This is a genomic window from Tenacibaculum sp. XPcli2-G, from assembly GCF_024124505.1.
GTDB classification, from domain to species: domain Bacteria; phylum Bacteroidota; class Bacteroidia; order Flavobacteriales; family Flavobacteriaceae; genus Polaribacter; species Polaribacter mesophilus.
On the sequence record NZ_JAMXSH010000005.1, the window covers coordinates 57672 to 115342 of the forward strand.

A 57671-nucleotide genomic window follows, 5' to 3' on the forward strand; every position below is an offset into this window, starting at 1 on the left:
TTTAATTTGAGGTTTATAATTTGTCGCGAAAGTAGTAAAGTTACTTGTTATAAAAAAGAAATTAATTGTTAGTTTTTTTTTCATCATCCATCAATTCTTGCTCGTATTTATCCCAAGATTTTTTAGCTCTTACCTTTTTATAATAACGAATACCAATCATCAATAATACTCCAAATAAGATAATTCCTACAACGCCCCAAATCCAGTTGATAGCACTTTTTAAAACGACTAAAAATACAACAGCGAATAAAATTACAGTTGGAATTTCATTAAATAAGCGGAGTTTATTAGGTGTGTATTTAATCTGATCATGTTGTAGTTCTTTGTATATTTTATGGCAAAATCCGTGGTAAAAATATAGCGCTAATACAAAAGCTAATTTTACATGCATCCAAGGCATTTTTAAGTAATAAGGATTTTTATATAGCATCCAAAAAGCAAAAAAACTTGCTAAAAATAAAGAAGGCCAAGTAATAATATACCATAAACGTTTAGACATTAACTTGTATTGTGTTTGTAATATAGACTTGGCTAGTTCGTCTTTTTTTTCAGCTTCTACATGGTAAATAAACAGACGACCTATGTAAAATAATCCTGCAAACCAAGTTACTACAAATATAATGTGTAATGCTTTTACGTATAGAAAATCCATGAGTTTTAATGTTTGAAAGTTGTAAAGTTACAAGTTTTTAATTTTGTTAACTTATGACTTGAAAGAGATTATCACGTCGTTATCGCTTCTCATAATGACAGTTTTTGTGTCATTGCGAGTCTTTCGACTGTGGCTCAAGAGAAGCGAAAGCGTGGCAATCTGTTAATTGTTTGTTGTTAACTGAAATTCATTAATCCATCCTGCTAAAACATTTACCCATTCATCATTGTCGTTAATACAAGGAACTGTGTGAAATTCTTCACCACCAGCTTCTAAGAACTCGTGTTTTCCTTCCATAGCTATTTCCTCTAGTGTTTCTAAACAATCAGAAACAAAGGCAGGAGTTACAATTGCTAATTTTTTAATGCCGTCTTTTTCGGCTTTATTCACAATAGTTCTGTCGGTATAGGGTTGTAACCAAGGATCCACTCCTAAACGTGATTGGAATGAGGTAGAAACTTTATTTTCGTCTAATCCTAATTCAGAAATTACATTTTTAGTGGTTTGATAACATTGATGACGGTAGCAATATTTATGAGCTTCTGAAGGAGTATTACAACAACTTAAATTTCCTGCTTCAGGATTACAGTGCGATTTTGTAATGTCAGATTTTCTGATGTGACGCTCTGGAACTCCATGATAAGAGAATAAAATATGGTCATAATCTTTATCAGATAAATAATCTTTTATGCTATTAGATAGTGCTTTTATATATTCTGGTTTGTTATAAAAAGCAGGTACATCGGTAATTTTCATGTTAGGAAAGAATTCTTTTCTTAACTCTTCAGCTAATACCAAGATAGTCTCTGTAGTTGCCATGGCAAACTGAGGGTATAACGGAACTAATAGTACTTCTGTGACGCCTTTATCATGTAGTTCTTGTAATCCACTTTTAATTGAAGGGTTTCCATAACGCATTGCTAAGGAAATAGGAAGTTCTGTTTTTGCTTGTACTTTGTTTTGTAAACGTTCTGATAATACAATTAAAGGAGAGCCTTCTTTCCACCAAATTTTTTGATAGGCTTCAGCTGATTTTTTTGGGCGCGTATTTAAAATAATACCTTTAACAATAAATGTTCTTAGCCAGTAAGGAACGTCAATAACACGTTCGTCCATTAAAAATTCTCCTAAGTATTTTTTTACGTCTTTAGGGTTTGTGCTTTCTGGTGAGCCAAGGTTTACTAATAAAACTCCTTTCATACTATTTCAAGTTCTTTTCTTTTAACTGATTTGTCGTTTCGTATAATGCGATAGCTAAACTGTGAATTACATTCATGCTAGAATTTCTTCCGTACATTGGTATCGCAACTGTTGCGTCTACTAAATTTATGTTTTCTATACCGTTTCTTTCGCTACCCAAAAGTAATACAATTTTAGAATGTGTACAGAAATCGTAATCGCTAATATCTATGCTTTCATCGGTAATTTCAATTCCAATAATAGTGTTTCCTTCTTCTTTTAATTGATGGATAAGTTGTTCGAAATTGTTATACGTATTATGTGATATTTGTTGAATTGTATTTCGAGCAGTTTTTTTTACAATTCTATTATCTACAGAAGGAGAGCTTTCGTGTAAATATATTTTAGATACGCCAAAACTTTCTGAAATTCGAAAACACATTCCTATATTTTCAGGAGTACGGATAGTATCACAAACAATGGTTATAGGAAATTCTTTTTGGTTATTTTCTATATCGTAATGAGTAAGTTGTTTCATTTTGTAAGATTATGAGTTTTTAATTTTTTTCTACTGTTGTAAACTCATTACATATTGTTTAGGGGTAGTGCCAAACTTTTTTTTAAAAGCAGCAATAAAATGACTAGAAGTACTATAACCAACCTGTAAACCAACTTCGTTAACATTATATTGGTTACTTTCTAATAGTTTTCTAGCATGATCCATTTTATAGTCAAACAAAAAGCTGTATACAGTATCTCCATAAATTTGTTTGAATCCTTCTTTTAATTTTTTTAAGTTTAAACCTACTTCGTTAGATAAATCTTGTAAACTAGGAGGCTCACTCATTCTAGCAATGATTATATCTTTTGCTTTTCTTATTTTTAAAACTTCACGATCATCCACCAAAAAAGGACAATATTCTTCGTTGGTGTTTTCACCGCTGTCAAAATGTAAACTTAATAGCTCGTATGTTTTTCCTTTTATATAAAGGTCTTTCATAGAGCTTTGGTTTTTCGCTGTTAAAATTTGTTGAAGTACGAATAAAACATTAGCACTTATTTCTGCGTTGTCGTAATATTTTTTATTTTTATTATTTTCACTTAAAAAAGGTATATAACTAGCTTCTTTAGAGAAAAGAGCGTGAAACTTTTCAATAGAAATTAAAACTGAAACCAAAGAGGTTTTAGGTAGTATTTCTAAATTGATAGGTAAATCTTGTTGTGGGTTATATAGGAAAATTGAATGTTTGTCTAAAACATTAAAAGTATAGCTATTGTTATTGAAGTTAAACTTACAATTACCTTTAACACAGTAGTGTAGTTGTATGTATGAGTTGTCTATATCTCTTTTAAAAAACTCCGTTTGGTCAGAATTGTTTTGAAATTTTAGGACAAAAAAACCTTTTTCTATAGAAATTTCTCTAAATGTACTTTCTGCGATGTTTTTTGACATGAATTTAGTGGTTTACGTAAAACTTGTTATTTAGAATGGTTCTAAAATAAAATGTTTTCCCTAGTCTATTTTACTACAAAAATACACTTTTACAGAAGTTTTTAGGGGGTTTTTAAGTGAAAAAACAAATAGCGACATTAAAAGTTCTTTTAGCGATACTTTTTTTTGTTCAATATTTATATTTTTGACCGACTTTTTTGAAGAAGACTCAATGATAGTAGAAAACAAACATCATAATAATTTATACAATATAGGCGTTAGTTATAAAAAAGCTGATGCTTTGATTAGGGGGAAATTTAGTATTTCTAAAGAAAATCAAATACAACTTTTAGAAGAAGCCAAGCAAAGAGGTATAGACGGAATTTTTGTGTTGTCTACTTGTAATAGAACAGAAATTTGTGGTTTTGCAGAACACCCTTTTCAGTTAATAAGCATGTTGTGTAAATACTCAAATGGTTCGGTAGAAGAATTTGCAAACGTATCAAACGTATACAAAAACAAAGAGGCTATTAACCACCTTTTTAGAATGGGAACAGGGTTAGATAGCCAAATTTTAGGTGACTACGAAATAGTAGGGCAGTTGCGTCAGGCATTTAAACAAGCTAAAGAAGTAGGAACTACAAATGCTTATTTTGAGCGTTTGTTGAACCATGTAATGCAAGCAAGCAAGCGAGTTAAAAATGAAACTAAGTTAAGTTCAGGTACCACTTCAGTATCATATGCAGCTGTTCAATACTTAATTAATAATTTACCAGATTACAACTCGAAAAATATTTTAGTATTTGGATTAGGTAAAATGGGAAAACATACCTGTAAAAACCTAGCAGAATACACACAAAATAAATCGGTAAGTTTAATTAATAGAACTGAAGAAAAGACTTCAGCATTTGTAAAAGAACATAATTCTATTAGAAAAGCGTCATATGCAAATTTAGCAAAGGAGGTTTCAAATAGTGATGTTCTAATTGTTTCTACAGGAGCAAGTTTTCCTACGGTTACAAAAGAACATGTTCCAACAGATAAGGAATTATTGATTTTAGATTTATCAATGCCAGCAAATGTGTCAAAAGAAGTGGCAGGTTTAGAGAATGTAACAATGGTAAATGTAGATGATCTTTCCAAAATAACTGATGAAACATTAGCAATACGCCAACAAGAAGTACCATTAGCAGAGGCGATTATTGAAACTCATAACCAAGAATTTCAAGAATGGTTAAATCATAGAAGATTTACGCCAGCAATTACTGCTTTAAAAGAATCATTACAAAATATTCAACAAGGAGAAATAGCCTTCCATAAGAAGAAAATTAAAAATTTTGATGAAGAACAGGCAGAAATATTAACATCAAGATTTATTCAAAAAATAACCACACAGTTTGTTAAACACTTAAAAGACGAAGAAACTTCGGTAAATACAAGTATTGAAGTAATGGCTAAAGTGTTTGGAGCAAATTTAGAAACCATCCATGCAGAAGATAATTAGAATAGGTACCCGCGATAGCCAATTGGCTATGTGGCAAGCAAGAAAAGTTCAAAAACTTTTAGAAGAATTAGGCCATCAAACTCAATTAATCCCCGTTAAAGCAACGGGTGATTTAGTTTTAGATAAACCCCTTTACGAATTAGGAATTACAGGGATTTTTACTAAAAATTTAGATATCGCTATGTTGAATGACGACATTGATATTGCAGTACATTCTATGAAAGATGTTCCTACAGTATTGCCAGAAGGTATTATACAAGCAGCTGTTTTAAAACGTGCTAATTATAACGATATATTGTTGTTAAAGGACAATGAAGAGTTTATGGCGCAACCCAACGGAGTAGTTGCTACAGGTAGTTTACGTAGAAAAGCCCAATGGTTAAATCGTTATCCAACTCACAAGGTAGAGGGTTTACGTGGAAATGTAAATACACGCTTACAAAAGTTAGAAAGTAATGACTGGAACGGTGCTATTTTTGCAGCAGCAGGATTGGAACGTGTAGGTTTAAGACCTAAAGGAGCTGTTAATTTGTCTTGGATGATTCCTGCACCAGCACAAGGAGCTATAATGGTTACAGCTTTAGATGAAAATCAAGAAATAAAAGAAATTTGTGCTAACCTAAATGATAAAGACACTGAAATTTGTACAGGTATAGAGCGTGAGTTTTTAAATCGTTTAGAAGGAGGGTGTACAGCACCTATTGGTGCATTAGCTTTTATAAATGAGAAAGAAGAAGAAATTAACTTTAAAGGAGTTTTACTAAGTAGAGATGGTAAAAAGAAAATTGAAGTTAGCAAGAAAGTAAAAGTAGGAAAACATAAATATATAGCAAAAGATTGTGCGAATTACGTGATAGATAAAGGAGGGAAGCTAATTATGATGGAAGACGAAGGAATTGAAAAACAGTTTTCAATCTATTCGACAAAAAAACTATCAGAAGCACAAAAAAAACTATTACCAACAAGCATGAATGTTCAGGATAGTGATTTTATTAAAATTCGTTTTAATAGAATAGCTCCTAAAGTAGTTAAGGAAGAAATAGAAAATGTAATTATTACTAGTAAAAACGGAGTAGAAGCATTACTAAACTCATTTACTTCAGATGAATTACAATTTAAAAATATTTATTGTGTTGGTAGAAGAACCAAAAAGTTAATTGAACAACGTATAGGAAAAGTAACACACTCAGAAAGAAATGCTAAGAAACTTTCTGATTATCTATCAAAAGAATTAAAAGGGCAGGAGGTAACTTATTTTTGTAGTAATCTACGTTTAGATACTTTACCACTTATCTTAAAAGCAAAGGGCATTACTGTAAATGAAGTAGAAGCTTATAAAACAACGTATAGTCCAGCAAAAGTTAATGAAAAGGTAAATGGAGTGTTGTTTTATAGCCCATCAACAGTAGAGAGTTACATGGAAAAAAATACTGCAGATAAAATAGCCTTTTGTATTGGAGATAGTACTGCTAACGAAGCAAAAAAACATTTTAAAGAAGTACAAATAGCAAAATTACCAACAGTAGAAAGCGTTTTGGAGTTGGTTAATTTACATTTTGTAAAGGAATAGAAATGAAGGGAATGTTTTATTTTATGTGTTTTTTGTTTCTTTTTAGCTGTAAAAATAAAAAGACAGAAAAACTTATATATCCACGTCAAATAGGAGATATTGGTTATGATGTAAAGTTAGACAGTCCAAGTTTTATTCCATGCAACGAAAATGATAAAATATTTCAATACTTCAATAATGGCAAAGGTTTAGAGTATAAAGGAAGTAAAAGAGAAATAGAAAATTTATTTAAAAAAAAGTATACTCATATAAAAGTGGATGAAAGCGGATTGATAAGGATTCGTTTCATTGTTAACTGTAAAGGAGAAACAGGCAGGTTTAGAGTTATACAAATGAATAATAACTACGAACAATTTACTTTTGATAATAGAATCACTAATCAGCTATTGATGTTAACCCAAAGCTTAAATGGCTGGAAAACAAAACAAGATGGTCGAGATAGAGAAATAGATTATTATCAATACTTGATATTTAAAATTGAAAAAGGAAACCTTATTGAAATTTTACCATGAGATCTATTATAATATGTTTGTTAAGTTTTTTTGCGAGTAATACTTTTACTCAAAACTGCAATGCATACAAATGGGAAGGGGAGATTAAAAAATATGAGGCTTGTAAAAAACAAAAAGAAGCCTATCAATTTTATCAGTTCACCAAAGAGTATCAAGAATTATTAGATGAAGCCATACAGATAGATTCTACTTATGATAAAGCTTATTGGGCTAAGTCAATTGCATATTTAAAAAGTGGAGATTTTTTATCATGGAAACCATTAATTGACAAGGCTGTAGAATTAAATCCTAAAATGCATTTAGGTTATAGAGGATGGTGTAGATATCAATTTTTTAGAGATTATAAAGGAGCTATAAAAGATATAGAACAATATGAAAAAATTATAAAAGATGATATAGGTTACTGTCAAAATGGAGACTATCATTTACAAATAGCAAAAGCAATTTGTTATAAAGCAGTTGGAAAAAAAGATAAGGCAATTAAAATAATAGAGGATTATTTAAAAGATAATAACGAAGAACCTGATCTGTACAACTATTTTCATCTAGGAGTTTTGTATTTCGAAAAAGGAAATTATAATAGAGCTTTAAGTAACCTTATGAAGCAAAAGGAGAATAATAATTTAGCAGATAATAGGTACTACATAGCAATGTGTTATAAAAAAAAGAATAACCTCAATAAGTATAAAGAAATAATATTAGAAGCAAAGAAGTTATTTGAAGAAGGATATTTATTAAATGATCCATACACTCATCACTATGATAAGGTGTATTTGTCTCAAATAGAAGAGGAAATTAATAAAAGTAAAAGATTTACCCCTTAAACTTTTAAAAAGAAAATTAATGTTTAGAACACGAAGACTAAGAAAAACAGAAAACATCCGTCGATTAGTTAGAGAAAATAAGCTTTCGGTAGATGATTTTGTATACCCATTATTTATTGAAGAAGGAACAGGCATTGAAACCGAAATTCCATCAATGCCAGGAATCAATCGTTATTCATTAGATACTATTTCTAAAGAATTAGATGAAGTTGTAGCTTTAAAAATTCCAGCAGTATTATTATTCGGTATTCCATCTAAAAAAGATGATGAAGGGACTGAAACTTGGAATGATAACGGAATTATGCAACAAGCTATCCGATTCATAAAAAAGAATTACCCAAGTTTATATGTAATTACTGATGTATGTTTTTGTGAATATACAAGTCATGGTCACTGTGGAGTTATACACGATAATGATGTAGATAACGATGCAACTCTAGTTAACTTAGCAAAACAAACCGTATCACATGCGAAAGCTGGAGCGGATATGGTAGCACCATCAGGAATGATGGACGGTGCTATAGCTATGATGCGTGAGTCGTTAGATAATACAGGTTTTGCGAACTTACCAATCATGGGATATTCTGTAAAATACGCATCAGGATTTTACGGACCTTTCAGGGAAGCAGTTGATTCAGCACCGTCATTTGGAGATAGAAGAACTTATCAGATGGATCCTTCTAATAGAGATGAAGGATTACGAGAAGCAACTTTTGATGATGAAGAAGGAGCAGATATTTTAATGGTAAAACCAGCACTATCGTATTTAGATATCATAAGAGATTTAAAAAATAATTTTGATAGACCTATTGCTTGCTATAATGTAAGTGGAGAATACTCAATGGTAAAAGCAGCAGCCGAAAAAGGATGGATTGATGGTGAAAAAGTAATGATGGAAAGCTTACTGTCTATGAAAAGAGCAGGAGCAGATATTATCATTACCTACTTTGCCAAAGAAGCAGCTAGAGTTTTAAATAGATAAAATGGAAAGAATAGCTGTAGCAGGAAATATAGAAGCCCCGATATATAAATTTTTATTAGATAAAGGGTTTAAAATATCTATACAAGGAGAGTATTGGGTTGCTAAAAATAATAATTTCGAGGCTATAGCTGATAATATAATAGAACTGGTAGGTATTATATACTTGAGAGAAAATAAAGGTAAGAACTGGAAAGCTAGTGATGATGTAATTGATAATTATATCGACTTTCTTAAAATGAATGAAAAATAAATGGAATTCAAAAAATCACAAGAATTATATAACAAAGGATTAGAAAACTTAGTAGGAGCAGTAAATTCACCAGTGCGTGCATTTGCATCCGTAGGAGGGAATCCTTTATTCATAAAAAAAGCGAAAGGAAGTAAGATTATTGATGTAGATAATAATTCATACATTGATTTAGTGTTGTCTTACGGTCCAATGATTTTAGGACACCGCCATAAAAAAGTAGAAAAAGCTATTAGAAAAGCGTTGAAAAATGGGTATTCTTTTGGAGCATCAACAAAAGGTGAAATTAAATTAGCAAAAATTGTTTGTGATGCTTTTCCGGGAATGGATAAAGTACGCTTTGTAAATTCTGGTACAGAGGCTGTATTAAGCGGAATTCGTTTAGCGAGAGCGTTTACTGGAAAAGACAAAATTATAAAGTTTGCAGGTTGTTATCACGGGCATCAAGATGCTTTATTAGTAGCTGCAGGTTCTGGTTTAGCTACGTTGAGTTTACCAGGAAGTAAAGGAGTGCCAGAAGGAGCTGTAAAAAATACGTTGATTGCAAATTACAACGATTTAGAAAGTGTAAAAGCACATTTTGAAGCTCATGATGATATTGCAGGAGTTATTTTAGAACCTATCGCAGGAAACATGGGAGTAGTAACTCCACAAGATGACTTCTTAAAAGAATTAAAAGAGTACGTAAACTCAAAAGGAGCTTTATTAATTATTGATGAGGTAATGACAGGTTTCCGTTCTAAGTTTGGGGGAGCTCAAGAAATATTAGGTGTTGAAGCTGACATTACTTGTTTAGGAAAAGTAATTGGAGGAGGTTTTCCAGTAGGAGCCTATGGAGCACGTAATGAAATTATGGAAACAGTAGCCCCATTAGGAGGAATGTACCAAGCAGGAACATTGAGTGGTAACCCAATTGCCATGGCAGCAGGAATTTCAACCTTAACAGAATTAAAGAAGCAAAATCCATATGAAAGGTTCAATGAGATAGCTCAAATTATTGAGGTACTCTTACTAGAATCAGCAAAAAAGCACGGAGTTGAAATTACAGTTAACCGATTTGGTTCGATGATTAATCCATTCTTTACTAATAAAAAAGTAACCAACTTTGAAGATGCACAAACTTCAGATACGAAGAAATATGCAACTTTCTTTTGGGAAATGACTAAAAATGGAGTGTTTTTACCTCCAAGTCAGTTTGAAGCTTGGTTCTTATCATCAGCATTAACAGAAAAAGATATTCAAGAGATAGCTAATGCCATTGATAAGTCGATGGAAGCAGTATCAAAAATGTAGAATAAATAATTGTCATTACGAGGAAGAATGACGTACAGATAGACATGATAAAAAACGATTTATTTTTAAAAGCATTAAAAGGAGAAACAGTTGATCGTCCACCAGTATGGATGATGCGTCAAGCAGGAAGGTATTTGCCAGAGTTTATGGAAATTCGAGAAAAGTACGATTTCTTTACACGTTGTAGAACTCCAGAATTAGCATCAGAAATTACAGTACAACCAATTCGTAGATACGGAATGGATGCTGCAATATTATTCTCAGACATTTTAGTAATTCCACAAGCAATGAATATTGAAGTGGAAATGAAACCAAATTTTGGACCTTATTTACCAAACCCTGTAAGAGACAAAAAAGGATTAGATAGTGTAATTATACCTGATATTCATGAAGAATTAGGCTATGTAATGGATGCTATTAAAGCAACTAAAGAAAAGCTGAATGATGAAATACCATTGATAGGTTTTGCAGGGTCTCCATGGACAATTTTATGTTATGTTGTACAAGGACAAGGGTCTAAGAATTTTGATAAGGCAAAAGAATTTTGTTTTACGCAACCAGTTTTGGCACACGAATTGCTTCAGAAGATTACAGATACCACAATTGCTTATTTAAAAGAAAAGGTAAAAGCAGGTGTGAATGCTGTACAAGTTTTTGATTCTTGGGGAGGAATGTTATCTCCAACAGATTATCAGGAGTTTTCATGGCAATACATTAATCAAATAATAGAAGCATTAAAAGATGATGCACCAGTAATAGCTTTTGGTAAAGGATGTTGGTTTGCCTTACATGAAATGGCACAATCAAATGCTTCAGCTTTAGGAGTAGACTGGACGTGTTCAGCAAGAAACGCACGCTATTTAACAGGAGGAAATATTACATTACAAGGTAATTTTGATCCTTCAAGATTATTGTCTCCACCGGCCGAAATAAAAAAGATGGTACACCAAATGATAAATGAGTTTGGTAAAGACAAATATATTGTTAACTTGGGGCACGGAATTTTACCAAATATACCGATAGAGAATGCAAAAGCATTTATAGATGCGGTAAAAGAGTATAAAGCCGACAGATAACCCCTTTTAAATAATTAAAAATGAAGAAATTATCTTTTGTTTTGATGTGTTTTTTAACGACTGTTATTTTCGCACAAAATAAAACGTATTACAATTTTGCAGTAAACAATTGTGTAGAAGAAAGTGCCGAAGGTTTGATTGATAAGTGCATTAAAGGCTCTTATTTGTTAAATTATAACTTTACTACAATTGACAGTAAAACAGTAAGTACAGACAAAATTAACAAGCCAATTGTATTGATAGCTAATGCTACTTGGTCGGCTCCTTGCTGGGGAGATGTACCAGCCCTAAACAAAATGGTAGAAAAATATAATAATCAATTGGAGTTTATTATGATTTTCTGGGATAAGGAAGCTAAAGTTAAAAGAATGGCTGAAAAGTTAGATAAGAGAATTAAGCTTGTTCCTGCAAGAGATATTGATAAAGTTCAAAAAGGATTTTTAGATATCAGTGGGTTTGTTCATAAGTTAGACTACCCAACAGCATACTTAATAGGTAAAGACAAACAGTTTGTTAATGTTAAAAGAGGAGCTGCAACACCAACAAAAGAAGTAGGTTGGGATAAAGTTAACGAAATAAATACCAAAAACTTTGAAGATTTTTTAGCACCAATATTAAAATAAATCATTTGAAATAATATTACTAGTAACCTCTTTCTTTATTGAAAGAGGTTTTTTATTTTCACACAAAAAAAGATATGATACAAAATATTGTAAAAGGAATTAAAGCCTATTTTGGTGCTTTCGGAATGATTTCAAAACTAAAGCTATGGAAGTATTTTATTATTCCAATGTTTATAAGCCTATTAACAGCAACGTTTATTGGTTTTATGGCCTATACATTTTCAGATAATATTGGTCATTATGTAGCCAATTTCTGGAAATGGGAGTTTGGTAAAGAAACCTTTGAGGTTATCAGTACTTTTATAAGCGGATTACTTATTGTGGTAATAGGTTTGGTATTGTATAAACATATTGTAATGGCTTTATCTGCGCCTTTTATGAGTCCAGTTTCAGAAAAAATTGAAGATCATCTTAGAGGAGAAGACCATACACATAGAATAACTTCTTTTCAAGAGCAATTAATTAGAGGTATACGAATAAACCTTAGAAATTTAACTAGAGAGCTCTTATTGACAATCCCTATCTTATTGTTAGGTTTTATTCCTGTAATTGGTATTATTTCAACGATATTACTGTTTTTAATGCAAGCATATTATGCCGGTTTTGGAAATATGGATTATACCTTAGAACGTCATTTTAAATACAGAGAAAGTATCAATTTTGTAAAAGAAAATAAAGGGCTAGCTATAGGAAATGGAGTGGTATTTATGTTGTTTTTATTAATTCCTGTTATCGGAGTAATTTTGGTATTACCACTATCAGTAACCGCAGCTACTACAGAAACTATTAAGAAAATACAGCTTAAAAAATTACTAGAATAAGTACTTTTGCACGTCAATAGAAACAAACACATGAAAGAACAATTTTACGCCTACATTCAAGAATTACAAGATACCATAACATCAAAACTGGAAGCAATAGATGGTAAAGCTAAGTTTCAAGAAGATTTATGGAAGCGTGCTGAAGGAGGAGGAGGTAGAACTCGTGTAATTGAAAATGGGAATATTTTTGAAAAAGGTGGCGTAAATATATCTAAAGTATTTGGAGAGTTACCAGAAGCATTAAGAAAGCAGTTTGGAGTAGAAAGTGGAGATTTCTTTGCCTGTGGACTGAGCTTGGTAATTCACCCGAAGAATCCATTTGTACCTACAGTACATGCTAATTGGCGTTATTTTGAAATGTATGATGGTGAAGGAAATATTGTTACCCAATGGTTTGGTGGTGGACAAGATTTAACTCCGTATTACTTATTTGAAGAAGATGCGGTACATTTTCATGAGGTATGTAAAGGAGCTTGTGATAAGCATCATCCAGATTTTTACCCAAAGTTCAAAGAAACTTGTGATAATTATTTTTGGAATGCGCATAGAAATGAAGCACGTGGCTTAGGAGGCTTGTTCTTTGATTATTTAAAAGAAACAGAAGAGTTCTCTATGCAAGATCGATATGATTTTGTAACTGAAGTAGGAAATAGCTTTTTAAACTCCTATGTACCTATTGTTGAGAGAAGAAAAGACACTGCCCACACTCAGGAGCATAAAGATTGGCAGGAAGTTCGTCGTGGTCGTTATGTAGAGTTCAATTTAGTACACGATAGAGGAACCTTATTTGGTTTAAAAACCAACGGACGTATCGAAAGTATTTTAATGAGTTTACCACCAACAGTACAGTGGAAATATAATCACCATCCAAAAGAAGGTTCTGAAGAAGCAAAATTATTAGAGGTATTGACAAAACCTAAAAATTGGGTGTAAACATTTCTTTTAAAATAAATACAAAGGAAAAAAGACAAAACAGATAAAGTTTTGTCTTTTTTTGTTAGATAGAAAATTAATATTAAAAATAAAATAGTGCTTAATAATTTTAATTAGGTTAAAGAGTTCAAAAATAGAATTTTGAGTAAAGAAACAATAGTTTAATTAGATATTAGATTATTCGTAATGATATTCTATGTTTACAGAGATAACAATAATCTATTTGTTGTTTTTTATAGTTGAATTGAGGATAATTTAATTGGTAAAGAAAAAATCAAAAATATTTAACGTATAAAACCATGAAAAAATCGTTGCTTTTTAGTAACTTCGCAAGCGTTTAAAATTATACACTATGGCTAGATACGAATTGAAGTTGCCTAAAATGGGCGAAAGTGTTGCAGAAGCAACAATAACTTCTTGGGTAAAAGAAGTTGGAGAAACTATTGATATAGATGATACCGTTGTTGAAGTAGCTACAGATAAAGTAGATAGCGAAGTACCTAGTGAAGTTGAAGGAACTTTAGTTGAAATCTTATTTGAAAAAGATGCTGTTGTGCAAGTAGGTGAAACTATTGCAATTATAGAAACAGAAGGAGAGGAAGGAGCAACAGCTGATGCGTCTAAGAAAGAAGAAGTTAAACCAGAAACTGTAGCTGCTGTAGAGAAAACTGTTGAAGTAGCTAAAGAAACAGTAGCGACTACGATTGATACTTCATCAAGCGATCGTTTTTATTCACCATTAGTTAAGAGTATTGCGCAAACAGAAGGAATATCTGTTGAAGAGTTAGAAAACATAAAAGGAACTGGCAAAGAAGGAAGAGTTACTAAGAATGATATTTTATCATATTTAGAAAACAGAGGAAGTCAGCCAGAAGTTGTAGCTCCAGCTTCAACAGAAAAGAAATCGGTACCTCAGTCAGCACTAGCACCAACTCCTGTTTCGTTAAGTGGTCAAGATGAAATTATAGAAATGAGTCGTATGGGGAAATTAATCTCTAAACATATGGTTGACTCTATTCAAACATCAGCACACGTACAATCGTTTATTGAAATTGATGTAACTAATATTGTTAATTGGAGAAATAAGGTTAAAAAAGCCTACCAACAAAGAGAAGGAGAAAAGTTAACATTTACACCAATATTTATGCAAGCTGTTGCTTCTACAATAAAGAAGCATCCAATGATAAACATTTCTGTTGATGGAGATAAAATTATTAAAAGAGGGAACGTAAATTTAGGAATGGCAGCTGCCTTACCTGACGGAAATTTAATTGTACCAGTAATTAAAAATGCTGATATGTTAAATTTGGTAGGTATGACAAAGCAAGTAAATGATTTAGCTACTAGAGCTCGTGCTAATAAGTTAAAACCGGATGAGATTCAAGGAGGAACTTATACAGTAACGAATGTTGGTAGCTTTGGAAGTATTACAGGTACACCAATAATTAACCAACCTCAAGTAGCAATTTTAGCTTTAGGAGCTATTGTTAAAAAACCTGCAGTAATTGAAACTCCAGAAGGAGATTTTATAGGAATCCGTCATAAGATGATTGTATCACATTCTTATGATCATAGAGTAGTAAATGGAGCTTTAGGTGGTATGTTTATAAAAACATTAAAAGAAATTTTAGAATCTTGGGATGTAAATCAAGATTTTTAAGAAAGAAGAAATAATATTTTAAAAGGCTTAGGTATTTACCTAAGCCTTTTTGTTTCAACTATGTTGATTATTTAACTATTAATATTTTTATTGATACATTTTGAGAGTACAGTTTACCAAATATTAAGGCTTGCTTGAAGAATCTAGGAGTTTATTGAGGACTCTTATTTTTTATGAAAATACCACCAATTCATATCTCGTGTTAGTCGATACCCTAATTTTTCATAAAGCTTAATTGCAGGATTTCCTTTATTAGTATGTAAAATAGGATGTTTTCCAGCTTTTAAAATTTCTTTAGTAACATGTTGAGAAAGTTGTTTAGCCAATCCTTTTCTTGTATGTTCAGGATGAGTAACTACAGCACTAACTTCAATAAAGTTATCAGTTTGCATACGTTGTCCAGTTACAGCAACAAGTTTGTTATCCTTAAAAATCCCAAAATACTTTCCCATATCAAAAGTTCTTTTTCTATAATAACCAGGCATTACTAACCATACAAGGTTATAAATTTCATCAACATGTTCTTCAGTTAACGGAATTATTTCTTCAATAATATCAAAATCAGTTAAGTCTTCAAGTATCATTTGGCAACCATCAATCTTTTTGTATAGAAGAATTTTGTCTTTGTCATAAGTAGGTGTTTTATTTTCAGAAACTAAAAAGAATTTATCTGTAAGCTTTGCATATTCATTTAGAGCATACGTTGTTTTTGAAGCCTCAGTAAAAGCACCAAAAGGACAAATAGTAGGATTATAAAACTTTACACTATTATAATTAATAGCAAATTTTTCATGTGTTTCACACAACGAATGCCAAACAGGATTTTGAAGTTTGTTATTCATTATAAATATTGGTTAAAGCAGTATTTAAGTTTGAAAAAATAAAATTATAAACATTACTTGTTTTCTCATAGGAAATCCTACTTCCTTTTAATAAAATATAAGCCATTTCACCTAAAGCTATTTTCAAAATAAATGAAGGAGCATTCATGGGAAGTACAGGTTTATTAATAACCTTTCCTAGTAGCTTTGTAAAACTTTCATTAGTCTGATGTTCGGGAGCAACAGCATTATAAACTCCAGTAAAACCGTTGTCTTCTATCGCTTTTGTATACAGTTCACATAAGTCATGAATGTGAATCCAAGGCATATACTGTTTACCATTTCCTAAGGCAGATAGAAACAAAGGAGTATTCATCTTTTGTAATGCACCACCATTTTTAGAAAGTACAACACCAGTTCGTAAAATGGTTACAGGAATATCTATTTGTTCGAATTGAAGAGCAGCATTCTCCCATTTTACACAAATTTTAGAGATAAAATCATTTTCAGGTTTATCATTTTCTGTATAGATTTTATTAGAAGTAATTGCTCCATAATATCCAATACCAGAAGCAGAAATAAATTTCTTGATGGATATTTGATACTCTTGTATTTTATTAAATAGTAAAGAAGCTGTTTTTACACGGCTATCAATTAATTCTTTTTTTCTTTCATTAGTCCAACGTTTATCAGCAATTCCAGCTCCTGCCAAATGAATAATATAACTTACATTATTAAAAGCATCTTTATCAATAAAGCCTTCTTTAACATTCCAACGAAATTCGTTACTCTTTTTTGGAGTTCTGGTAAGAATGTTAACCACATGCCCTTTACTAGTTAACCTTTTTGTTAACTCTTTTCCGATTAAGCCAGTTCCTCCTGTAATTAATATAGTTGCCATAGTACTCAAAAATAAACATTCATTTTTAAAAAAGAGGAGAGTAGGAGAAAGATTATAAAAAAAATAATCATCAAATACCTAGTAAAATTAAGACTTACGAATCTTTTATAAAAAAAAGTTAAAAAAATAAAAACCGTCATCACCATTTTCTCGTAAGTAAGGTAGAATGAGTAATTAACTTTAAAATTTACAACCATGAAAAAAATGAAATTAATTATTGGAGCCGGTGCTTTAGCATTAATAGGTTTAGTCTTATTAGCAGCCGATCACATTGACGCTCCAGACGTAACAGGAGGCTCAAGTGATATTACAGACTTTTACGCTTTTCAAGGAGAAAATACGAGCAATCTTGTGTTTGTAGCAAATATTCAAGGATTATTAAGTCCATCAGCTACAGCATCAACAAGTTTTGATGAAAATGTATTGATTGAGTTTAATATTGACAATACTGGTGATAATGTTGAAGACTTGGTAATTCAAGCAATTCCTAGAGATGGAAAAATGTACTTTTTTGGTCCGTATAGTCCATCAACTACTGGTTTAAGTAGTACGTTACCACAAGATGGATCAGAATATGGGGTTTCTATAACTCCTTATGGATCTAGTGCTATTATTGGTAGTAAGGGAGGAATGCAATTTTTTGCAGGGCCTAGAGACGATCCTTTCTTTATGGATTTTGCACAATACGGTGAAATTATAGCTGGAAATGCAGGTGGTTTTAACGATCCAGGAGCAGATACTTTTGCTGGAACAAATGTATTATCAGTAGTAGTAGAGGTGCCAAAATCTATGATTGGAGGCTCAGGTACTATTAATACTTGGGTAGAAACTAAAACGAAGCAGTAAAAATCAATCAACTTTAAAATTCAAAGACATGAAACTTAACAATATAAAAATTTTAGCAATTTCAATTCTATCAATCTTTGCCTTAGCAAGTTGTAGTGATGATGATAATAATATACCACCAATGGCTTCTATTGACTTCTCGGGAAGTTACATGCAAAAAGACCAAATGGGTAGACCAGCAGTAAATACAGTATTTGTAAATAGCGATATGAAAGATGCGTTTAATGTAACAATACCGTCAGAACAAGGAGCAAATTTTGCTGCAATGTTTGAAACAAATTTAAAAGCGTTAAGCCCAGCATATGCAAATGACGGAGATACCAACGCATTAGGTTTAGATGCAGCAACTTTTGCGAGTGTTTTAGCTACCGATGTATTAACCGTTTCATTAGATGGAACAACAACTTTTTATGATGGAACAAATGTGTTAACAGGTAGAGCTTTGGCAGATGATGTAATTACCGTTGAATTATTATTGATTTTCGGAGGCGAGGACTTTTCTGAAAATCCTACATTATCAGATGATAATGTAGATGGAAATGATAAAGACTTCTTAAGTTCTTTTCCATATTTAGCAAGTCCTTGGTAAAATGGGGAGACTAAACCTCCTGGGGTTAAAATTGGTTGCTTTTTAGCAACCAATTTTTAAACAAATTATTAACTAAAAATCCTTCTAAAATGAAAACTATAAAAATAATTATTTGTGCTATTTTAAGCAGCACAATATTAAGTTGTACAACTTCAAAAACAACAAAAGTAGCTAACCAAGAAGAGTATAATAAATATCTACAAAGTACAACCACCACTTCAGAATCGTTAGCTCAAAAAGAACTAGATTTTTGGCAGAAAAAACTAAACAATCAGCCAACGCAGTATCCATATTTAAGTAAAATAGCAAAGGCTAATTCATTACTTTTCTCAGAAAAAGGAAATATTTCTTATTTGATAGAAGCTGAAGAAAAGCTGTTAAAAATCAACCAAAAAACAAATTATAACAAAGCTTCACATTTACGATCATTAGCAAGAAACTATATTTCTCAACATCGATTTAAAGAATCGTTAGAATTATTAAAAAAAGCAGAAGTAAATGGAGAAAACCTAAATGCTACTCAAAAAATGTTGTTTGATGTTTATTTAGAGTTAGGAGAACCTGAAAAAGCTTCAGAATACTTAGCAGAAATTGAAAATTATGCTGACTTTGATTATCTAATAAGAGTTTCTAAATGGCATGATTATAAAGGAGACTTATCTTCAGCAATTCGTTTTATGGAAAAGGCCATGAAAAAAGCAGAAGAAGCTAATAATAAAGATTTAAAAGCATGGAGTTATACTAACTTAGCTGATTTTTATGGACATAATGGTCAAATAAAAGATTCTTATAAATTATATTTAAAAGCATTAGAACTAGATAACAGTAACGCGTATGCAAAAAAAGGTATTGCTTGGATAGTATATTCTCATGATAAAAATCCAGATGAAGCACTCCGAATTTTAGATATCATAAGTAATGAACATTCTTCTCCAGATTACTATTTGTTAAAGGCAGAAATAGCCGAGTTTAAGAATAATTTAACAATAAAAGAAAGTAATATAGAGGTATATTTATCGGCTGTAAAAAATAGCTCATATGGTGTAATGTATAATCAGCATTTAGCTAAATTATATTTAGAAGAATTTAATGATACATCTAGTGCGTTATCATACATCGAAAAAGAAATTGAGAGTAGGTCTACGCCACAATCTTACGATTTACTAGCCTGGTATTATTACAAGAATAAAGACTTTAAAAAAGCTTTAGAAGTAATTAATACATATGTAGTAGATAAAACTTTCGAGCCCGAAATACAGTATCATATAGCTGAAATTTACAAAGCAAATGGAATTAATGATAAAGCTATGGCTCTAAAAGAAGAGTTATTAGATAGCTCTTTTGAATTAGGTCCATTGATGACAGAAAAAATTTTAAATATATAACCAAACTTCAGTATTTTGAAAACAAAGATTTTATTTTTAGCATTATTGCTAGGTAGTTACCATGTATTTTCACAACAATTTAAAGGAAAGGTATTAAATACCAACAAAAAGCCTTTAGAGAATGTATATGTATATAATACTATTAGTAACAGCCATACACACACAAAAGTTAATGGAGAATTTATCTTAGATAATTCAAAAGTAGGAGATATTATTGAATTTGGAATTCTAGGATACAAAAAAATCAACTTAGAATTAGGTAGTGACGATCTAAGCTCTCCAAAAACAATTATTTTAGAAATGAAAAGTTTTTTGTTAGATGAGATGGTATTATCTAACAAGAGAGATCCATTACAAACAATTGTAAGAGTTGATTTAGATAAAAAACCAGTAAGTTCATCTCAACAAATATTACAACGAGTACCAGGACTTTTCATAGGTCAACATGCTGGTGGAGGAAAAGCGGAACAAATATTTTTAAGAGGTTTTGATATTGATCACGGTACAGATATAGCGTTGTCGGTAGACGGAACACCAGTAAATATGGTTTCTCATGCACACGGACAAGGGTACAGTGATTTACACTTTATAATTCCAGAAACCATCGAAAAAATTAACTTCGGAAAAGGGCCTTATTACGCAAGCAAAGGAGACTTTAATACAGCAGGATATGTAGATTTTAAAACAAAAACATATTTAGAAAATAGTCAAGTAGAAGTAGGTATAGGTCAGTTCAATACATTTAGAACTTTAGGAATGTTTAATTTGTTAGATAAAAACAATACAGATAATGCTTATGTTGCTATTGAATATTTAGAAACAGATGGTTTTGTAGAATCTCCTCAGAATTTTAGTCGAATTAATATTTTTACGAAGTATAGAACCTTTTTAAAAGACAATAGTAATTTATCATTATCAGCTTCACATTTTACGAGTAAATGGGATGCTTCTGGACAAATACCGCAAAGAGAAGTTGATAATGGAAATATTACTCGTTTTGGTTCAATTGATGATACTGAAGGAGGAACAACATCAAGAACAAACATAAACTTAGAACACTCAAAAGTTTTAAAGAACGATGTTAGCGTAACTTCAAATGTTTTTTATTCAAATTATAATTTTAATTTATTTTCAAACTTTACCTTCTTTTTAGATGATCCTGTGAACGGAGATCAAATAAAGCAAACTGAAAATAGAGATGTCTTCGGGTTCAATACACAGTTTAAAAAGAAAACCCATATATCAAATACACCAGTAGAGTTAACTTTTGGAACAGGTTTACGTGCTGATATTGTAGATAACTTAGAGTTATCACATACACTTCAAAGAAAAGAAGTGTTAGATCGAATTCAATTAGGAAAGGTAAATCAAACTAACTATTATGCTTTTGTAAATAGTGAGTTTGAGTTTGGAAAATTTATGGTGGCACCAGCTTTACGTTTAGATTATTTAAAATTTAACTACAATGATTATTTACTAGATGAATACAAAACGTTTTCTGAATCACAAGTAGTAGTTAATCCTAAGATAAATGTTACTTATACTCCAAATGAAAAAATTCAATGGTTTTTAAAATCAGGAATAGGCTTTCACTCAAACGATACTAGAGTAGTAGCTACACAACCTAATAGGAAAACATTACCTAGAGCTTATGGTGTTGATTTAGGAACCGTTTGGAAACCAACCTCAAAAATAGCTATAAATACAGCATTATGGTACTTACTTTCAGAAGATGAGTTAGTATATGTTGGAGATGCTGGTATTGTAGAACCTTCAGGAGAAGCACAGCGTTATGGTATTGATTTAGGTCTTAGATATCAGCTAACAGATTGGTTGTATTTTGATAGTGATGCTACTTTTACAAAAGCAGAAAGTGTTGACGATCCGTCAGGAGAAAACAATATTCCTTTAGCTCCTAAAGTGACTGTAACAGGAGGATTATCAGTAAATAATTATAAGAACTTTTCAGGAGGAGTTCATTACAGATATATAGGTGACAGAGCAGCAAATGAAGATAATTCAATAGTAGCAGAAGGTTATTTTGTTACCGATGCGAATATTAGCTATAAAATAAATAATATAACACTAGGTGTAGCGTTAGAAAATATTTTTGATGTAGCTTGGAATGAAACACAGTTTGCTACAGAATCAAGGTTGCAAAATGAACCAAATTCTGTAGAAGAAATTCATTTTACACCAGGAACTCCGTTTTCTGCAAAAGCCACCATACGATATTCTTTTTAAAGATAATGATAGTCCGGGGGGGCTTGATAAGTTGTCATTTTTTAGAAGGATTAATGGCAACAAAAATATAGCCGCTTTAAGCGGCTATATTAATTTATAAAATAGATTATTATACTGCACCTAGAGTATATAATTGTTCTAAAGTAGGAGTTTCGCTACCACCTGCTGGCTCAAGAGTAATACCAAAAGCTTGTGAATCATTAGGATTGTTAATAGTAAATATTTTACTATCACTAGCAGTAAAGTTATCTATAGTACCTAAACTAGTTGGAGATAACGGATCAAGTTTTAAAGACCATACTTGGTATACTTTTCCTTCTGGTGGATCAGGTAAACCTTGAACATCTAAGAAAATATTTTTAGAGTTTTTATTCCAATATACCTTTGCATAGGCTTCAGGATATACTTTTTGTCCTTGTAAAGGAACTGTAACTATATCTTTACTTCTTATTACTGCTAAAAGTTTTTTGTTTTCAGCTAAATTAGCATTAGTTTCATCTAACTGAATTTCATATTGTTCTTTAGCTTCATTAATAGTGTCTATTTGCCCTTGTAAATTAGCACTCTTATTTAACGATAAAATTAAAGTACTACCAACTACTAAAGCAGCAGCCCACCCTGTATAAGTTACCCAATTATTTTTAGATGTTCGTAAAGGAATTGTTTTAGCTGAATCTTCTTTTTCTTGTAACATTTTTATTAAAACGTCTTTAAAAGAATTTTTAGCATCTTTAGGAGCAACATGAGAAGTAAGAATAGAAATTGATTTTTCAATTTCTTTTACTTCTTCTAAAATCTCAGGATGTTCCATCATCAAACTATATACTTGCTCATTTTCTTTATCAGAAAGAGCACCAGCTATATATAGTTCTAATATTCCAGATTCTATGTGTTTGTTTGTAGCCATTATTTAAGCATAAGTCTTAATTCGTTAATACAATTTCGGCTTCTAGTTTTTACAGTACCAAGAGGTATTTTTAAACTTTCAGAAACTTCCTTTTGTGTAAAGCCTTTAAAATAAAGAAGCTCTATAACTTTGATACAAGTGTCTTTTAACTTGTTTACAAAGTTTTTTATACCAATTGCATCAGTTTTAGAGTCCAAGCTATCGTGGTTCTCTAATATATCTACGAAAATTTCGGCATCAAGGTTTTTAGAACTGTTTTTAAAGTTTTTAGACCTTGTTTTATCAATAGCTGCATTTCTAGCAATATTGATAATCCATGTAAAAAAACGTCCTTTTTTCTCAGAATAAGAGTTTGCGTTATTCCAAGCTTTTATAAAAACATCTTGTGTTATTTCTTCAGCTATTGCTTGATCTCTAACAATATTAAAAACTACACCAGTAACGCTTTGTTTGTACATTTCGTAAAGGCTTTCAAAAGCTTTTACATCTTTGTTTTTAAAATTTTTAATGAGGGATTCTAGTTGCATATAGTTAATTGATTGGAGTACAAAATACTAAAAATCATTTAGATTTAATATTAGCTTCACACAAACGAATAATTTCATCAATTCGTTTTACTCTAGTAGCTTCTCTTTTAGCTTGATGTATCCAGTACAAGTAGTTCTTACGGTAAGAGGGAGCAAAATTTTGAAAGTTGTTAAGAGCAGTGGGGTTTTTCTCAAATTCAATCTGTAGGTCTTTTGGAATTATTAAGTTTTCTACAGCATCTAAAGCATTCCAAGAACCATTTTTTTTAGCAATTTCAACAGACGCAATTCCAGCAGGGTGGATTAAGTTGGAAGTAGTTAGTTCCTTAATATATTTCTTGTTTAAAGCACTCCAAACACTTTTAGGTTTTCTAGGACAGAAGTATTGTCGCCTTTTACCATCACCTAAACTTTTTACAGTACTATCTATCCAACCAAAGCATAAAGCTACTTTTACAGCTTCTTCCCAACGCATACTAGGTATGTCTACGTTAACTTTGTATAAAATTAGATGAACTCCATCACTTTCGTTATGGTTTTCTAATAACCACTTACGCCATTCTGTGTCTGTTTTAAAATATAGGTGAGGTTTGTCGTCCATTTGTTAACGTATAATTTTAGAAGGGAATGAAACGATACTTTCGTGTCCGTTTTTTCCTACAGCACTTACACCAAAGAAGTAGTTGTCAAGAACAATTCCTTCTAAAGTAAACTTAGTAGTTTTTTCTACATATTTGAAGTTATCCCAAGTTGGGGAAGTAGTATCTCTCCAATAAATTTTGTACCCTTTAGCACCATCAACTTTATCCCATTGTAATTTTGCAGACGCTTCAACAATACCACCAATTCCTACATTTTTAGGAGAAGGTGGAGCAGAAGCGATGTTTGCTAAATTAATAGCATTTACAGCAGTTAATTTTTTAGCATATTCAAAATTTACAAATTCTAAGCGGTCTCCATATTCAATACCATTTTCAGTTCTAATATCTTGGTGTTGTTGCGTGTAGTTTTCATGTGCTTCCATAATTCGAATGCCAGCAAAACCTGTATCGTTAAAAGGTCTGTGATGTCCGCCACGACCAAACCTATCTAAGCGATAAATCATTTTCGGATTCATTTCTGGCATATACGTTTTAGTTGTTGTATAAATATAACGTGCTAATTGACGTGAAATTCCGTCCACTTCACCACCATAAAAGCGACGTGCTTTTCGTTGACGTTCAGTTTCGGTTGGAGGTACGGGTTCAGAAAAGATTCTAAATGTACGATTGTCTATAATTCCATCAACACCTTTTATGTTTCCAATCATATCATTATTCATAACTCCCACAATATTCCAATTTTTTTCCTTGGCATAAGCAGCCAATCCTTTTCCACCAAATAGGCCTTGTTCTTCACCAGACAATCCTACATAAATAATACTATTTTCAAATGTATAGTTACTTAATACACGTGCTGCTTCAATAGTTCCTGCCATTCCAGAGGCATTGTCATTAGCCCCAGGAGCATCATCAATAAAGTTATTAGGATCGGAAATTCTTGAATCTATATCACCACTCATTACAATGTAATTGTTAGGATATTTTGTTCCTTTTTGAATAGCAACAACATTAACAACCCAAACATCTTTGGTGATTCTGCTATTAGTTCCTTTTTTTACAAAGTCTTTTTGGTAAAATACTTTTAAACAGTTGTTGCAATTAGAAGAAATTTTGTCGAATTCAGACTTAATCCATCGACGGGCTGCACCAATTCCACGTGTATTTGAAATAGTATCGCTTAATGTATGACGGGTACCGAAATTTGTTAGTGTAGTAATATCTGATTTAATTCTATTTGCTGAAATAGCATTAATAATATCGTATATTTTAGTGTCGGTTTGTGCTGATATTGTTGTAGAAGTTAGTAAGAATAGTACTATGAATTTTTTCATAATTAAGGAATTTAGCTTACTAAATTACAAAACAAAAAAGAGAATAAATTGTATTTATTCTCTTTTTACTTATTGTGGAAGTGTATTTTGTGAAAAAGTTAGACTTATAAATTTATTTTACAAACCTAACCACAGCAATTTTACCATTAACTATTTCATAGATGGCGACAGCATGAAAGGTAGCTCCGTTTGCTGTAACTTCTTCCTCATCTATCACTACATTTCCTTTAACTATTCTACTAATAATTTTACAGTGTAAATCTTTTGTTGTTTCAAACTTAGGGGCATATCGTTTGCGCATTTCTTCAATACCTTCATATTCTAATTTATTTGGGTAACTATATACTTTTACACCTTTAGCGTAAGGTTTTAAAAATGCATCTATATCCCTTTTATTATAAGCTTCTAATTGTTCTTGTGCCAAAGCTCTGGGAGATACTTCTGCTACGATTGCTAGTTTTGTTCCTTCTGGGTTTGCCATAATTCTTGAAATATTATTGATGTTCTCATTTTCAAACTGATGAAAAACAGTTATTTCTTTGTCTGTTTTAGGGTTGTATTGAAAAATCATATTCTGATAAGCAATTAACAGTGTACCATTAGGAAGCCAACAAACATCTTTACTTTTACCTGTTGACACGATTTTTTTAGTTTCTTTAGAAAAAGGGTTTAATGACCAAACTTCCCATTTTTTACCGTTTTGTTTCATAAAACTAACTAAGTTAGAGTTTGGAATTTTATGAAATGAACGTCCTGTTTGTTTAGCTATTGAAATGTTAGTGTTCTTTTTTAAGTCACTCATATAAAGTTGAAGAGTATCATTTACAATTACGGAAGAAATTACAAGGTTTTTAGTATACCACATAGGGTATGCTACTACTAAGTCTTTAATTACTTCTTTACTTTTGCCCGTTTTAAAGTTATACTGATAAAAACGTTGTAGACCATTATTATCTAAACGTACTGTTGATACATCTTTTGACTTGGGAATTCGTTGAGGTGAATATTCACTTCCATTTGGTGTGTTATTAATAAACCTCTTAGCTTCACTATCTATAGAATATTTTACAATATCGGTTTGTCCATTTCTATTGGAAGCAAATAGGATCGTGTTTTCATCATAAAAATAAGGTTGACTATCATATCCATCATTGTTAGAAATATTTTTTCCATTGGTCACCTTCCATTGTCCATCTTCAGAATTGATGTCAAATAAATGAATTTCGGTATTTGTTTGAGCGAAAGTAAATGAGGTAACAAATAGGGAGTATAATAGCTTTTTCATAATAAATAAATTGAGGTCTAAAATACTAAAAAAGTCCGCTCTAAATAATAAGAACGGACTTTTTATGAAGATTTAGAAAGTTATTTTAGAGAAGCTATCCACTTGTCAATTTTGTTTTCTAAAAGTGCTAACGGAATACATCCAGTTTCTAAAACTTGATTGTGGAATTCTTTAATATCGAATTTATCCCCCAATTCTTTTTTAGCCTTAGCGCGTAATTCACGGATTTTTAATTGTCCGATCTTATATGACAATGCTTGTCCAGGATTCGCCATATAACGCTCAATTTCAGAAATGATACTAGCTTCACCTTCCGCTTCATTATCTAATGAATATTGAATTGCTTTTTCACGACTCCAACCTTTAGCGTGTATCCCTGTGTCAACTACTAAGCGAATAGCTCGGTGCATTTCCATACCTAACATTCCGAAGTATTGATAAGGATCTGTATATAAACCTAATTCTTTTCCTAAGTTTTCAGTATATAAAGCCCAACCTTCACCATAAGCGCTGTACCATAACGTTTTTCTAAAATCTGGTAAGTCTTCATTTTCTTGCGTTAATGAAATTTGATAATGGTGACCCGGAATAGCCTCGTGTAAAAATAAAGCTTCATCAGAAAATACATTGTATTTAGTAGCATTAGGAATTGGTGTATAGAAAACTCCAGGACGAGTTCCGTCTAACGAACCAGGGTTGTATTCAGCACTAGCAGAAGCTTCTCTGAATTTTTCAGTTTGCTTTACCACAAATGGAGTTTTTGGCTTATTACCAAATAATTTTTCTAATTGTGGCTTCATTTTTTCGTGAATCGCATTAAAGTTATCAATAATTTGTTGCGGTTCAGTATATGGCATTAACTCTTTGTTGTTACGAACAAAATCAAAGAATTCTTTTAAGTTTCCTTCAAATCCAACTTGTTCTTTTACTTTCTCCATTTCTGATAAAATTCGAGCAACTTCTTTTAGCCCTAATTCATGAATTTCATCAGCAGTCATGTTGGTAGTCGTATAATTTTTGATAGCATGTTGGTAGTATGCTGTTCCGTTAGGAATATCAGAAATACCGCTACTTTCTCTACCAGCCGCTAAATAGTCAGTCTTTAAAAACTCATACATAGCTTTGAATGACGGAATTAATTTATCATTCAATATATTGGTATACGCTTCTGTTAATCTAGTTTTATCACCCTCAGAAAAATCTGCAGGTAAAGTGTTTATTGGAGAATAGAATAAATGCTCAGAAAAATCGATAATTCCTTCAGAAGACTTCTTTACAACAGTTAAGCTTTCGAATTGAGGAATTACTTTTTTGATTAATGATTTAGGTAAAACATATCTTTCTTTGATACCTTGTTGCATACGTTTTTTAGCCGATTGTAACCACGTGTTGTATTTGTCTAATCTGCTTAACCAATTGTCGTAATCTTCAACTTTTTTAAAAGGTTGTGCGCTACTACCACTTGCCAATTGCCCCATGGTAAGGTTAATTGTCCACATTTGGTTAATAGGCATTAATAAGTCGTTTTTATAGCTAGCTTGTGCCAATGCCATATCACAATCCCAATCCAATACAGCTTTACTCATTTGTTGACTTTCGGTTAAGTCGGTATCTTTAAAATTGTTGAGTTTTGTTTTGTAATTTTTGTAAAACTCCTTGCTTTTTGTTTGATATTCGTCTGACAATGTGTTCGGAAATAAATCGTTAAAACGATTATCACCCGCAAAAGTTGCATTTACAGGGTTTAATTGTAGTTTCCCTTCGTTATAGTCTTTTAGTAACTGATTAAACTCCATGTTTTCTGGAGTAGGAGTGTTAACCGCTTCTTTTTTTTCTTGTTTACAAGAAGCAAAAAGTGTGGTGGCAGCTACAATGGTTAAGAGGATTTTCTTCATGATTATATTTTTGATTGTGAACAAATATATTAAAAAGAAAACCTCTCTGTTTTCACAAAGAGGTTTTTAAAAATGATCTATGACGATTCGCTATTATTTAATTAGTTCATATGAACGTTTGATAAAATTTGTTAACTCTTCACCATGTAATAGGTTTTGAGATAATTTAGCTAAATCAAATGCTTGTTTAACTAATTGTTTTTGCTTGTCTTCATCAGCATTTAATATTTCCGATACTAATTCGTGATTCGTATTTACTACTAAGTTATACATTTCTGGCATGTTACCCATTCCCATCATTCCACCTCCACCAGTAGCACTCATTTCTTTCATACGACGCATGAACTCTGGTACTGTAATTATGAAAGGAGAAGCACTAGAATCCATAGCTTCTAATTGTACTGTATAACTTGTATTATTTACAGCTCCTTCAATAACAGGTTTTAATTGCTCTTTTTCTTCGTCAGAAAGTTTAGAAATTACTGTATCGTCTTTCTTAATTAAGTTGTCAATATGGTCAGCATCTACACGTTTGAATTGTACTTTAGCATCGCCAGACTCCATTTCTAATTTTTGCATTAAATGCGAAACGATAGGAGAGTCTAACAACAATACTTCATAGCCTTTGGCTTTTGCATCTTCAATATAACTGTGTTGCGCATCTTTATTGGCGGCATATAAAACGATGTGATTTCCATCTTTGTCAGTTTGAGCATCTTTAGTTTTTTCAACTAACTCATCAAACGTAAAGAATTTATCATCAACAGTAGGGTATAAGGCAAACTTCTTTGCTTTGCTAAAGAATTTCTCTTCCGATAACATTCCGTACTCAATAATAACCTTGATGTCGTTCCATTTTTGTTCGAAATCTTCACGATTATTTTTGAATAAAGAAGAAAGCTTATCTGCTACTTTTTTAGTGATGTATCCAGAAATCTTTTTAACAGCTCCGTCTGCTTGTAAGTATGAACGAGAAACGTTTAATGGGATGTCTGGAGAATCAATTACTCCTTTTAACATTTGTAAGAAATCAGGAACGATTCCTTCTACGTTATCTGTTACAAAAACTTGGTTTTGGTATAATTGAATTTTATCCTTTTGCATATCCAAGTTCTGCGTTAACTTAGGGAAATATAAGATTCCTGTTAAGTTAAATGGATAGTCTACATTTAAGTGAATATGGAATAAAGACTCCTCAAATTGCATTGGATACAATTCACGGTAGAAGTTTTTATAATCTTCATCTTCCAAATCCGCTGGTTTTTTAGTCCATGCAGGTTCAGTATTATTGATGATATCATCAACTTCAATTTGTTTGTGAGGCTCAGTTACTTCTTTACCGTCTTCGTCTTTAGTGGTTTTTGGAGTAAAATCTGGATCATTTATTTTCTTAGTTCCAAATTTAATCGGAACTTGGTTGAAACGATTATATTTTGTTAATAGTCCACGGATTTTACCTTCTTCTAAAAATTCAGTAGAATCTTCAGCAATATGTAATACAATTTCTGTACCTCTGTCAGACTTGTCGTGCTCCACTAAAGTATATTCAGGTGAACCATCACATGTCCAGTGAGCAGCTGGCTCGTCTTTGAATGATTTTGTGAAAATTTCTACTTTATCAGCTACCATAAAAGCAGAATAGAAACCTAATCCGAAGTGACCAATAACACCTGTTTCGTTTTTATCGTCTTTGTATTTTTCTAAGAACTCTTCTGCACCAGAAAAAGCGATTTGGTTGATGTATTTTTCAACCTCATCCATTGTCATACCAATTCCTTGGTCTTTAATGGTTAGGGTTTTCGCATCTTTATCGATACTTATTTCAATTTTAGCATCGCCTAATTCTGTCTTAGCTTCACCAATTGAAATAAGATGTTTTAATTTAGTTGTAGCATCAGTTCCGTTAGAAATTAATTCACGTAAAAAGATTTCGTGGTCAGAATACAAGAATTTTTTAATCAGTGGAAATATATTTTCAACCGATACATTAATGTTTCCTTTACTCATAAGTATATATTTTAATTGATATTATTTTCTGCAGAATCAATAGTCAAAAAAAATACCAAATAAGAATTAGTGACAAGATGGCACTTTTTGTACGAATTATATAAAATTCATACTTTTACAAGCTTTTAATTTGTTAACTACAGAATAATCAACATAAAAAATATGTATAACTCAAAAATTACAGGATTAGGTTATTATGTTCCTGAGAACGTAGTGACTAACGATGACTTGACTCAGTTTATGGAGACGAGTGATGAATGGATTCAGGAGAGAACTGGTATAAAAGAGCGTCGTTGGATAGACCCAAAAACTTCTGATGATTCTACATCAGTAATGGGAGCAAAAGCCGCTAAAATAGCTATTGAGCGTGCGGGATTGACTAAAGATGATATTGATTTTATCATTTTTGCTACGTTGAGTCCTGAATTATATTTTCCAGGAGGTGGAGTACAAATTCAAGATTTATTAGATATGCCTACAATTGGTGCGTTAGATGTACGTAACCAATGTTCTGGTTTTATTTATTCACTTTCTGTTGCTGATCAATTTATCAAAACAGGAATGTATAAAAATGTTTTAGTAATTGGTTCTGAAAATCATTCAGGTGGTTTAGAACGTTCTACACGTGGTCGTGGAGTTACTGTAATTTTTGGAGATGGAGCAGGAGCAGCTGTTTTATCACGTTCGGAAGAGGAAGGAAAAGGGATTTTATCTTCTCACTTACATTCTGAAGGAAAGTTTGCGAAAGAATTAATGCTAGAAGGGCCTTCAACAGGACGTTGGGTTCCTGAAATCATAGAGGCCAATGACCCAGATGATACTTCGTATTATCCATATATGAACGGTCAGTTTGTATTTAAGCATGCAGTCGTTCGTTTTTCAGAAGCTATTATGGAAGGATTACAAGCAAACGGACTGCAAAAGGAAGATATTGATATGTTAATTCCTCATCAAGCGAATTTACGTATTGCACAATTTATTCAAAAGAAGTTCCAGTTATCTGATGACAAGGTGTATAATAATATTATGAAGTATGGTAATACTACTGCTGCTTCGGTTATTATAGCATTGACAGAAGCTTGGGAAAAAGGAAAAATAAATGATGGTGATTTGGTAGTGTTAGCTGCCTTTGGTAGTGGATTTACTTGGGGATCGGTAGTGATTCGTTGGTAATGTTAGACTACCTACTTATAAAATAAATAAATCCGAAGTATTAACTTCGGATTTTTTATTAAAACATACCTCCTTGTGCTTCATTATTATCTCTGTATTTTCTGCCTTTACTTTTGTTTTTTCCACTTCCAAAATTATAGGAAAATCCTAGGTAGACAGAGTTGTACTCTAGTGTATACTTTCCTTTTTGCATAAAAGGGGTGTTAGATGTATAATCAAAATTTACATTATTAAAAATGTCAGTACTTCTTAAGGTAATACTTCCTTTACCGTCAAATAGCTTTAACCTAGCTCCGGCATTAATCATAGTATATGGTTCTATAGAATACTGAATGTTTTTACTTTTACCTCTAAAAATACCTGATAGCTGGAAGCTCAGTTTTTTTGAAGCTTTAAAAGAGTTGCTTATACGTCCTTTTACTAAGGTGTTTTTTACCGTTTCAAAGTTACCATTTAAAACACCTTGAGAGTCTTGAATGTATGTTTCAAAAGAAGAATTGAGTGTCCACCATTTTTTTGGCTTAAAACTAGAAGAAAGTTCAATACCATAACTATCTGCATAATCGTAATTGGTAAACGAAGTAATGACTTTGTCTGAATTTTGTTCATCTTGCTGCAATAGTCGACCAATTTTTTCATTTGTTCTTCGATAAAATGTTCCGAATGATATATAACCTTTAGTGACTGTTTTAGTATAATTAAGCTCTAGAGAGTTTGTAAATTGCGGCTGTAAATTAAGGTTTCCTCTTGATATAGTTAGAGGAGAAAACCACTCTTGAATTGGTGTTATCTGATATGCAGAAGGTCTGTCAATTCTCCTACTATAGGCAAGTTGTAACTTATCTTTTTCAGTAAAGCTGTATAGAATTGATAATGAAGGATACCAACTAAAAATATTATTTTTTAAAGTGGTGTTTCCTTGTTCTGTATTCGAAAAAAGAGCATCTAGGTAAAATTGTTCTAATCTTAAACCTGTCTGAATTGAAATTTTTTTGAACTCCTTGTTGAAATTTATATATCCTGAATAAATATCTCTATCATAATTTAACGTTGTATTTCCTATAGGTTCAAGAGAAGCAGAATCATTTATGTTTTCTCTATCGGTAAGTATTAGATTGTAAAAATCTTGCTTTCTAAATTCAAACCCTAATTCTAGTTTTCCTGACTTTATAGGTTTTATATAATCAATGTTCAACAACCAAAGTTTACGAGTGTCTTTAATGTCATTTGTATAATTATATTCTTTTGAACTGGGATTTATAAACTCTTCGTTAGTTGTTTTTTCAGGATTTTTGGTTAGAGAGTGATTAAGTTCAATCTCTAAATTCTGTCCTTTATCATCAAAATTGTAAACATAATCAGCATTATAGGTTTCATTTTTTTGATTGTAATTAGAAAAACTTCTATTGTCAAAAGTCAAAGAATTGTTTTCGGTTACTAGTGTATTCGTTATTAAACTATTGTTATCGAAATTTTGATAAGTGTATATAGATAAAATACTTTTAGCTGTAAGATCTATATCTATTCCAAATTTGATGTTATGATTTTCAGAATTATTTAAAAAGTAAAGGTTTTGAGACAGATTACTGTCTACTCTTGTTAAGTTATTGAAAGTTTCATAATCGCCCCAACTAGTATTATAGTTTAGATAAAAATTAGTAACTCCTGCCTTGTAATTGGTGTTTAAGATTATGTCGGGTTTGGTGTTTCTACTGTGCTTAATACCTGCAATAATACTACCATTAAAACCAATTTTGGTGTTCTTTTTTAGGATTAAGTTGATAATACCACTCATACCTTCAGGAGTGTATTTTGCTGAAGGATTTGTAATTATTTCAACACTTTTTACTGAGTTGGAAGGTATTTGTTTTAATAATTGAGCTGTATTTACGTTGGAAGGTTTTCCATTCACTAAAACTCTAACATTTTCATTACCTCGTAAACTTATAGTTCCAGAAAGTTGATTAATATCTACAGAAGGAATGTTTTCAAGCATTTCTAAAGAGGTGGCTCCAGAAGCTGTTAAGTCATTACCTACATTAATGACTTTTCTGTCAATTTTTTGAATAATAGTTGAAGTTTCTCCTTGTATTTCAACCTCATCTAATTGAGTGGTATTTTCTTCAAGAAAAACTATCCCTATTTTACTATTCTTTTTTAAATCAATTTTCTTTTCAAAAGCTCTGTAACCAATAAATTGAAAAGTTAAAAGTAAATTTTCCTTTGGAAGTTTTTCAATTTTAAAATTCCCTTTTTCATCAGAGATACTACCAGTAAGTATTTTGTCAGAAGTATTTTTACAAGAAATAGTAACGAAGGGTATTGGTTGGTTATTTTTTTTATCTAAAATAGTTCCTGTAACTTGTAGGTTTTGAGCTAGGCTCAAATAAGTACTTAGGAATAAAATTAATATTAGCAATCTTTTCATATATTGAAGGGAATGAAATTCTGCTAAAAATAAAAAAAACGAAGTATTTAACTTCGTTTTTTTTAAATAATTAAAGAAATGTAATGCTACATGAAGCCTCCGCCTCCTTGCTTTTCATTATTATCACGTTGTTTTCTGGCACGAGCTTTGTTTTTTCCTCCACCAAATCTATAGTTAAATCCAATATAAGCAGTTCTACTTTCCCATTTAAAACGTCCATTTTGAACAAAAGGCCTTTCAGAATTAAACTTAAATCTCATATCGTTAAAGATATCATTTACTCTAAGGTTAATATTTCCTTTTCCTTTAAGAATACTATAATTAGCACCAATATTTACCATTTTCATAGGGTCAACATTCCATTGAATGTCTTCTCTTGGTCCTCTATACATTGCAAACAATTGTAAACGTAATTTTTTAGATACTGTAAAACTATTACTTATACGAGCATTAAAAATATCTGTTTTAACTTCAATAGTTGGTGAGTTCGGGTCGCTTAAATCAGTAGTTCCAAATTGCTTTTGAGAATAATAATCCATACTAGCATTTGCTCTCCACCATTTTGCTATCTTATAACTAGCAGAAAATTCTAAACCGTAAGCATCTGTGTCATCAAAATTAGCAAAAGTTAATATTTGCCTAGTGTTTGTTTCATCTAAAGGATCCATGTAAGTAGCTCTATTAATTACATCAGTGATGTTTCTATAAAAACTTCCTAATGTTATTGAACCACCTTTTATTTTTCTTGTATAATTAAATTCAACTGAGTTTGTAAATTGAGGAACAAGATCAGGATTACCTACAGAAGTAATTAAAGGAGTACTCCATTCTCTAATAGGGTTTACTTGCTGTATTCCTGGTCTATCAACTCTTTTACTATAGCTTAACTGAAATTGATCTGCATCATTAGGATTGTAAGTAAAAAAAGCAGAAGGGTATACGCTGAAAATATCATCAGTAACTTTATCTTTCTTTACATCACCATTTTCATCTAGTCCTGTAAAGTTTCCTTCAATTTTATATTGCTCAAAACGGGCACCTAATTGCATAGATAGTTTTCCAAACTTATGACCATAGTTTATGTAAGCAGAATAAATATCTCTGTCATAAGTAAAATAAGAATCTCCTACATCTCTATATGTTTTATTTCCATTAATATCTTCTAATACAATTTGTTGGTTTGTTAGGTTTACATTGTCGGTATTATTTACTCGATACTCTAAACCTAACTCAAGTTTACCATTTTTAGAGATAGGGTTTGTATAATCTAAATTTAATAATGTACTTTTTCTATCATTATTAATATCATTGAAATAATCAGGTTGAGTACCTTCTAAGAAGTAATTATTTAAGTAGTTTGGAGCATTGTTTTTAGAATAGTTAGCTTCAAACTCTATGTTATGTCCTTCTTTTTCAAAATCATGTTTATAATTTACATTATAGGTTTGATTATGGCTTTCATTGTTTTGAGTATTAGGTGAATGTTCAATTAAATTACCATTATTATCTGTAATTATAGCACGTCCTTTAGCAAAAACATTAAACCAGTTTTGAGTTGTGTAAAGCGAAAGAGTGTTTTTATCATCTAAATAAATGTCTGCTCCAATTTTAAATAAATGTGATTCATCATCATTCTGAAAAATAAAGTCTTGATAATTTTCTCCAGGTCTACTAATGTATCCAAAATTGTAATTATCACCACCTCTAAAGCCATAGTTACCAAAAAAGTTCACTTTTCCTGTTTTGTAATTCATGTTTGTAGAAGCATTGTAACGAACATAATGACCAGCTTCAACTCCAGTATTTATAGAACCATTAAAGCCCATATTGGCATTTTTATTAAGAATTATATTAATAATACCACTCATTCCTTCAGGGTTGTATTTAGCAGAAGGATTGGTAATTAACTCAACACTTTTAATAGATGATGAAGGTATTTGTTTTAATAACTCAGAAGCAGGAATGTTGGTAGGTTTACCATCAACTAATACACGTACATTTTCGTTACCACGCAAACTAATGTTACCTGATTGGCTATCAACACTTACAGATTGTACGTTATTTAATAAATCAGAAGCAGTAGCTCCTGCTGAGGTCAAATCTTTACCAACGTTAATAACTTTTCTGTCTACTTTTTGAGTTACTGAAGAAGTTTCTGCTCTAATTTCTACTTCATCTAAAGTAGTGCTATCTTCCTCTAGAGGAATAGTGCCCAAATTAACATTGCTTGATTTACGACTTACAGAAATAGGTTTAGAGAATGTTCTATACCCTATAAACTGAACTTCAACAATACTATTTCCTTCAGGTATATTTTTTATAGAGAATAAGCCATTGTCATCAGTAATTCCACCAGTAATAATTTTTTTGGCAATATCTTTGATTATAATATTTACATAGGGAAGAGGTTGCTTGGTTGCTTGATCGACTACTTTACCAGAAATTACTCCTGGTTTGGGTAGGCTACTTTTAGGCATTTGTGCATAAATACTTGTAGTAAATACAGCTAAAAGTATTAGTAATATGTTTTTCATTTTTGTTGTTTTGAATTGTTTTGATGCTTAATAGACTCTTTATTACCTAACTTTGTTACTTAACTTAAGAGAGTTTAACGTATTATTAACAGAAAATGAAAAAACGAACTTTGGTACTAGGAGCCTCTTTAAAATCCTCTAGATATTCGAATATAGCTATTAAAAGGCTAAGAGATAATGGAATAGAAACTGTAGCAATTGGTTTACAAAAAGGAATTGTTGCAGATGTAGCTATTAAAACAGAAAATATTTTTTTCGAAAATATTGATACTGTAACTTTATATTTAAATCCAAAGCGACAGGAATCTTATTATGAGTATATAATTAACTTACAACCTCGCAGAGTGATTTTTAACCCTGGAACCGAAAATATTGAGCTTATGGAGTTGTTAAAGGAAAATGGTATTGAGAGTGAAATAGCATGTACTTTGGTACTTCTATCAACAAAGCAGTATTAATTTAAAATTTCAACAGGAAAAGAATTAGTACTATATCGTTTCCCTGCTTCCGCTAATTCAGTATTCTTAAAAACTGTTTGAGCCTCAATTTTAAAATCGTTAATGTTTTTATACCTGCTAGAATAATGCCCAATAATTAATTTGTTTGCATTTGCTTTACTAGCAATAGAAGCTGCTTGTTCTGCAGTAGAATGTTTAGTTTTATCACATAAATCTTCTCTGTCTTTTAAAAATGTAGCTTCGTGGTATAACAAGTCTACATCTTTAATAATAGGAACAATGTCTGGTTTATAAGCTGTGTCACTACAGAAAGCAAAACTTAAAGGTTTAGGAGGATCAATTGTAAGCTCTTCATTAGGAATTACTTCACCCGTAGAGAGTGTAAAGTCTTTACCAGCTTTAATGTTATGAAAGTCACAAGTTTCTATTTCGTTATATTGCTGAATATTCTCAATGTGTAACTTTCTAAGTTTAGGTTTTTCAGTAAATAAAAAACCATTAGTATACACTCTATGATTTAAAGGAATGGTTCTTACAGAAACTTTATCATCTTCAAAAATAAGCTCACTTTCTTTTGATTCTAATTCGTGAAAAATAATAGGATATTTAGTCCACGATTTTGAAATTTTTAACTGAAGTGTTGTCACTTCTTTTATGCCTTTTGGGCCGTAAATATGTAACTCTTTTTCTCTGTTTAGAATCCCAAAAGTAGCGATGAGTCCAACCAAACCAAAAAAATGATCACCATGCAAATGAGAAATAAAAATATGGTTTATTTTTGAAAAACCAACCTTGTATTTTCGCATTTGGCGTTGTGTACCTTCTCCACAATCAATTAAAAAATGACGATTGTTAATTTCTAAGTATTGAGCGGTAGGGTAGGCATTAGCTCTTGGAGTAGCAGAATGACAACCTAAAACAGTTAAGTGTAAACTCATTTATTTGATTACAAAGCGTTTTGAAATTATTTCTTTATTACTTTGTATTGCATAAATGTACATACCAGACTTTAAATCATTACGTTGAAAAGGGAAAGAGTTATGTCCCTTAACCACTTTAAGCTCTTTATTATAAACAGTTTTACCTAGTACATTTCTAACAGTTAAAATAACTGTTTGACTATGTTTAGCATTAAAGTAAATAGTAGTATTGTTCGTAAAAGGGTTAGGAGATGCTATTAACTTATTAATTGATTTTTCTTGTGAAAAAGCAACAGAAATAGTTAAGAAAAAAGTTATAAAAAGTATTTTTTTTATCATAAATTATCGTTTAGGGGATGGATAATTATTAAAATTAAAGGTTAAAAACCTAAATCACGCTGAATGTTTTCCATTTCTATAACATCTTCTGCTTCAATTAAAGTAGGAACAATGTTAAAAGTTTCAGGAAAATCATCAATAGTAACATCTTTAGATATAACAACAAAAGATGTGCCATTGTTTTGATGTTTTTCTGCGTATTCCAAAAATAGTAAAATATTTTTGTTAGAGGGATTAAATTCTTCTGAAATTACAACAATTAAATTTTTATCTGTAAGGTTTACATGTTCATTTTCAAAGCTTTCAAAGAAGTCAGAAAATGTTTTTTCATCAGAAGTTACTAGGGTGTAATTAGTTTTATCAGTTATATTCATGACTATCTTTTTATTTGTTGTGCTAACAAATAAATAACTGCCATACGAACAGCAACTCCATTTTCTACTTGGTTTAGAATAATTGATTGATCACTGTCGGCAACATCACTTGTTAGTTCTACCCCCCTATTAATAGGTCCAGGGTGCATTATGACAATTTTTTTGCCAAGACTGTCTAATATTTCTTTGTTAATACCAAAAAGTTGTGTGTATTCTCTAGTTGATGGAAAGTATTTTATATCCATACGTTCGTGTTGCACACGTAATACATTAGCAACATCACACCACTCTAAAGCTTTTTTAAGGTTGGTTTCCACTTCAACTCCTAAACTAGAAATGTATCTAGGAATTAACGTACTAGGTCCGCAAACTTTTACTTTAGCTCCTTGTAATTGTAGTGCAAAAATATTTGATAAAGCTACACGTGAGTGTAAGACATCACCAACAATTACAATTTTCTTTCCTTTTAAGTCGCTATTTAAAGCTTCCCGCATAGAAAAACTATCTAATAATGCTTGGGTCGGGTGTTCATGTGTGCCATCTCCAGCATTAATAATCTTAGCATCTACATGGTTTGATAAGAAAATTCCTGCTCCTACATTTGAATGTCGCATCACAACAATATCAACTTTCATCGACAAAATATTGTTAACAGTATCAATTAAAGTTTCTCCTTTTTTTACTGAAGATTGCCCTGCAGAAAAATTAATAACATCAGCAGATAAACGTTTTTCAGCTAATTCAAAAGAAAGCTTTGTACGCGTGCTATTTTCAAAAAATAAATTAGCGATGGTAATATCACGTAACGAAGGAACCTTTTTTATAGGTCGGTTAATGACTTCTTTAAAATGAGCGGCAGTTTCAAAAATAAGCTCAAGGTCATTTTTGTTAAGGTATTTGATTCCTAATAAATGTTCAACACTTAACTGCTTCATTTTAGTTTGTTTTTTTAATCATAACTAATCAAGCTTTGAGGGCTTGGGTTCAAGGTAAATTGTATCTTCTTTATGAGTTTCTTGCCAGTTCACAACTACTTTTTCTTCATTGATGGCATCTACTTGTCTTCCTCTATAATTAGGTTGAATAGGTAAATGACGGCTAAAGCGACGATCTATTAATACTAATAACTCAATATTATCAGGTCTTCCATACGATTGTAGTGCTGTTAAAGCACTTCGAACGCTTCTTCCTGAAAATAATACGTCATCAATAATAACCACCTTTTTTCCTTCAATTAAAAAGTCAATTTGTGTAGAGGTGGCTTCTAATGGTTCTTCTCTTCTGCGAAAATCATCACGATAAAAGGTAATATCTAACAAGCCTAATTTTAGGCCTTTAATTTGATACTCTTCTCTTAATAATTTAGCCAATCGATTAGCTAAATAAGAGCCTCTAGGTTGTAATCCTATTAAAACGGTATTAGAAAAATCGTTGTGATTCTCGATTAACTGACACGCTAATCGATGCAGAATGATTTCAATTTCTTTCGAAGTAAGTAGTGTTTTTCTGCTCATTTGTTGCTACCAAATTGGTTTGATAGTTCAACGTTCAAAATTAAGGCAAAAATTTACGCTGACAAAATTAAACTTAATGAAAGCTAAAACTTGGTCTATAAAATTATCTTTACATTTGCGCATTTTTACAAAAGACTCTTAGAAATTATGATGAAATACATTAAAAGTAAGAAGATTAATATAAAAGACGATTCGTTAGCAGGTATTACGGTATCGTTAGCAATGATACCAGAGGTAGTAGCTTTTGCTTTCGTAGCTCAAATTAGTCCTATTGTAGCTTTGTTTGGAGCTTTCGTGGTAGGGATTGTTTCTGCAATTTTTGGAGGAAGACCTGGTTTAATTTCAGGAGCAGCTGGTGCTGTGGCAGTAATTTTTGTAAACATGATACAGGAAGGACATGCAAAAGGACTGCTGTTTGATACTCCTGTAGAAAATATGGGATACTTTTATTTACTAGCAGCTGTAGTTTTAATGGGAGTTATTCAAGTGTTAGCAGGAGTATTTAAATTAGGGAAATTAGTTCGGTTAATTCCACATCCAGTAATGATGGGATTCGTAAATGGTTTAGCTATAGTTATTTTTATAGCTCAACTAGGAATGTTCAAAGAAAATAAGAAGGACATTTTTGGTCAAAATATGCGTAAAACTGAATCGAAAGAGTTGGTGTATAAAGTTGCAGATAATGAGGTACAAGATCTAGTATCAAGTGCTGCATTGTTTTCAATTAAAGGAAATTCAATTATTAATAATGAAACAAACAAGGAAGTTTTTGTAAAATCAGAAACACAAGTTTTTGATGCAAAAACAAAAAAAGTTGTTTATAATATTGAAAATGGCGGATTTTATTCAGTAAAAGATAGTGGGGTAGTAAAATCTACTTTACAAGGAACAAAGCTATATACTATGGTTGGGTTAGTGTTGTTAACGATGCTAATTATATGGTTGCTTCCAAAATTAACAACAAAAGTACCAGCAGCGTTAACAGCTATTTTAATTGTTACGTTTGTATCTATTTTCGGTGGATTAGAGTCTATAAATGTTGGAGATTTTATTAGAGATGGAGGAGGAGCTGGTTTAAATGGTTTTGATGAAATTTCTAAGAAAATGAATTTAGCAGAACTTTGGAGTAATTTGCCATTTAATTTAGATACATTAAAGTTTATTGCACCGTATGCCTTTTTAGCAGCTTCAGTTGGGTTGATTGAAACGTTAATGACGATGAATTTAGTGGATGAGTTAACAGATTCAAGAGGTGATGGTAATAAAGAATGTGTAGCACAAGGAGCTGGAAATATGTTAAGTGGATTGTTTGGAGGAACTGGTGGTTGTGGTATGATTGGTCAAACAGTAATTAACATTAACGCAGGTGGTAGAGGGCGTTTATCAGGAGTTATGATGGCGGTTACTTTATTAATTTTTATCCTTTTTGCAGATAAATATATTGAGCAAGTACCTATCGCAGCTTTAGTAGGAGTAATGTTTATGATGGTTATTGATACGTTCGCATGGTCTAGTTTTAGAATTATGAATAAAATTCCAAAATCGGATGCAATTGTATTAATTATAGTATCTGCGGTAACTGTAATTTTTGATTTAGCAATTGCTGTATTTGTTGGGGTAATTATTTCAGCATTAGTTTTTGCTTGGGAAAATGCAAAAAAAATTAGAGCGAGAAAACGTTTTAAAGAAGATGGAACTAAGATTTACGAAATTTGGGGACCATTATTCTTCGGAAGTATTACTGCTTTTAACGAAAAGTTTGATATTAAAAATGATCCTGCTAACGTGGAAATTGATTTTGTAGAATCGCGTATTTCAGACCATTCAGCTATTGAAGCTATTTTTATATTAGTAGAAAAATATCAAAAAGCAGGGAAGAAGGTAACCTTAAAACATTTAAGTGAAGATTGTAAGGTATTGTTATATAAAGCAAGCCCGATTTTTGCAGATGTTATTGAAGAAGCAGTAGATGACCCTCGTTATCACTTAGCTGCAAATCCAGAAGATTTTCCAAAACCTTTATCAGAATATAGTTTTTAAATCGCAGAGCGATAAAAAATAAAAAGTCCCGCTAATAGCGGGACTTTTTATGTGTTTTTTAGAATTAGGCGTATAATGATTATTACAACTATAAATAATAGATACTTTAGAAATTTCGTGTTTAGTTGAGTGTTTTTATTTAAGTTATCAAGAGGAGAAGAAACTTTTCTTATGTTAGTAGGTGTTTTTGAAAAACTATATCCTTCGAAATTAGTATCAAATAATAACTCATCATCTGAATCCAATTGCTTTCCAAAATACCTTGTACATAACTCAAATACAAAATTTTCACCTACTTGATCTTCAGTAAATTCTCCTTCAGTAAATTCATCGAAATTATAAAACCTATTTCCATTTTCATTTATTTTTGACTTAGATAATAGTTTTTCTTCCTCTTTAAGAGGTTTACCGAAATCAATAAAGGTGCCTAGTTCTGATGTTCCTCCTTTAACCCTTAATTTTTGATTATTTTTAGTAACAGAATATCCCCAAAAATTAACAGTGCTTTGAAGAGCAATAGAACATATTTCAGTATCAGGGAAAAAATCAGATAGTGTATTTTCCTCATAGGAAGTATTTTCTTCAAATGATTTTATGGGTAATTCTTGTTCACATATTATCCAATTTCCTTTGTATTTTGTAATATAAACGGTATTACCAGGAGGTAACATAACCTCTTCAAACGTTTTAGGAACTATTTTTTTTAGATTATGAAAACCGATACTATTTAAGAGTTTTTCTTTCTCTATTTCTTTGTTAGAGTTAATAATTACGCATGATATTTTCCATCCCATAGCTAGGTCAGTTATTTTAAAATGTTAGCTTAATGAGGTTTATTTTTTCTGAAGTGGACTTATAATTTCTACATCACTAAAAGCAATAGCGCCTCTAATTACACTGTCAATAGTACTTTTTAAAGCTTCAATCAATTGCATTTTTAATTGCGATTTGTGATAAATCAAGCTAACTTCACGTGCAGGAGATGGAGATTCAAATTCTCTTAAATGAGTTTTGTCTCGTTCATTTAAATCCAGCGTATTTAAATAAGGAAGTAAGGTCATTCCTAATCCGTCTTTAGATAACTTTATTAATGTATCAAAACTTCCACTTTCTAACTGAAAGTGATGTGTAGAGCTTCTTTTATTAGTTCTACAAAGATTAATTACACTGTCTTTAAAACAATGTCCGTCTTCTAACAATAAAATATCATCAACTTCTAAATCATCAACTTTTAATTTCTTTTGTTTAAATAATCGATGTTCACTTGGAACTAAACCTACAAAAGGTTCATAATACAAAACACGCTCTTTTATGGCTTCATTTTCTAATGGAGTAGCAGCAATAGCAGCATCTATATAACCATCCATTAACTTTCTAACAATTTCTTCTGTAGTTAATTCTTCAATAACTAATTGAACTTTAGGGTAGTTCTTACTAAATGTTTTTAAAAACATAGGAAGTAGTGTAGGCATAATTGTAGGGATTATTCCTAGTCTAAACTCACCACCTACATAGCCTTTTTGTTGATGTACAATATCAATAATACGATTACTTTCATCAACAATTACTTTAGCTTGTTCTACAATACGTTTACCAACTTCAGTTAATTCAATAGGTTTTTTAGAACGATTAAAAATTTTAGCATCTAATTCTTCTTCTAATTTCTGAATTTGCATACTTAACGTTGGTTGCGTGACAAAGCAATGTTCTGCAGCTATGGTGAAGTTTTTATATTCAGCAACGGCTAGTGTATATTTTAATTGTGTTATAGTCATTTCAATAATAATTTTTGATAAAGATATTAAAACAATCGATTACGTTTATAGTAAAACTGTTAAAACTTGCCTTAAATTTGTAATAGAAAAAGTAAAAAACTTAAAATCAAAACAATATGTCAACTACAATTTTAGGATTAGATAAACAAAAAACTGAAAACTTAGTAAAAGAGTTAAATGCCTTATTAGCAAACTTTCAAGTATATTACCAAAATGCAAGAGGTTTACACTGGAATATTAAAGGAAAAAACTTTTTTGAGTTGCATATGAAGTTTGAAGAATTTTATACAGATGCACAAGAAAAAGTAGACTTAATAGCAGAACGTATTTTAACATTACAAGGAACACCATTGCATACTTTTGAAGATTACACTAGTGTATCAAAAGTACCAGTAGGAAAAAATATTTCAAATGATGTTGAAGCAGTAAAATTAATTATTGATTCGTTATCAGAACTATTAAAAATAGAACGTTTAATTCTTGATTTGTCTGATGAAGCAGAAGATGAAGGAACAAACTCAATGATGAGTGACTTTATTGCAGAACAAGAAAAAACATTGTGGATGATGAATGCTTGGTTAAGCTAAGAAATAGTTATCTATGTTTAGGGGATGAAAGAGCAACGTGTTTACGTTGCTTTTTTTATGTAGAAGAAAATAATATGAATAATTGGCTAATATAAATACTTAATTAAAATCCGAATACTTACAAAGGCAATTAGAATAGCGGTTGCTTTTTTCAGTTGTGTGGAATTAAAGAATTGGTTACTCATTCTACTACCAATTTGACCACCAATAAAAACAATAATTAATAAAATAGAAGTAAGCTTCCAGTCGATAGAAAATTCAGGGTTCACATATTGACCTATCAATCCAGATATAGAATTTACTAAAATAAAAAAGCTTGCTGTAGCAGCTATTTTTTTAGGAGTGTCCCAATTGGTTAAATGAAGTAACGGAGCTAAGAAAATACCACCACCAATTCCAACCATTCCAGAAATAAAACCAATAATTCCGCCATAACCTGCATTTTTTGCTATGTTTAAATCGGTAGTTTTATTGCTGTTGGTAACTACTTTGTTTGAACTCCACATGGTAATAGCAGCAAAAAGTAGTGTGAAACCTAAAAGAATAAAGAAAAAAGTTTGACTTATTCGTAAATAGCCACCCAAAAAAGCCATAGGAATACTAAATAAAGTAAGCGGAATAACCTTTTTCCAATTATATTGTTTTTGTTGCATATAAAGTAAAACATTACCTGTAACAACCATTACATTACAAAGTAATGCTGTAGCTCTTATTTGTGTAAAAAGTAAGCCAGTGAGTGCTAAAACAGCCAAGTAACTGGAACCACCACCAAATCCGACAGAAGAGTATAGAACAGCCACAATAAAAAAGAGTAAGACTATGTACAAATTAGTACTTAAAACATCTAGAAAAAGAGATATCATCATATCAAACAAATGTAGCTATAAAAGTTTTTTTTAAAAAGTTGATGATTTACTCTTTTATAAAAGACTTTTTAAACTGCTGAGGAGTAATCATCTCCATTTTTTTAAATTGTCTGTTAAAATAGCTAATGTTATTAAAACCAGATTTGTAAGCTATTTCAGAGATTCGTAGGTTTTTAGATTGTTTTATAAGTTTTTTAGAAAATTTAATTTTTTCAGAGTTTATGTAGTCAATAGGAGAAATTCCTAAGGTGTTTTTAAACTTTTTATGAAAATGAGATGTACTCATACAAGCCTTCTTAGCTAACAATTCTACAGTAATATCTTTATTTGTGAGGTTGTTTTTTATAAACTTAATAACCATACCAATGCGGGTGTCTGTAAGCGTGTCAGAAGGATCGTTTAAGATAAAAGCTTTAGCTTTCGTTTGTAATAATCTAACAATCAATTCCTGTATCATAAGATCAAGAAGAATGTCTTTAGATTTGTTTTGATCGGTAAACGTATGTACTAAACGTCCAACTAAATGATTAATATCCGTATTATGAACAAGGTGAGAAGAAGTTTCGTTTAATTTCCAATTATTGTTTTCGCGCTCTATAGTAACATTGTGATTAAACTTATCTACTATCTCATCAATCTTATCAGAGTCAATACCTAAAGCCAAACATTGAGTAGGATTATTTTTTTCAGCCAAGGGGAAATCTATAATCATTTCTTTATTAGTTGGCATTACCACAGATTCACCAGGGAAAAAATCAAAAGGTTCCATACCTTCTAAATGCATTACTTTTTTTCCAGTGAGCATACTTGCAATCACAGGAAAATCAAAAGTCAAAGAAACCTGTTCAGCACTTTTATGAGTCTCAAAAATATTCAACTCAGCATATTCGGCATTATACGTAGTTCTGTTCTCTATTAAAGTAGTAAGTTTTCTACTTTCTTTATGTCGACTTAATAAATGGTTCATAATCAATAGTACAAAAATCTATTTATCCTTTTTTTGAGATAATAGATATGTGTTACAATTTAATAAATACGTTCAATATATTGACTATATGATATTTTAATTTTACAAAAATTACGAAATACTCATTTTTAATACAGGTTGATTGTAGAAGTGTTATTTCGGGATAGTTAATTTAAGTAAAGAACAAAAATACAAAGTTTTATGAGTTACACGAAACCAAAATTTAAAGACACGTATGCAAATTTTATCAATGGGAAGTTTGTGTCTCCCTTAGGTGGAGAATATTTTGAAAACAAATCTCCAGTTGATAATAGCATCATAGCAAAATATCCAAGATCACAAAAAGAAGATATAGAACTAGCTTTAGATGCAGCCAATGCAGCGAAGGAAAGTTGGGGAAACACTTCAGCAGCAGAACGAGCTTCATTGCTAAATAAAGTAGCAGATATAATTGAAGCAAATTTAGAAGAGTTTGCATTAGTAGAAACCTGTGATAATGGAAAACCAATACGAGAAACATTAAATGCTGATGTTCCTTTGGCAGTAGATCATTGGCGCTATTTTGCTGCTGCCATTAGAGCAGAAGAAGGAAGTGCAACAGAGCTTGATCAAAATACCTTATCAATGAACATTAAAGAACCTTTGGGGGTTGTGGGGCAAATTATTCCTTGGAACTTTCCTCTTTTAATGTTATCGTGGAAGTTGCCACCAGCATTGGCTACAGGTAACTGTGTAATATTAAAACCAGCAGAACAAACTCCGTCATCAGCAACATTGTTAATGGAAAAAATAGCCGATGTTTTTCCTCCAGGAGTTATTAATGTAGTTCATGGTTTTGGTCCTGAAGCAGGAAAACCATTGGCATCAAGCCCAAGAATAGATAAAGTAGCATTTACAGGAGAAACTACTACAGGACAATTAATAATGCAGTATGCTTCTAAAAACTTAAATCCAGTTACGATGGAGTTAGGAGGTAAGTCTCCAAATATCTTCTTTAATAGTGTAATGGATGAAGATGATGCTTTTTTAGATAAAGCAATTGAAGGAGCGGTGTTATTTGCTTTTAATCAAGGAGAAGTTTGTACCTGTCCTTCACGTATTTTAGTACAAGAAGACATCTATGATAAGTTTATGGAGCGAGTGGTGGCAAGAACAGAAGCAATAGTACAAAAAAGTCCGTATGATGTAAACACAATGGTAGGAGCACAAGCATCAAATGATCAATATGAAAAAATTCAAGCGTATATTAAAATAGGAAAAGAAGAAGGAGCGAAAGTGCTATGTGGAGGAGAAGTTAATACACTAGAAGGAGAGTTAGCAAATGGATTTTATATTAAACCAACTATTTTAGAAGGACACAATAAGATGCGCGTATTTCAAGAGGAAATTTTTGGGCCTGTTGTGTGTGTGACAAAGTTTAAAGATGAAGCAGAAGCGCTAGAAATAGCAAATGATACCATGTACGGATTAGGAGCAGGAGTGTGGACACGAGATGCACATCAGTTATATCAAATTCCAAGAGCTATTAAAGCAGGAAGAGTTTGGGTAAATTGTTATCATGCTTATCCAGCCCACGCACCATTTGGAGGGTATAAAAAATCAGGATTTGGTAGAGAAAACCATTTAATGATGATGGATTACTATCGTCAAACTAAGAACATGTTGATATCGTATGATAAAAACAAGTTAGGGTTCTTTTAGTTGTTTGAAAATACTGAGCTTTAAAAAGCTCAGTATTTTATAAAAAAATATAATATGCAAAGAGTAGCAATAACAGATGCAGCAAAAGAAATAGTTAAAAAACTAAAAAAGCAACATGGCGAATTAATTTTTCATCAAAGCGGAGGATGTTGTGATGGATCATCACCAATGATTTTTCCTAAAGATGAAATGTATTTAGATGAAAGTGATATTCTGTTAGGTGTGTTAGATGAAGTTCCTTTTTATATGAATAAAGATCAATATGAATACTGGAAGCACACGCACTTAACCATTGATATAACTGAAGGAAGAGGAGCAAGTTTTTCATTAGAAATTCCTTTAGGAGTTCGTTTTATTATACATTCACGTTTATTGCAACAAGAAGATGAAAGTTAGTATATGTTTTAAGAAGAAGAATTAATAAATTGATAAACAATTAAAAATGATTTATTTTAGTAGCTTAAGCTAAAATAAAAAGGAGTATAAGAATGAGTAACTACCACGTAAAAACATTAGAAGAATATTTTCAAGTATATAGAAAGTCCGTTAGAAATCCAGAATTATTTTGGGAAGAAATAGCAGAAGAACACTTTGTTTGGAGGAAAAAATGGGATACCGTTTTGGACTATAATTTTGAGAAAACTGAGTTCAAATGGTTTGAAGGAGCAAAGCTAAATATTACAGAAAACTGTATCGACCGTCATTTGCATATCAGAGGAGATAAAACAGCTATTTTATTTGAGCCCAACAACCCAAAAGAAGAAGCTCAACATATTTCTTATAAAGAACTACACAAACGTGTTTGTAAGTTTGCTAATGTTTTAAAAGACCACGGGATAAAGAAAGGAGATAGAGTTTGTATTTACTTACCAATGATTCCAGAATTAGCTATTTCGGTTTTAGCTTGCGCACGAATCGGAGCAGTACACTCAGTTGTTTTTGCAGGATTTTCATCAACAGCATTAGCAACGAGAGTTAATGATTGCGAAGCAAAAATGGTAATTACTTCAGATGGTTCCTACAGAGGGACAAAAACTATTGATTTAAAGAGTATTGTAGATGAAGCATTAGAAGATTGTCCTACTATAGAAAATGTATTAGTTGCTAAAAGAATTAATTCAGATATTCAATTAAAAGAAGGACGAGATAAGTGGTTAGCACCTTTATTAGAAGAAGCTTATCAAGATTGTGTTCCAGAGATTATGGATGCTGAAGATCCATTATTCATTTTATACACTTCTGGTTCAACAGGAAGTCCAAAAGGAATGTTACATACCACAGCTGGTTACATGGTGTACACAGCATATACGTTTAAAAATGTTTTCAATTATAAAGAAAATGATGTGTATTGGTGTACCGCAGATATTGGTTGGATTACAGGGCATAGTTATATTGTGTATGGTCCGTTAGCAAACGGAGCAACAACTGTAATGTTTGAAGGCGTTCCTAGTTATCCAGATTTCGGTCGTTTTTGGGAAATTGTAGAGAAGCACAACATAAATCAATTTTATACGGCGCCCACAGCAATTAGAGCATTAGCAAAAGAGAACTTAGAATTTGTTGATAGCCATAACCTTTCATCAGTAAAAGTGTTAGGAACGGTAGGAGAACCTATAAACGAAGAAGCATGGCACTGGTATAATGATAATGTTGGAAAAAAGAAAAGCCCAATTGTAGATACTTGGTGGCAAACTGAAACTGGTGGAATTATGATTTCTCCTTTACCTTATATCACTCCAACAAAACCAACTTATGCAACATTGCCTTTACCAGGAATTCAAATAGCATTGATGGATGAAAACGGAAAAGAAGTAAAAGGAAATCAGGTTGACGGAAGATTGTGTATAAAATACCCTTGGCCTTCTATGGCAAGAACTATATGGGGGAATCATCAGCGTTATAAAGAAACATATTTCTCAGCATTTGATGATATGTATTTTACTGGTGATGGTGCTCTTCGTGATGAGGTAGGCTATTACCGAATTACAGGTAGAGTAGATGATGTAATTATAGTTTCTGGACATAACCTAGGAACTGCACCTATAGAAGATGCAATCAATGAGCATCCTGCAGTAGCAGAAAGCGCTATAGTTGGTTTTCCGCACGAAGTAAAAGGAAACGCTTTATATGGTTATGTGATTTTGAAAGAAACCGGAGAGGTAAGAAATCAAGATAACTTACGTAAAGAGATAAATCAAATTATTACGGAGCATATTGGTCCGATAGCGAAGTTGGATAAAATTCAGTTTACTGAAGGAGTACCTAAAACACGCTCAGGAAAAATTATGCGTCGTATTCTTCGAAAAATTGCACATAATGAATTAGATAATTTAGGAGATGTTTCTACACTCTTAAATCCTGAAGTGGTACAGGATATAATTGATAACAGATTGTAAAATAGTGAAAAGGGATTCTTATAAGAATCCTTTTTCTTTTGCTATTAAAATCAAATCACGATCGTCAGAATTGTCAACCTCAAATATTTTAGCCATTTGTCGTTTTCTTTTTTGTACTGCAGCTAAAGATAAGGGTAGGATGTTAGGTAGTTTATTTACACGATTACCAATAGATAGTTCATACAAAATCTTTCTATCCAAATCATCTAAAAAATACTCATTGGATACCTGGTTTCTAAGCATTTTCATTACCGTTTTACTGTAGTAAGGAGGGTCGTTAAGTACTTCTTCAATAGCATGAACTAACTCTACCGGTGTAATGTCATTTTTAACTAAGAACCCATCAGGATTTACGTTTTTTAAAATACTATGTACTCGGTAATTATCGTTAAAAGTAGTGGAGATAATAATTTTAGACTCAGGAAGTTTTTCGTTTATAATCAAACCTAAATCCTCACCAGATAAAATACCTTTTTCTTCTAAAGGAGGTAAACTAATATCTAAAAAAATAATTTCAATAGATCGATTAGAAGAAGAATACGTTTCTATAATTTCATCGGCAGCACCACAGTTATTTGCTATTTGAATATGAAAAGAAATATTTTCATTTTGACTTTCGATATAGGCAAAAGCACTTTTATAAGCTTCTGATATTAAAGGATGATCGTCAATTATTAAAGCGTTATACTTTTTACTTTCCATTTTTAGTATTAAAAGGGGTTATAATAACAAGTGTAGTTCCTTGGTTTTCTTTAGAAATAAACTCTAAAGTACCACCTAATTTTTGTACCCTTGCTGTAATATTTTTTATTCCAATTCCCTTTTTCTTTTTCTCGGCATTAAAACCAATTCCGTCGTCTTTTAACGAAATAATAAGCTCTTCTCTCTTAAAAGAAGTGTCTAAGGTAACATTTTTTGCCTTAGCATGCTTAATAATGTTTTGTAAAGCCTCTTGAATGATGCGGTATACGTTAGCTTTAGTAACCTCGTTAATTTCGTTCCATGGAATGGTTTTATCAAAGTTAAACTTATAAGAAAAATTACCAATAGTACTTCTATCTTTTAAAAGTTGTGTTAAAATTGTTGTAAAGTTAATATTAGTGCTATCAAAATTATCGCTTAATCTGTGAGAAACATCTCTAATTTCCTTTTCTATCTCTTGTAACTCATCTAAAAAAGCTTGGTGTTTTTCTTGAGTTTCAGGTTTCATTTGCATAGCTAAAAAACCAAGGTTTACCCGAGTACCGAAAAGTTTTCCTAAAACACCATCATGAAGTTCTGCTGAGATACGGTTACGTTCGTTAACACGTTCTTCTTCTAATTTGGCTTGTTGTTGTAGTGTTAATACATAAACTTCTTCATTAGCTTTTTGTTGTTCCGCTTCTAGTTTTAATTTTTCATTTCTTACTTTTTGTACACGTAAAAAATATAGTAAGCTAAGAACTAGTAGACCAGCAAAACTAGTTACTATAATCCATACACGTTGTTGGCTTAAACGCTCTGTTTCTTCAATATATTCATCTGTTTCAAACTCAATACGGGTAAACTTGTTTTGTATTCTTCGTTCAGCACTAATTAAACTATCGTTAAACTCTATATAACGATCTAAGTATTTTTTAGAATTTTGTTTGTCTAAATTGGCGAGTTGATTTAAAGTAGTTAAATAATCTCCCCCGTTTTTTAATTCTTTGGCCAGTATATTAGCTTCTTTGGCATATTGTAGCGCTTTTGTGGTGTCTTTAATGTATTTATAATAATCAGATAAGTGAATTTTTGAAGTTAGGACCCCTTCGTTATTACCTAAACTATCTCTAATATTTAAAGCTTTGTAAAAATTTTGTTTTATACCTAGGGTGTCTCTTGCTAGAAGTTTACAGTAAGAAATGTTGTCTAAGACTCTTGCATATTGCTCTTTTTTTAATAGATTGTCAAGTTCTTTTTTGAAGTTTTCTATCGCCTTTTTGTAGTTCTTCTTTTTAAGATAAGCATTTCCTATATTATTGAAAATAGTTATGTATTTTCTACTTCTATTTTTTTTACTTAAGTAGGAATAATGTTTTAGAGCTGTTTTGTAATAGAATATAGCTTTGTCATATTCTTTAATATCAAATTGGAGAAGACCAAGATGGTTGTATGATAAGTATAAATCCTGATGTTTTTTTAAACTTTTATAAATTTTTAAAGCTTTAATAATTAAGATTTCACTACCTAAATAATCTCTGTAGCGGCCTTTAATATGTGCCATTCCAAATAACATTTTAGCTTTTTCATATTCAAAGTTACCTTTTTCGAAAGCTTCATAGGCTAGATTAAAATGAGCATAACCCTTGCTGTATTTACCTAGCTTTACATAATAAGTAGCATAATTCCAATGAGCATCACCTAATGAGTAGTAGTTTTTTGTTTTGTTTGCAGACTCTACAGCCTCTTGATTAATCTTGAGAAAAGATATTGAGTCTTTTAGCTTGTAGTATTCGTAAGATATGGTGCTTAAGTGATTTTGATTCTTTTGATTCTTTTGGATATAGTTATACGCCTTGAATAATATTTTTCTCCTACTAACAGTGTCTAACTTTTTATTATTAATTGAATTTAACCATATTTTAATGCTGTCTACTTGGTGTAATTCAGAGTGCGGTAAGAAAAAACTATAAACAGAGCCTGTTAGAATAAAAAATAAAAAGAATAAATTTGCTTTTAGAGGTTTCAAGAGTATTGTTTTTTAAGATAACTAAAAAAAGCTTCTAACATTTTGTTAAAAGCTTGTAAATATAAGTTTAATTTCCTTTTGTACCATCACCTCCATCATTACCACCACCTGTATCTCTATCTCCTGGTGGATCCGTTTTGTCTGTTGAGCCATCATCTAAAATTAATTCAATATTATCAACAGTGTTGTTCGGTACAATATCTTCTGTTAAGTCTGTACAACTTGTAGTTAACAAAAATAACGTGCTTATTAGTAGTGTAAATTTTAAAGTTCTCATAATTTCAATTTTTAAATTTTGACAATAGTTTTCCTAGCCGCATGTGCGGCTCGTATAGCATCGAAATAAATTTTCGTGTGTATTACATCATTTTTTAAATGAGGCAATAGTCATCTAACCCAAGTGTTTGGTTAGTAGGTAGAATTAAATTGATTGAAACATCAATTCATGAAGATGCGTTACTACTAAGGCCTATTGAGTACAACAGACTTCAGGGAATTCTACTTTGTCATAAAGGAAGCGTTTGCAATTTTGAAATGAACGCTAGTTGATTTTTAATTCTAAAATAGTGACAACATTATATATAATGAAGATGATTTTAGTAAGCGTTCTTGTTGAATGAGTAAACGTCCTTTTTCATTTAGTATGTGCAATTTTAATGTTTTCATAGCATTTATTTTGTCTTCTTAATATAATGAAAAAAAACGAATTATACAAGTTTTAACTTGTTAAAAATGTGTTTTTTAATAAAAAAAGCGTCTTTTTAAAAAAGACGCTTTTGTGTTATATATAAGTGTAGAATAATTGCTAATTCCTCATTAAATATTTTGCTCCACAATAAACATCCTTGTCTTTTTTTGTTCCGTAATCTGCTCCTTTTCTATAAGCTAAGCTGATACTTCTGTTTATGTTAGTTAATACCATCGTTTTAAATTTTTATTTATTAATAATACCAATTAAGTGTATCTTAATAAGTATGGTACAAATATACGAAATTTTTACAATAAAACAAGTGTTTTTTAGGTTTAAGTTATTGTAAATCAGTTGTTTATGTTGTTGTTAAGGTAAAGAAGGACTGTCCGGATAATATCCAGATAAGTAGTGTTTTTGTAACGTTTTGTACGTTAGTAGCTTAGAGTTCAATTAAGAGTTTTTAGTATGTTTAAATTAAAATTCCATTTTTCAAAAAAATATAAAAAAAGCGCCCAAAATTAATTGGACGCTTTATATATCATTAGTTTTTATAATCAAATCATATCTGAGTTTTCATTATAATTAACATACAACGTCCGGTTTCGAAAGATTCCTTCATCAGGATTCCCACGAAAACTACATGTTAAGCTTACAAGCTCTTGTGTTATATGTAAATTCATTTTTTTCATAAAAAGCAAATATATAAAATTTAAAATAATTTCTGTTTTAACGAAATTTTTGGCTTTTGAGGTCTTTTTTACCTCATTTTGGTGAAAAAGTAAGTCAGTGACTTACTAAAAGTAAGTCACTGACTTACCAAAAAGAAAATTAGACGGCTTATTTTTGTCTCGGTTAAAATTTAGACCTTCAATAAGGTTAAGATATAAAATGGGGAATTATATCACGTCGTAGGGAAAGTTCTATGAAGAAAAAGAAAAACAAAATGATTTTTACTCTAACCAAAGTAAAATATTCAAACTGAGAGTGTCTTTTAAGGCGCTCTTTTTTATTAGAAAAAAGCTATATAGTCAGAAGATAAACGAGTTAAGTAAGTTAATAAATAGTTAAGTGCTGTGTTTTAATAACAAGTGTTTAGAGGTGGGAATAAAAATAATTGTTTAAGTTTAATTAAAGTTGGTAACCTTTTAGTGAGCTAGATTTAAACTACAGCTAAGAACTTCTTAAAGTAAGTGTTGTTGATTTGCGGACATAACACAAAAATTAACATAATAATGAAAAACTTACTTAAATTAGGGTTCTTAGGCGTTTGCGGAGCTATAGCTTTAACATCTTGCGATTCTGATAGTACACCTAGTCACGGAGATTCAATTGAATTAAAAGCACACTCAAAAACTCCAAACTTTTTAAAATTAGAATCAGAGTTTTCTGGAGTAAACATTTTTCCTTTATTGTCTTCTGAAGATAAGTTAGAAGATACACCAAACTTTGTATACGGTTCTATGGCAGATGGAGCTGGGTTAATGAGAAATTCAGATGGAACTTATACTTTAATAAATAATATTGAGGCAGATTATTCAATTGCTCGTATTAAATTAGATAAAACTTTTAAGCCTGTACATGGTGAATATATTTTAAATGCAAATGCTACTGCTAGTACAGCACAGTGCTCAGGTTCATTAATTACAGAGGCAGAACACGGTTTTGGTCCATTATATTTATCTGGTGGAGAATGGGGAGGAGCTTCTAAAGGGGTTTTTGCAACTGATCCTTTAAAAAATGTTTCAGCAGCAAGTACTCCAAAAATGTTAACAGCTATGGGACAATGGTCTACAGAAAATGCAGTGGCAATTGGTAAAGATGCGTACGCAGATAAAACTGTTGTATTTATTGGAGATGATCATTCAGATAATGAAGTACCTTCAGGTCAATTAGGAATGTATGTAGGTGATAGAGGAGATTTAGAAGGTGGTAAATTATATGGTTTAAAGGTAACTGATGAAGGGATTGCTTATGAGGTAGATATGAAAGAAGGTACAACTTATAATGCTTCTTTTGTTGAGTTAACCGAAAAGAATATCGATTTATTAGATGCAGAGGCTAAAGAAAAAGGAGTGATGGGATTCTCTCGTTTAGAAGATATTGATTGGAGAAGAGGTTCTGCTAAAAACAATCGTGAAATTTATTTTTGTGTAACAGGTCGTAAAAAAGACGGTTTAGTAGGAAAAGGAACTATCTATGGGCGTGTATATAAAGTCGAGTTAAATGAAAATGATCCTACTGGAGCAGCAAAAATTACCTGTGTTTTAGATGGAGATAAATTAGATGGTAAAGCAAAAGCTTTCCATAGTCCAGATAATATCGTAGTTACAGAAAACTATGCGTACATTCAAGAGGATCCTAATGGTTATTTTGATGGTGAAAAGAATCACGCAGCTAGCTTATATCAATACAACTTGAAAACAGGAGAGGTAAAGAAAGTGTTAGAGTGCGATCAGGTTGCAGCTTCTGCTCAAGGTTACGGAGCGTCTTATCAAGATAAAGCATGGGAAATTACTGGTATGATTGATGTTTCTGAAACTATTGGAGTAAGCAATACGTTTTTATTAATTACTCAAAATCATGGCTGGGAACCTGCTGATGGAGGAGCATTTACTGACCCTATGGCAAACGATGCAGCAGAAACAAGAAAAGAAGGAAGTCAATTATATGTAGTTCAAGGATTAGATAGATAATGACAAACAATTTTCAAAAAATACAAAAGGCACATGTTATCATGTGTCTTTTTCTGGTATCTATAATTGGTTGTAAACAAGAAAAAGCAACAAGCTATTCAAAGCTAGATAATCGAGCTTTGGTGGCAAAAGTTCAAGAATATTATTCAGAGCGTCTTGATGACTGTATTTCAAGTTTAGAAGAAATTAATGTTGTTGAAGAGGTTTCCGAAAAGCTAAATAAGTATAAGTTAGCGAGAAAGGAATTTAAGTTGATAGAACCTATATTAGCTTTTGCTGATAAAGAAAACTACAAGAGTTTAAATGCTCCAAATATTTTAAAGGTAGAAGAAGAGGATGCTACGGATATTAAAATAAGAGCCCCTTTTGGGTTTCAAGTTATTGAAGAGTTATTAAATGAGGATGAAGTTGACGTTGCAGAGGTAGAGAGCATTATAAAAAAGACAGTAAGTAGGCTTAAACTAATAGCGGCAAATAACACGTTGTATTTAAAAAAACACCATGTTTTATGGCTGTTGCGCGATCAAATTGCCCGTATAGCTTTGGTAGGAATAACAGGTTTTGATTCACCAGTGTTAGAGCAATCTTTATTAGAAGCAAAAATAAACTACGAAACCTTACTTTTTATTATAGGTACTTATAAAAGTGAGTTTTCAAAAGATAAATTGTATACTGATTTTGTAAATGAGTTGCAGACAGCTCAAAAAATGTTACAAGAAGGCAATTTTGAGTCGTTTAATCGCTATGATTTTATAAAAAATCATACACATAAACAATTGGAGCTGTTGGCAAAAACCTCAGAAGATTGGAAAGTTGAGTTCCCTTTAACTATGGCGTTCAATAATAACATCACTTCA

Annotated in this window: 53 protein-coding genes (1 of these 53 only partly in view); 25 read left to right on the forward strand and 28 right to left on the reverse strand. The window is 31.3% G+C overall.

The window, feature by feature from the left end:
- Positions 1 to 61: 61 nt before the first annotated feature.
- From NH341_RS13255 to NH341_RS13270, 4 genes are all read right to left on the reverse strand, one after another.
- Positions 62 to 652, reverse strand: coding sequence for a CopD family protein (locus NH341_RS13255; protein WP_253057190.1), 591 nt, complete (start codon positions 650 to 652; stop codon positions 62 to 64).
- Positions 653 to 814: 162 nt separating this feature from the next.
- On the reverse strand, positions 815 to 1852 hold the full coding sequence (gene hemH, locus NH341_RS13260) for a ferrochelatase (RefSeq protein WP_159611770.1): 1038 nt from the start codon (positions 1850 to 1852) through the stop codon (positions 815 to 817).
- Position 1853: 1 nt separating this feature from the next.
- Positions 1854 to 2369 (reverse strand): TrmH family RNA methyltransferase, encoded by a 516-nt coding sequence (locus NH341_RS13265; RefSeq protein WP_047789683.1) that lies wholly within the window; start codon positions 2367 to 2369, stop codon positions 1854 to 1856.
- Positions 2370 to 2399: 30 nt separating this feature from the next.
- On the reverse strand, positions 2400 to 3284 hold the full coding sequence (locus NH341_RS13270) for an AraC family transcriptional regulator (protein WP_047789684.1): 885 nt from the start codon (positions 3282 to 3284) through the stop codon (positions 2400 to 2402).
- Positions 3285 to 3495: 211 nt separating this feature from the next.
- Between NH341_RS13270 and hemA the strand changes: the two genes are divergently transcribed.
- The 12 genes from hemA (at position 3496) to NH341_RS13330 (ending at position 15308) form a co-directional block, all read left to right on the forward strand.
- On the forward strand, positions 3496 to 4767 hold the full coding sequence (gene hemA / locus NH341_RS13275) for a glutamyl-tRNA reductase (RefSeq protein ID WP_159611768.1): 1272 nt from the start codon (positions 3496 to 3498) through the stop codon (positions 4765 to 4767).
- A complete protein-coding gene (gene hemC, locus NH341_RS13280) occupies positions 4751 to 6337 on the forward strand; it encodes a hydroxymethylbilane synthase (protein WP_047789685.1) in 1587 nt (528 codons plus the stop codon). The genes hemA and hemC overlap by 17 nt, the downstream gene beginning before the upstream one ends.
- Positions 6338 to 6339: 2 nt before the next feature.
- Positions 6340 to 6849, forward strand: coding sequence for a hypothetical protein (locus NH341_RS13285; protein WP_047789686.1), 510 nt, complete (start codon positions 6340 to 6342; stop codon positions 6847 to 6849).
- Positions 6846 to 7673, forward strand: a complete 828-nt coding sequence (locus NH341_RS13290; RefSeq protein ID WP_159611762.1) for a tetratricopeptide repeat protein — start codon at positions 6846 to 6848, stop codon at positions 7671 to 7673. Before NH341_RS13285 ends, NH341_RS13290 begins: the two co-directional genes overlap by 4 nt.
- 19 nt (positions 7674 to 7692) lie before the next feature.
- On the forward strand, positions 7693 to 8655 hold the full coding sequence (gene hemB, locus NH341_RS13295; protein ID WP_047789688.1) for a porphobilinogen synthase: 963 nt from the start codon (positions 7693 to 7695) through the stop codon (positions 8653 to 8655).
- 1 nt (position 8656) lies between these two features.
- Positions 8657 to 8905: a hypothetical protein gene (locus NH341_RS13300; RefSeq protein WP_253057192.1), complete on the forward strand. Its 249-nt coding sequence runs from the start codon at positions 8657 to 8659 to the stop codon at positions 8903 to 8905.
- Complete coding sequence (gene hemL / locus NH341_RS13305) at positions 8906 to 10195, forward strand: glutamate-1-semialdehyde 2,1-aminomutase (RefSeq protein ID WP_253057194.1); 1290 nt, start codon at positions 8906 to 8908, stop codon at positions 10193 to 10195.
- Between the two features lie 44 nt (positions 10196 to 10239).
- On the forward strand, positions 10240 to 11271 hold the full coding sequence (gene hemE, locus NH341_RS13310; protein ID WP_253057196.1) for a uroporphyrinogen decarboxylase: 1032 nt from the start codon (positions 10240 to 10242) through the stop codon (positions 11269 to 11271).
- A 20-nt stretch (positions 11272 to 11291) separates the two neighbouring features.
- Positions 11292 to 11894 (forward strand): thioredoxin family protein, encoded by a 603-nt coding sequence (locus NH341_RS13315; protein WP_082118662.1) that lies wholly within the window; start codon positions 11292 to 11294, stop codon positions 11892 to 11894.
- A gap of 74 nt (positions 11895 to 11968) precedes the next feature.
- Positions 11969 to 12715, forward strand: a complete 747-nt coding sequence (locus NH341_RS13320) for an EI24 domain-containing protein (RefSeq protein WP_173360088.1) — start codon at positions 11969 to 11971, stop codon at positions 12713 to 12715.
- A gap of 30 nt (positions 12716 to 12745) precedes the next feature.
- Positions 12746 to 13648, forward strand: coding sequence for an oxygen-dependent coproporphyrinogen oxidase (gene hemF, locus NH341_RS13325; protein ID WP_159611756.1), 903 nt, complete (start codon positions 12746 to 12748; stop codon positions 13646 to 13648).
- Between the two features lie 352 nt (positions 13649 to 14000).
- Positions 14001 to 15308, forward strand: coding sequence for a dihydrolipoamide acetyltransferase family protein (locus NH341_RS13330; protein WP_159611754.1), 1308 nt, complete (start codon positions 14001 to 14003; stop codon positions 15306 to 15308).
- A 164-nt stretch (positions 15309 to 15472) separates the two neighbouring features.
- Here the strand turns inward: NH341_RS13330 and NH341_RS13335 are convergent, their stop codons facing one another.
- Together NH341_RS13335 and NH341_RS13340 are read right to left on the reverse strand one after the other, a co-directional pair.
- Positions 15473 to 16150, reverse strand: coding sequence for a GNAT family N-acetyltransferase (locus NH341_RS13335; protein WP_047789694.1), 678 nt, complete (start codon positions 16148 to 16150; stop codon positions 15473 to 15475).
- Positions 16143 to 17030, reverse strand: a complete 888-nt coding sequence (locus tag NH341_RS13340) for a TIGR01777 family oxidoreductase (protein WP_159611752.1) — start codon at positions 17028 to 17030, stop codon at positions 16143 to 16145. Before NH341_RS13340 ends, NH341_RS13335 begins: the two co-directional genes overlap by 8 nt.
- A gap of 195 nt (positions 17031 to 17225) precedes the next feature.
- Between NH341_RS13340 and NH341_RS13345 the strand changes: the two genes are divergently transcribed.
- From NH341_RS13345 to NH341_RS13360, 4 genes are all read left to right on the forward strand, one after another.
- A complete protein-coding gene (locus tag NH341_RS13345; RefSeq protein ID WP_253057198.1) occupies positions 17226 to 17876 on the forward strand; it encodes a DUF4331 family protein in 651 nt (216 codons plus the stop codon).
- A gap of 28 nt (positions 17877 to 17904) precedes the next feature.
- Positions 17905 to 18465, forward strand: coding sequence for a DUF4331 family protein (locus NH341_RS13350; protein WP_253057200.1), 561 nt, complete (start codon positions 17905 to 17907; stop codon positions 18463 to 18465).
- A gap of 89 nt (positions 18466 to 18554) precedes the next feature.
- Positions 18555 to 19850, forward strand: coding sequence for a hypothetical protein (locus tag NH341_RS13355; protein ID WP_047789698.1), 1296 nt, complete (start codon positions 18555 to 18557; stop codon positions 19848 to 19850).
- 15 nt (positions 19851 to 19865) lie between these two features.
- Complete coding sequence (locus NH341_RS13360) at positions 19866 to 22094, forward strand: TonB-dependent receptor domain-containing protein (RefSeq protein WP_253057202.1); 2229 nt, start codon at positions 19866 to 19868, stop codon at positions 22092 to 22094.
- Positions 22095 to 22203: 109 nt separating this feature from the next.
- Here the strand turns inward: NH341_RS13360 and NH341_RS13365 are convergent, their stop codons facing one another.
- The 7 genes from NH341_RS13365 to htpG form a co-directional block, all read right to left on the reverse strand.
- Entirely contained in the window at positions 22204 to 23001 is a 798-nt protein-coding gene (locus NH341_RS13365) for an anti-sigma factor domain-containing protein (protein ID WP_047789700.1), read from the reverse strand.
- Entirely contained in the window at positions 23001 to 23528 is a 528-nt protein-coding gene (locus NH341_RS13370) for an RNA polymerase sigma factor (RefSeq protein ID WP_047789701.1), read from the reverse strand. Before NH341_RS13370 ends, NH341_RS13365 begins: the two co-directional genes overlap by 1 nt.
- A 34-nt stretch (positions 23529 to 23562) precedes the next feature.
- A complete protein-coding gene (locus NH341_RS13375) occupies positions 23563 to 24129 on the reverse strand; it encodes a YdeI family protein (RefSeq protein WP_253057204.1) in 567 nt (188 codons plus the stop codon).
- A gap of 3 nt (positions 24130 to 24132) precedes the next feature.
- Positions 24133 to 25461 (reverse strand): M28 family peptidase, encoded by a 1329-nt coding sequence (locus NH341_RS13380; RefSeq protein WP_253057206.1) that lies wholly within the window; start codon positions 25459 to 25461, stop codon positions 24133 to 24135.
- Between the two features lie 112 nt (positions 25462 to 25573).
- Positions 25574 to 26746: a nuclear transport factor 2 family protein gene (locus NH341_RS13385; RefSeq protein ID WP_201284800.1), complete on the reverse strand. Its 1173-nt coding sequence runs from the start codon at positions 26744 to 26746 to the stop codon at positions 25574 to 25576.
- An 80-nt stretch (positions 26747 to 26826) separates the two neighbouring features.
- Positions 26827 to 28641, reverse strand: a complete 1815-nt coding sequence (locus NH341_RS13390; protein ID WP_159611740.1) for a DUF885 family protein — start codon at positions 28639 to 28641, stop codon at positions 26827 to 26829.
- 93 nt (positions 28642 to 28734) lie between these two features.
- Positions 28735 to 30648 (reverse strand): molecular chaperone HtpG, encoded by a 1914-nt coding sequence (gene htpG / locus NH341_RS13395; protein WP_159611738.1) that lies wholly within the window; start codon positions 30646 to 30648, stop codon positions 28735 to 28737.
- A gap of 162 nt (positions 30649 to 30810) precedes the next feature.
- Between htpG and NH341_RS13400 the strand changes: the two genes are divergently transcribed.
- Complete coding sequence (locus NH341_RS13400; protein WP_047789709.1) at positions 30811 to 31821, forward strand: 3-oxoacyl-ACP synthase III family protein; 1011 nt, start codon at positions 30811 to 30813, stop codon at positions 31819 to 31821.
- A 58-nt stretch (positions 31822 to 31879) separates the two neighbouring features.
- On the opposite strand, the gene NH341_RS13405 is transcribed toward NH341_RS13400, so the two are convergent.
- Both NH341_RS13405 and NH341_RS13410 read right to left on the reverse strand, forming a co-directional pair.
- Entirely contained in the window at positions 31880 to 34249 is a 2370-nt protein-coding gene (locus NH341_RS13405; RefSeq protein ID WP_253057208.1) for an outer membrane beta-barrel family protein, read from the reverse strand.
- A gap of 86 nt (positions 34250 to 34335) precedes the next feature.
- Entirely contained in the window at positions 34336 to 36783 is a 2448-nt protein-coding gene (locus tag NH341_RS13410; RefSeq protein ID WP_047789711.1) for a TonB-dependent receptor domain-containing protein, read from the reverse strand.
- 95 nt (positions 36784 to 36878) lie between these two features.
- Between NH341_RS13410 and NH341_RS13415 the strand changes: the two genes are divergently transcribed.
- A complete protein-coding gene (locus tag NH341_RS13415) occupies positions 36879 to 37241 on the forward strand; it encodes a CoA-binding protein (RefSeq protein ID WP_047789712.1) in 363 nt (120 codons plus the stop codon).
- On the opposite strand, the gene NH341_RS13420 is transcribed toward NH341_RS13415, so the two are convergent.
- From NH341_RS13420 to pyrR, 5 genes are read right to left on the reverse strand one after another with little or no spacing between them, the layout of a single operon-like run.
- Entirely contained in the window at positions 37238 to 38179 is a 942-nt protein-coding gene (locus tag NH341_RS13420; RefSeq protein WP_047789713.1) for a ribonuclease Z, read from the reverse strand. The genes NH341_RS13415 and NH341_RS13420 overlap by 4 nt on opposite strands.
- Positions 38180 to 38500 carry a T9SS type A sorting domain-containing protein gene (locus tag NH341_RS13425; RefSeq protein ID WP_047789714.1) on the reverse strand — a complete coding sequence of 107 codons (321 nt, stop codon included), beginning with the start codon at positions 38498 to 38500 and terminating at the stop codon, positions 38180 to 38182.
- Positions 38501 to 38541: 41 nt separating this feature from the next.
- A complete protein-coding gene (locus NH341_RS13430) occupies positions 38542 to 38874 on the reverse strand; it encodes a hypothetical protein (protein WP_047789715.1) in 333 nt (110 codons plus the stop codon).
- Between the two features lie 2 nt (positions 38875 to 38876).
- Positions 38877 to 39809: an aspartate carbamoyltransferase catalytic subunit gene (locus NH341_RS13435; protein ID WP_159490782.1), complete on the reverse strand. Its 933-nt coding sequence runs from the start codon at positions 39807 to 39809 to the stop codon at positions 38877 to 38879.
- 24 nt (positions 39810 to 39833) lie between these two features.
- Positions 39834 to 40388 carry a bifunctional pyr operon transcriptional regulator/uracil phosphoribosyltransferase PyrR gene (pyrR, locus tag NH341_RS13440; RefSeq protein WP_073183111.1) on the reverse strand — a complete coding sequence of 185 codons (555 nt, stop codon included), beginning with the start codon at positions 40386 to 40388 and terminating at the stop codon, positions 39834 to 39836.
- A 147-nt stretch (positions 40389 to 40535) separates the two neighbouring features.
- Between pyrR and NH341_RS13445 the strand changes: the two genes are divergently transcribed.
- Complete coding sequence (locus tag NH341_RS13445) at positions 40536 to 42428, forward strand: SulP family inorganic anion transporter (RefSeq protein ID WP_159611734.1); 1893 nt, start codon at positions 40536 to 40538, stop codon at positions 42426 to 42428.
- A gap of 47 nt (positions 42429 to 42475) precedes the next feature.
- On the opposite strand, the gene NH341_RS13450 is transcribed toward NH341_RS13445, so the two are convergent.
- Entirely contained in the window at positions 42476 to 43222 is a 747-nt protein-coding gene (locus tag NH341_RS13450; RefSeq protein WP_253057210.1) for a hypothetical protein, read from the reverse strand.
- Between the two features lie 39 nt (positions 43223 to 43261).
- A complete protein-coding gene (locus NH341_RS13455; RefSeq protein ID WP_047789720.1) occupies positions 43262 to 44203 on the reverse strand; it encodes a hydrogen peroxide-inducible genes activator in 942 nt (313 codons plus the stop codon).
- Positions 44204 to 44319: 116 nt separating this feature from the next.
- Between NH341_RS13455 and NH341_RS13460 the strand changes: the two genes are divergently transcribed.
- Positions 44320 to 44790 carry a Dps family protein gene (locus NH341_RS13460; RefSeq protein ID WP_253057212.1) on the forward strand — a complete coding sequence of 157 codons (471 nt, stop codon included), beginning with the start codon at positions 44320 to 44322 and terminating at the stop codon, positions 44788 to 44790.
- Between the two features lie 86 nt (positions 44791 to 44876).
- Here NH341_RS13460 and NH341_RS13465 read toward each other — a convergent pair whose 3' ends face one another.
- Positions 44877 to 45656, reverse strand: coding sequence for a sulfite exporter TauE/SafE family protein (locus tag NH341_RS13465; protein WP_253057213.1), 780 nt, complete (start codon positions 45654 to 45656; stop codon positions 44877 to 44879).
- Positions 45657 to 45702: 46 nt separating this feature from the next.
- Positions 45703 to 46623 carry an AraC family transcriptional regulator gene (locus NH341_RS13470; protein WP_073183104.1) on the reverse strand — a complete coding sequence of 307 codons (921 nt, stop codon included), beginning with the start codon at positions 46621 to 46623 and terminating at the stop codon, positions 45703 to 45705.
- A gap of 201 nt (positions 46624 to 46824) precedes the next feature.
- On the opposite strand from NH341_RS13470, the gene NH341_RS13475 reads away from it, so the two are divergent.
- From NH341_RS13475 to acs, 3 genes are all read left to right on the forward strand, one after another.
- Positions 46825 to 48324, forward strand: a complete 1500-nt coding sequence (locus tag NH341_RS13475) for an aldehyde dehydrogenase family protein (protein WP_047789724.1) — start codon at positions 46825 to 46827, stop codon at positions 48322 to 48324.
- A gap of 54 nt (positions 48325 to 48378) precedes the next feature.
- Positions 48379 to 48720 (forward strand): DUF779 domain-containing protein, encoded by a 342-nt coding sequence (locus NH341_RS13480; protein WP_073183101.1) that lies wholly within the window; start codon positions 48379 to 48381, stop codon positions 48718 to 48720.
- A 92-nt stretch (positions 48721 to 48812) separates the two neighbouring features.
- Entirely contained in the window at positions 48813 to 50720 is a 1908-nt protein-coding gene (gene acs, locus NH341_RS13485) for an acetate--CoA ligase (protein ID WP_253057214.1), read from the forward strand.
- Between the two features lie 18 nt (positions 50721 to 50738).
- On the opposite strand, the gene NH341_RS13490 is transcribed toward acs, so the two are convergent.
- From NH341_RS13490 to NH341_RS15370, 4 genes are all read right to left on the reverse strand, one after another.
- A complete protein-coding gene (locus tag NH341_RS13490; RefSeq protein ID WP_047789727.1) occupies positions 50739 to 51422 on the reverse strand; it encodes a response regulator transcription factor in 684 nt (227 codons plus the stop codon).
- A complete protein-coding gene (locus NH341_RS13495) occupies positions 51412 to 53430 on the reverse strand; it encodes a tetratricopeptide repeat-containing sensor histidine kinase (protein ID WP_159611726.1) in 2019 nt (672 codons plus the stop codon). The genes NH341_RS13490 and NH341_RS13495 overlap by 11 nt, the downstream gene beginning before the upstream one ends.
- Positions 53431 to 53497: 67 nt before the next feature.
- Entirely contained in the window at positions 53498 to 53707 is a 210-nt protein-coding gene (locus NH341_RS13500) for a hypothetical protein (RefSeq protein ID WP_253057215.1), read from the reverse strand.
- 968 nt (positions 53708 to 54675) lie between these two features.
- Positions 54676 to 54801, reverse strand: a complete 126-nt coding sequence (locus NH341_RS15370) for a hypothetical protein (RefSeq protein ID WP_256471528.1) — start codon at positions 54799 to 54801, stop codon at positions 54676 to 54678.
- 552 nt (positions 54802 to 55353) lie between these two features.
- Here NH341_RS15370 and NH341_RS13505 point away from each other — a divergent pair.
- Both NH341_RS13505 and NH341_RS13510 read left to right on the forward strand, forming a co-directional pair.
- Positions 55354 to 56814: an alkaline phosphatase PhoX gene (locus NH341_RS13505; RefSeq protein ID WP_253057217.1), complete on the forward strand. Its 1461-nt coding sequence runs from the start codon at positions 55354 to 55356 to the stop codon at positions 56812 to 56814.
- A 41-nt stretch (positions 56815 to 56855) separates the two neighbouring features.
- A protein-coding gene (locus tag NH341_RS13510) for a cytochrome-c peroxidase (protein WP_253057219.1) crosses the window boundary here: on the forward strand, positions 56856 to 57671 show its start. Its footprint extends 936 nt past the window's final position; 816 of the gene's 1752 nt are visible here — the first part of the coding sequence; the start codon lies at positions 56856 to 56858; its stop codon lies beyond the right edge, outside the window.

Coding starts and splice junctions, on each gene's coding strand:
- NH341_RS13475 (WP_047789724.1), top strand. CDS start 46,825: ATGAGTTACACGAAACCAAAATTTAAAGACACGTATGCAAATTTTATC.
- NH341_RS13505 (WP_253057217.1), top strand. CDS start 55,354: ATGAAAAACTTACTTAAATTAGGGTTCTTAGGCGTTTGCGGAGCTATA.
- acs (WP_253057214.1), top strand. CDS start 48,813: ATGAGTAACTACCACGTAAAAACATTAGAAGAATATTTTCAAGTATAT.
- NH341_RS13465 (WP_253057213.1), bottom strand. CDS start 45,656: ATGATGATATCTCTTTTTCTAGATGTTTTAAGTACTAATTTGTACATA.
- NH341_RS13315 (WP_082118662.1), top strand. CDS start 11,292: ATGAAGAAATTATCTTTTGTTTTGATGTGTTTTTTAACGACTGTTATT.
- NH341_RS13385 (WP_201284800.1), bottom strand. CDS start 26,746: ATGAAAAAGCTATTATACTCCCTATTTGTTACCTCATTTACTTTCGCT.
- NH341_RS13405 (WP_253057208.1), bottom strand. CDS start 34,249: ATGAAAAGATTGCTAATATTAATTTTATTCCTAAGTACTTATTTGAGC.
- NH341_RS13500 (WP_253057215.1), bottom strand. CDS start 53,707: ATGAGAACTTTAAAATTTACACTACTAATAAGCACGTTATTTTTGTTA.
- NH341_RS13345 (WP_253057198.1), top strand. CDS start 17,226: ATGAAAAAAATGAAATTAATTATTGGAGCCGGTGCTTTAGCATTAATA.
- NH341_RS15370 (WP_256471528.1), bottom strand. CDS start 54,801: ATGAATTTACATATAACACAAGAGCTTGTAAGCTTAACATGTAGTTTT.
- hemB (WP_047789688.1), top strand. CDS start 7,693: ATGTTTAGAACACGAAGACTAAGAAAAACAGAAAACATCCGTCGATTA.
- NH341_RS13365 (WP_047789700.1), bottom strand. CDS start 23,001: ATGGCTACAAACAAACACATAGAATCTGGAATATTAGAACTATATATA.
- NH341_RS13445 (WP_159611734.1), top strand. CDS start 40,536: ATGATGAAATACATTAAAAGTAAGAAGATTAATATAAAAGACGATTCG.
- pyrR (WP_073183111.1), bottom strand. CDS start 40,388: ATGAGCAGAAAAACACTACTTACTTCGAAAGAAATTGAAATCATTCTG.
- NH341_RS13400 (WP_047789709.1), top strand. CDS start 30,811: ATGTATAACTCAAAAATTACAGGATTAGGTTATTATGTTCCTGAGAAC.
- NH341_RS13410 (WP_047789711.1), bottom strand. CDS start 36,783: ATGAAAAACATATTACTAATACTTTTAGCTGTATTTACTACAAGTATT.
- hemE (WP_253057196.1), top strand. CDS start 10,240: ATGATAAAAAACGATTTATTTTTAAAAGCATTAAAAGGAGAAACAGTT.
- NH341_RS13390 (WP_159611740.1), bottom strand. CDS start 28,641: ATGAAGAAAATCCTCTTAACCATTGTAGCTGCCACCACACTTTTTGCT.
- NH341_RS13430 (WP_047789715.1), bottom strand. CDS start 38,874: ATGAATATAACTGATAAAACTAATTACACCCTAGTAACTTCTGATGAA.
- NH341_RS13375 (WP_253057204.1), bottom strand. CDS start 24,129: ATGGACGACAAACCTCACCTATATTTTAAAACAGACACAGAATGGCGT.
- NH341_RS13490 (WP_047789727.1), bottom strand. CDS start 51,422: ATGGAAAGTAAAAAGTATAACGCTTTAATAATTGACGATCATCCTTTA.
- NH341_RS13370 (WP_047789701.1), bottom strand. CDS start 23,528: ATGCAACTAGAATCCCTCATTAAAAATTTTAAAAACAAAGATGTAAAA.
- NH341_RS13355 (WP_047789698.1), top strand. CDS start 18,555: ATGAAAACTATAAAAATAATTATTTGTGCTATTTTAAGCAGCACAATA.
- NH341_RS13290 (WP_159611762.1), top strand. CDS start 6,846: ATGAGATCTATTATAATATGTTTGTTAAGTTTTTTTGCGAGTAATACT.
- NH341_RS13435 (WP_159490782.1), bottom strand. CDS start 39,809: ATGAAGCAGTTAAGTGTTGAACATTTATTAGGAATCAAATACCTTAAC.
- NH341_RS13350 (WP_253057200.1), top strand. CDS start 17,905: ATGAAACTTAACAATATAAAAATTTTAGCAATTTCAATTCTATCAATC.
- NH341_RS13420 (WP_047789713.1), bottom strand. CDS start 38,179: ATGAGTTTACACTTAACTGTTTTAGGTTGTCATTCTGCTACTCCAAGA.
- hemL (WP_253057194.1), top strand. CDS start 8,906: ATGGAATTCAAAAAATCACAAGAATTATATAACAAAGGATTAGAAAAC.
- hemF (WP_159611756.1), top strand. CDS start 12,746: ATGAAAGAACAATTTTACGCCTACATTCAAGAATTACAAGATACCATA.
- NH341_RS13380 (WP_253057206.1), bottom strand. CDS start 25,461: ATGAAAAAATTCATAGTACTATTCTTACTAACTTCTACAACAATATCA.
- NH341_RS13320 (WP_173360088.1), top strand. CDS start 11,969: ATGATACAAAATATTGTAAAAGGAATTAAAGCCTATTTTGGTGCTTTC.
- NH341_RS13450 (WP_253057210.1), bottom strand. CDS start 43,222: ATGGGATGGAAAATATCATGCGTAATTATTAACTCTAACAAAGAAATA.
- NH341_RS13285 (WP_047789686.1), top strand. CDS start 6,340: ATGAAGGGAATGTTTTATTTTATGTGTTTTTTGTTTCTTTTTAGCTGT.
- NH341_RS13255 (WP_253057190.1), bottom strand. CDS start 652: ATGGATTTTCTATACGTAAAAGCATTACACATTATATTTGTAGTAACT.
- NH341_RS13340 (WP_159611752.1), bottom strand. CDS start 17,030: ATGGCAACTATATTAATTACAGGAGGAACTGGCTTAATCGGAAAAGAG.
- NH341_RS13300 (WP_253057192.1), top strand. CDS start 8,657: ATGGAAAGAATAGCTGTAGCAGGAAATATAGAAGCCCCGATATATAAA.
- NH341_RS13470 (WP_073183104.1), bottom strand. CDS start 46,623: ATGAACCATTTATTAAGTCGACATAAAGAAAGTAGAAAACTTACTACT.
- hemC (WP_047789685.1), top strand. CDS start 4,751: ATGCAGAAGATAATTAGAATAGGTACCCGCGATAGCCAATTGGCTATG.
- NH341_RS13415 (WP_047789712.1), top strand. CDS start 36,879: ATGAAAAAACGAACTTTGGTACTAGGAGCCTCTTTAAAATCCTCTAGA.
- hemA (WP_159611768.1), top strand. CDS start 3,496: ATGATAGTAGAAAACAAACATCATAATAATTTATACAATATAGGCGTT.
- NH341_RS13265 (WP_047789683.1), bottom strand. CDS start 2,369: ATGAAACAACTTACTCATTACGATATAGAAAATAACCAAAAAGAATTT.
- NH341_RS13455 (WP_047789720.1), bottom strand. CDS start 44,203: ATGACTATAACACAATTAAAATATACACTAGCCGTTGCTGAATATAAA.
- htpG (WP_159611738.1), bottom strand. CDS start 30,648: ATGAGTAAAGGAAACATTAATGTATCGGTTGAAAATATATTTCCACTG.
- NH341_RS13460 (WP_253057212.1), top strand. CDS start 44,320: ATGTCAACTACAATTTTAGGATTAGATAAACAAAAAACTGAAAACTTA.
- hemH (WP_159611770.1), bottom strand. CDS start 1,852: ATGAAAGGAGTTTTATTAGTAAACCTTGGCTCACCAGAAAGCACAAAC.
- NH341_RS13270 (WP_047789684.1), bottom strand. CDS start 3,284: ATGTCAAAAAACATCGCAGAAAGTACATTTAGAGAAATTTCTATAGAA.
- NH341_RS13335 (WP_047789694.1), bottom strand. CDS start 16,150: ATGAATAACAAACTTCAAAATCCTGTTTGGCATTCGTTGTGTGAAACA.
- NH341_RS13330 (WP_159611754.1), top strand. CDS start 14,001: ATGGCTAGATACGAATTGAAGTTGCCTAAAATGGGCGAAAGTGTTGCA.
- NH341_RS13425 (WP_047789714.1), bottom strand. CDS start 38,500: ATGATAAAAAAAATACTTTTTATAACTTTTTTCTTAACTATTTCTGTT.
- NH341_RS13480 (WP_073183101.1), top strand. CDS start 48,379: ATGCAAAGAGTAGCAATAACAGATGCAGCAAAAGAAATAGTTAAAAAA.